Source organism: Robiginitalea rubriflava (assembly GCF_052540725.1).
Genome location: NZ_CP199309.1, coordinates 2,161,289 through 2,218,959, shown reverse-complemented (window position 1 = coordinate 2,218,959; position 57,671 = coordinate 2,161,289). Strand labels below are relative to the sequence as shown.

Below are 57,671 nucleotides of genomic sequence, written 5' to 3'. Positions count from 1 at the left end.
TGGCATTTATGGAAGGCAGGGGCAAAACGAGGTAGCGGTGCGGGACTATCGTTACGCTCAAAACGCGCCACGGCAGCAACAGCGGCAACCGCAGCAACAGCAGCAACCCAAAAATACCTATGAGGAATACTTCGGGCAGCGCGCTGAGGAGCTGGACCAAATCATGGAAAATGAAGTTTTCACAGATGTAGACGATTATTACAGCGGAGTTGAAAATGACAGCCTCATGGATTTGGAAGGCGATTACTTCAACGATTACAATAATAATTACACCGGAAACCCTGGCTGGGGAGACCGTGGAGATAATGTGACCATCAACCTCAACACCTGGGGAGGTGGCTGGAACAACTGGTACTGGAATGACCCCTGGTGGGGCGGCGGCTGGGGCTGGGGCTGGAACAACTGGGGCTGGAACCGCTGGGGCTGGAATCGCTGGGGCTGGAACAACTGGGCCTGGAATGGCTGGGGCTGGAATACCTGGTATGGCGGCTGGGGCTGGAATAACTGGTACGGCGGCTGGGGCTGGAACAATTGGTACGGCGGCTGGGGCTGGAATAACTGGGGCTGGAACAATTGGGGCTATGGCTATCCATACAGCAGGAACTATGCCTTTGCCCGTGGACGAAGGGGTTACTATAACCGAAGCAACTTCAACACCCGGGGAACGCGTTACAGCGCCCGGAGCAATAATAGCAGCAGATACCGCACCAATAGCGGGCGATCCAATCTCAACAGAGGTGCCAATCGCAGTTCCAATGTACGCAGTAACCGCTATGCGAGTGCACGGAATAATCGCTACGCCAGCGGACGTTACAATTCAGATGCAGCGGCCAGGAACAGGGCGTTCCGATCAAGCAGGAGTAGCAGGAGCTATTCAGGAAATAATCGTAGCTACAGTGGGTCTAACTCCAGAAGTTACGGCAACCGCGCCAATAATACATATCGTGGCAATTCGTCTGCAAGGCCCTCCAACCGAACTTACAGTAGTCCTAACCGATCCAGTGGTAACCGGTCTTACAGGAGTTCTGGCAGCAGGTCTTCAAGGAGCGGTGCCATCCGAAGCTCGGGCAACCGGTCTTCCCGCTCCGGATCTTTTAGAAGTTCCGGAAGCCGCAGCAGGAGCTCTGGAAGTATGCGAAGTTCTGGTGGTGGTGGCAGAAGCTCTGGAAGTATGAGGAGTTCCGGCGGAGGCAGCAGAAGCTCTGGAAGTATGAGGAGTTCCGGCGGAGGTGGCAGAAGCTCTGGTGGCCGGTCTGGCGGAAGGTCCGGAGGCAGAGGCGGACGCGGATAATTTTCAAATTCTTACTTAAAAAACTAGTCTAATGAAACGTTTAAGCACTTTCATCCTGCTCGGATTATGTACTATCGGTAGTGCACAGAGCATTAACGAGGTATTGCGGTACGGTCTGGAGGAAACCCAGGGAACAGCCCGATACCAGGCCATGGCCGGTGCCTTTGGGGCCCTGGGTGGAGATTTGTCTGCCCTGAATAGCAATGCAGCAGGATCTGCAGTTTTTAACAATAGTTTTTTCTCGGCCACTGCAAGCCATTATAATCGCAACAATGAAGCGTTCCTGGGAAATGGTTTCAGGAGTTCAGACAGGAATTATCTGGACTTAAACCAACTTGGAGGCGTATTTGTTTTCAAAAGCAACAACGGATCTCCCTGGAAAAAAATAGCCCTTGCGGTTAACTACGATATGGTACAGAATTTCGACAATGAAATTCGCATTGGCGGAACAACCTCAGTAGGAATCGATAATTATTTCCTGACCTTTGCCAATGGCGTCCCGCTTGGGCCGATCCGTGTACAACAGGGGGAATTAATAGAAGATGCCTATTTGGATATCGGGGCCAGTCTTGGCTTTGCTGACCAGCAGGCATTCCTTGGCTTCCAGTCCGGGTTTATAGACCCGGAAGACCCGGATGACGATAACAATACCCAGTATTTTTCAAACGCCACTTACAATACTGTAAATCAGGAATACTTACAGAGGACATCCGGCTACAACAGTAAATTTACGCTAAATTTTGCCGGGCAGTATCAGGAAAACCTGTACCTGGGTGCCACTATCAATATCCATTCCGTATTATTTGACAGGCTTACGACCCTGGACGAAGACGGATACGACCCTTCTTCAGCCATTCAAAGCAGCTATTTTGATAACAGGCTGCATACGGAAGGTGCCGGGTTCTCCTTCAGCCTGGGGGCTATCGCCAAGTTAAGCGACAATATTCGGGTAGGTGGTAATTACCAGTCCCCAACCTGGTACAACTTAACGGACGATTTTGCACAGCGTATCGATACGGATTTTGCCGATAAAAACCCGGACATAACTTTCATCGATTTTAACAGTGTAAACCTGTTCGAAGAATATACCATAAGGACCCCCTCAAAATTAACGGGGAGCCTGGCAATGATTTTTGGCAAGGAAGGTTTGATCAGTTTTGATTACAGCTACCAGGATATGTCCAAGGCAGAATTACGGCCCGCATCAGACCCAAGCTTTACTTCAGAAAATCAGTTTATATCTGAGCAATTGGGGGCTATCTCCACCTTCCGCCTGGGGGGGGAATACCGGATCGACAGAGTAAGCCTGAGAGCTGGCTATCGATTCGAATCCAGCCCTTATGCGGACAACCCGAGCTGGGGTGACCTGGAAGCTTATTCTGGTGGGTTTGGCTATAGCTGGGGACCCAATCGGATTGACCTGGCCTATACACGGTCCGAACGCGATTTGGGGGTTCCCATTTTGGACATCGGCCTGAGTACCGGGCAAGTAAACCAGGTTAACAGCTATGTCAGTCTGGGATACAGCGTGAATTTCTAAATGAAAGTCAAAAAGGAAATAAAAAATCGGCTCCAGGCCGATTTTTTTATTCAACGCTTTAATGAGAAGTGAGACCGCAATAGGTTTGCCACCAGCACCCCGTTTTCATCCCTGCTGTATTCCATGCGGAACCAATAGTCAGAAGAAGGCATCGGCCGGCCGTTATAGGTCCCGTCCCATCCTATGCTGGTTTCATCTATTTGCTTGAGTAATTTTCCGTAACGATCAAATATAAATATAACAGGGTCTGAAAGGGTTTCAATCCCTAATACATTCCAAGCATCGTGTATGCCGTCTCCATTAGGGGTAAAAAACTTGGGATAGCCCACCACCAGGAACGGAATGGGTTCAGTGGTCCCGCAACCGTTTTTGTCATTGATCACCAGGGTGTTTTCCCCCGGAGGTACGTCCCGGAAAACAGCATCGTCCTGGAATTCCCCTCCGTTGATGGCGTATTCGTAATCCCCGTCGCCCTGTACAAATATTTCTATGTTGTTGCTATCGGAAAGGTCTGAAAGAATATCCACCCGATCCAAAACCGGGATGCCGTAAAAAGTAATCAGGATGTCATCCGTGATGGTTGTTGCAAGGGTCGTCTCTATGCTTACGAAATACCGGCCGGAGTTAGGGCTGGCAACGGTAAGGGTGGTTTCTGCCGGGCCGCTGGCGAGTACCTGGTCTATTGTCCCGTCATCATCGAAATCCACGGACCAGGTCACATTGGCGATATTCGGTCCGGCCGGGGAATTCAGGGCCGACAAAACGATATCCGGATCTCCCTCACAGGCCACAATATCAAGGCCCAGGAATTCATCCCTCAGCGTACAGTCCAGGGCGGTATCCTGATTCTGATCTACCGAGAATCCGGTAAAAGTAAGTGAAAAGGGTTCCGGGTCCCCGTCAAAATTGGTGTTGTAATTATTGATTAGCAGGTAGTAAATTTCCCCCTGCTGAACGTTTAGCCATTCGTCATAAGTATTCTGGCTCCCCTTCAGAAATGGACGGCCTTCCTCTCCATTTTCGGGATTTACCCCCAAGCCCGTAAAACTGGTTTCATTTACTTCATAGTTACAGCGTATGGGCTGGGCGGATCCGCTGCTGATTTCGCCGCAATCCACATCAGGGCCATAAAGGGCAAAATCCCATTCGGCCGTGTCGGAGAGGGCTTCAATATCAAAGCCGATCTGTCCGTTGGTGCCTGCCCGAAACACATACCAGGAAGTGTTGTTTTCGATATTTGCCGAACTGATACTCCCTTTTTCAAGACAACCCGACTGACGAATAACATCCGGGTCAAAATCATCTATATCTCCGCTTCCATCAGCAAAGGAAAGGATGGGTGCATCTGCACAAACAGGGATGGCAGAGCGGCAGTCTGCGGAATTCTGAGCTTGCAGGCCTGAAAATGATAGAAGCAAACCAAATATTGCTAAAAGGTAAGTTCGCATAGGCTAAGGGGTACAATTTTCTGTATAGTATAACTTCAAGGAAGCTTTTTTAGTATGAATTTGGCGGGTTTTTTGACCCTTAATCGATCAAATACAGCTAACTCCCGGACTTTATCGCTTTAAGCTGAAGTGAGCGTTGAGGAATTTGGCTTCCACGCGTTCCCCCAGCTGGTTTGTATAGTTCAGGCGGAACCAGTAATCAGATGCGGGCAGGGGATTCCCCCTGAAAGTACCATCCCAGCCCGGATCGTCTGGGCTGAGTTGCTTCAGCAATTTTCCATAGCGGTCAAAAATATAGACCACCGGATTGGAAAGTTCTTCAAGTCCCTCTATTCGCCAGAAATCATTGCTACCATCAGCATTGGGAGTAAAGAAAGCATTGTAGCCAACTACAGTGATGGTTTCTGATACCGTTCCGCATCCCAGACTATCCCTCATATACAACTGATGGGATCCTGCGAAAACCTCGCTGAAAACAGGGCTGCTCTGAAAAGGACCATCGTCCAGGGCATATTCAAAATCACCAATGGCATAGGTAGTTATGGTGACCCGATTGGCCACCTGAAGATCTTCTATCAATACCTCATCTATGCTGGGAGGCGTGGAAGCGACAACCGCAACGGTCCGTTGCACAACACAGTTGGTTCCCGATTGCGTGCGACTGGCTGTTAAGGTATAGCTCCCCGGACTGCTGACATTTAAAGAGGACGTAGTCTCCCCGGTGTCCCAGGAGTACGAAACCCCTATTTCCGGATTGAGTTCCCCGATTTGGGCGACTCCGCCATTCTCGCAAATAAAGACTTCTTCGGCAAATAGCAATTGGGGCATTGCAAGCACCTCCAGGTTGAATTGCTGTGAGGTGTCAAAACAGTTTGGGTTGGTCTGCGAGCTAGTCCTCACATAAATGGTGTACAGCCCGGGGTTGAGCGGCCAGGATACAGGCAGTGCTCCTGTTCCGGAGTCTGCAGCTGCCTGACTGAGGTGGTAGCTGAGCCTGAAAGCATCCGGATCCTGCGAGCCCAGGGCCTCGGTATTTTTTAGGCTCAAATCGAAACTGCCCATATCTGCGCAAACCACTTCATCTGTGAGCGAATAGGTTGTGGGAGATGGACTGAAGGCTACCTGTACATCACTGATAATCTGGGATGGATCGGAGGTGTTGACCTGTACGCGATAGAGGGCTGAAGTAAGAGGCTGGTAGGTGGCGGCTGTTGCCCCGGCAATAGGCGTAAACCCGGATCCGGTATCCGAAAACCACTGGTAACTCACTGCATTGGCAGTAGTGGCATCTAGCTGCACCAGTTCGCCCTCACAAACCGCCAGCGGCGGGCCTAAAAGATTATCTATAATGGAACAATCAAGAGCGTCATTTGGGTTGGTCTCAAAAATGTTCCCGGAAAATTGTATGGAGAATCCCGAATTCGTATTGCTGAAATTATTGATCAGCAGGTAGTAGTCCTCCCCCGGGACCACATCGAGCCAGGGTTCGTATAAAAAGGTATCCGTAGCACCCCCGGGGTCTTCCCCCACACCCATATAGGTTCGGGATTCGGAATTATCGAAAAAATTACAGCGGACCGGATCTCCCAGGTTATTACAATCCGAGGCGCGGTAAAGCGCAAAATCCCAGTCTTCACTGGAGTCAAATCCGATATTAAACCCCAATTGCCCGCTGGCATTTGTACGAAAGCGGTACCAGGCAGAATTAGATTCTATAAACCCTGTAGTGGTCTCCAGCAGGCATCCGCTGCGGTCGGCTCCGGAAAAGTCATCCGTACCAAAGCCGTCTGTACCTCCATTGACGGGGGTATTACTGCATATGGGTATAGCAGTGCTGCAGTCCTGGGAAATCTGTCCGTTCAGGATATTCAGAATTCCCAGGAATAAGATCCCGATAAGCCATAATTTTGGCTGCATTTTTCTGGTCTATACGTATGACATCCACTAAAATACACGCCAGGTTGCCTTAATACGAATTTATGTTGTGTAGCCGGGAAAACGGGTCATAAAGTGCCATATTATGTATATCTTTGCCACTTGAAAAGTGATGAACGAATGAAAATAAATTCTGGCCTGGAGCCTTCAAAAGAATCCTTTGATAACGACCATTTTTCAACGGCTGAGCAGACGCCCATCCGGGAGGATGCTTTCCTGCTGAGTGATCAGGAGAAAATAGAGCGCATTTCCGAAAGTGTAAGGGATATCATGCTAACCCTGGGCCTTGACCTTAGCGATGACAGCCTGAACGGAACTCCGAACCGGGTTGCCAAAATGTACGTTAAGGAGGTATTCGGAGGGCTGCACCCGGAAAGGCGGCCAAAATCGTCCACCTTTAACAACAAGTACAAGTACGGGGAAATGCTGGTGGAAAAAAACATTACCGTTTACAGTACCTGCGAACACCATCTGCTCCCTATTGTGGGAAAAGCCCATATTGGATACATTTCCAATGGCTCCGTGGTGGGCCTCTCCAAAATGAACCGGATTGTAGACTATTTCGCCAAGCGCCCTCAGGTACAGGAACGGATGAACATACAAATTGTCAGGGAATTGCAGCGCGTACTGGGAACAGATGATGTGGCCTGTGTGATTGACGCCAAGCACCTCTGCGTGAATTCGCGTGGTATACGGGATGTAGACAGCAGCACGGTAACCGCGGAATACGGGGGGCGGTTCAAGGAAAAAGAAGTACGACAGGAATTTCTGGACTATATAAAACTGGAAACGGAATTTTAAGGCAACTACAAATGGCCCTTTACCAAGACCAACAAATACGCGTAACCAATTCCCTGAGCGGTAAAAAAGAAGTTTTTGAACCCATAAACGAGGGACATGTTGGTATGTATGTCTGTGGGCCCACAGTTTACAGCAACGTTCATTTGGGCAACTGCAGGACTTTTATGTCCTTTGATATGATCTTCCGCTACCTCAAGCACCTGGGCTACAAGGTTAGGTATGTACGAAATATAACAGATGCGGGGCATCTGGAAGACGATGCGGAACAGGGCGAGGATAAAATCGCCAAAAAAGCGCGCCTGGAAAAAATTGAGCCAATGGAAGTGGTTCAGCGATATACAGTTGATTTCCATAACATCCTGCAGAAGTTCAATTTTTTACCACCCAGTATAGAACCCACGGCAACCGGCCACATTGTGGAACAGATCGAAATAATCAAGGTCATCCTGGATAAAGGGTATGCCTATGAAAAAAACGGTTCCGTCTACTTTGATGTACAGAAATTCAACAAAGATTATCAATACGGGAAACTGAGCGGCCGAAAGCTGGAAGACATGATCGCCAATACCCGTGAATTAACGGCCCAGGAGGAAAAGAAAAACCCCCAGGATTTTGCTTTGTGGAAAAAGGCGGAACCCCAGCATATTATGCGATGGCCGTCTCCCTGGGGTGAAGGCTTTCCGGGCTGGCATCTGGAGTGCACCGTTATGAGCACCAAATATCTTGGGGAAACTTTTGACATCCACGGCGGGGGAATGGACCTGAAATTCCCGCATCACGAATGCGAAATTGCCCAGGCCGAGGCCAGTAACGACAAGTCTCCTGTAAAATACTGGCTGCATGCCAACATGCTGACCCTCAACGGGAAGAAAATGGCAAAATCCACCGGGAACAACCTCTTGCCCCTTGAAATTTTTTCAGGGGAAAACGATATCCTCAGCAAACCCTTCTCCCCTGCTGTGGTTCGCTTTTTTATGATGCAGGCCCATTACACCAGTATCCTGGACCTGAGCGACGACGCCCTGCTGGCTGCTGAAAAAGGATATATGCGCCTTATGGATGCCATGGATGTGCTCCGGGACCTTCCGGAAGGGGAACGGTCCAGTTTTGACATGAAAGCCTGGAAGCAGCGCTGCTATGACGCCATGAATGACGATTTCAACACCCCGGTGCTGATAGCGCAGCTCTTCGAAGCCGTAAAGGCAATCTACCTGGTACGGGATGGCAAACAAAGCCTGAGCCGCGCAGACCGTATTGCCCTGCAGAAAGCCATGGATTCATTTATCTATGAGGTCCTCGGGATTGAAAAGTCTGCCGTTGATGCCGATGGCAGCGAAAAACTGGAGGGAACGGTAAAATTGCTGATAGACCTCAGGAACAAGGCAAGGGCCAATAAGGATTACCAGACATCGGATGAGATCCGTGATGCCCTTGGAGCCCTTGGAATACAGCTTAAAGACAGTAAGGAAGGAACGACCTTCTCCCTATAAAATTTAAATACCTCCAGTAGTGGCAGGATCGGAAAATATTTGGGTAAAACCGTTTATATGGCTGGTCCGTATTTACCAGCGCTATATTTCTCCGCTTACTCCCCCGAGTTGCCGCTACTCCCCTACCTGTTCCCAGTATACCCTGGAAGCTTTAAAAAAACACGGCCTGTTTAAAGGGGGCTGGCTTTCACTAAAACGTATCCTGAGCTGCAATCCGTTTGGGGGTTCCGGATACGATCCGGTTCCCTGACAAACAGTAATCCGTCAATCCTGTTAAGTCCGAGATTAAATGTGCTGCCCCTCACCCTATTTTCTTAACTTAGCCACTCAAAAATTTGGACTATGTTTTTAGGTTTTACCTGGAATCCGGATGATACCCTTTTTAAGCTGGGTGTTCTGCAAATCAAATATTACAATCTGCTCTGGATTGCGGCTTTTGCAGTGGGGTGGTATCTTATGAAGCGTATTTTTGATCGGGAACAGCGTTCCCGTGAAGAACTGGATTCTCTCTTCATCTATACGGTCCTGGCGACCATGCTGGGCGCCCGCCTGGGCCATGTGTTTTTTTACGACTGGGCTTATTACAAAAATCACCTCCTTGAAATTTTACTTCCCATTCGCGAACGCGCCGGCAGCAGTCTTTTCGGTATTATCAATGGCTATGAATTTACAGGGTTTACCGGGCTGGCCAGCCACGGGGCCGCCATAGGAGTCATAATTGGGATGTACCTTTTTACACGCAAATACAAATCCTTCAAATTACTCGGAATATTGGATCGCGTAGTGATCCCCGTTGCCATAGGGGCCTTTTTCGTTCGACTGGGCAATTTCTTTAATTCTGAAATCAACGGTAAAATTACGGATGCATCCTTTTTCCTGGCCACACGCTTTGTAAGGGATTCTGATGATATGCCCGCCAGCCGGGCCATGGCCATAACCAATGAAAATAATCCAAATGCCGCTTACCACGCCCTTGAAGACAATCCGGCATTTGCCGAGGCGCTGCAAGCGATCCCATACCGGCATCCCGCACAGTTATATGAAGGGGTTTTGTACATAGCCGTATTTGTGGTGTTGTATTATTTGTACTGGAAAACAAACAAGAAAGACCAGCCCGGTTATCTCTTTGGATTGTTCCTGGTCTTGTTATGGACCATCCGCTTCTTTATAGAATTTGTAAAAAAGAGCCAGGGGGGCTTCGAGGAAAGCCTCGGCCTGCTCTCCACAGGGCAATGGCTGAGTCTGCCATTTATCCTGATAGGCTTTTATTTTATGTTCCGCAAAAGCGCTTCCCATGCAGGTTAAATCAATGAGGTATTTTAAACTGGCCTTCGTACTGCTGGGCTTGGCTCTGGTACAGTGCAGGGAAGAAGCTAAACAGGTTTTACCTACGGATGAAATCCACTTTAGCCGGGAAGGGAGTCTTTCCATCTTTGACGGCGAGACAGACAGCCTGCTGCAGGAAATCGATATAGAAATTGCCGAGACTCCCTATGAAAGGGAAACCGGCCTGATGTACCGAAAATCTATGCAGGAAGACCAGGGGATGCTCTTTATCTTTGAGAATGAGCAACCCCGCTCATTCTATATGAAAAACACCCTTATTTCTCTGGATATTCTCTTTATCAATCAGGACCTGGAAGTGATCAGTATCGCCCGTAATACGGAACCGCTCAATGACAATGGCATCCCTTCAGGCAACCCAGCCCGTTACGTTCTGGAAGTAAATGCAGGCCTGTCAGACCAATGGGGTATTCAGGAAGGAGACCTGATCAGCTTTGATAAAAGCAAATAGGCGCCTGAGGCAACAGCCATCAATACTGTTGCTTCCTCCCCATCACCCTTGTGGATAAAACGCATTCCCAATTGTACTCTAAAAAAGGGAATTAGTCTTTTTTTATGGAACAGGTAGAAATCCCAAATGGGGCATAAAGGGGGCAAAAACTAATAAAACTGGTTAATACAAAAATTCCGGCCAGCACCAGCAATACAATTGCCAGGGTTCCGGAAACAGCTCCGGTGTAATACAAAAATCCAATTATTACAGCAACTAACAGGCGGATCACCCGGTCCGCAGCACCCATATTTTTTTTCATTTTTTCTTTTTTAGATAAACCATTTTTCGACTGCAAAAACCACAAGGCTGATCAGGCCCAGACACAGCAGGCATACCCCGATCAGCTTTAGTGCTTTTTTATTCATCCTCATAAAAGTAGGGTGTTTCCCCGGCCCGTGCAGTGATATATATCATATTTTTAGCCCCGAAATGATTGCCTGTTACGGAATTCCCAAACGGATTTGTAAATTACAGCTGCTGAATCCGGCCAACATATGCAAAAGACGGTACATACGGCTATTTATACGGACAATCGCTCCAGGAAAAAGCAGTTTGCGAACCAATTGCTGAAAGGCAATCCGCCAGAGGAACTGCAATTTCTCAAAGGCCTGAAAGGCGTCCTTTTTTCTAATACCCGCATAGCCGAATTACTTGAGGAAGAAGCCCTTCACGAACGTTCCGGCCTGGAACTCCCCGGGCAGCGAAAACTGGCCAGCTTTTCCAGTGGAGAACGTAAAAAAGCATTGCTGAGGCATATTTTAGCCGCAGACCCGGACTACCTGCTGCTGGACAATCCCTTTGACAACCTGGACAAAGATTTCAGGGAAGTACTGAAAAAAGATTTGCTGGCGCTATCTGATAAAAAAATACTTATTCAATTTATTAGCCGGGCAGCTGATACACTCAGCTGCATGCAGCAATCCTGTTTTCTGGACAATGGCATGCTCGTTGGTTTTCCCGATTATCATCCGGTCAAAACAGCAGCTTCAGCACTTAGTGGCCCTATTCCACCTCCTTTGCAAGCTTTGGAGAAGCTCCCCGAAATACTCGTTTCCTTTAAAGACGTAAACCTTGCTTACCACGGGCAGCCCATTTTAAAGGAAATAAACTGGAAGATCAGGCAGGGCGACTTCTGGGAACTGCGGGGAGCCAATGGCAGTGGTAAAACCAGCCTGATTACTATGATTACGGGGGAAAACCCCAAGGCTTATGGTCAGCAAATAGCCTTATTCGGCCGTCCCAAGGGCAGCGGAGAAAGTATCTGGGAGATCAAAGAAAAGATAGGCTATTTTACCCCTGCTGTTACCGACCGTTTCAGGGGTAACCATAGCCTCGAAAATATGCTCATCTCCGGCTTTATGGACTCTATCGGGCTGTATGTAAAACCTTCAGACCTTCAGCTGCAGCTGGCCGCACAATGGTTAAAACTACTGGGTTGGTACCCCAGGAGGCATGAAAGCTTCCGCTCCCTCTCTGAGGGTGAAAAACGCCTTTTACTCTGTGCCAGGGCAATGGTAAAGCATCCCCCCTTACTTATTCTGGACGAGCCAACCGCCGGGCTGGACGATACAGCTGCCGCATGGGTAACTGAGTTGGTAAACAAAATGGCTGTGCAAAGCAAATCAGCCATTGTATTTGTTTCACATCGGATAGAACCGGGATTATCCGGCCAATATATATTTGAATTAACCCCCTCGGAAGAAGGGTCCCTGGGAAGACAAATGAGCTGAAACAAGCTGATCAGCAAGGGTCCTCATAAACATAAAAAAAAGCTGCAAGCGAGTGCCTGCAGCTTTTTTAATTCAATTACCAGACTATTATTTTTTTCCTCTGGACAACTTACGGCTCAGTGTGTCAAACATTACTGGAGTTGCTATAAAGAGGGAGGAATAGGTACCCACAATAACCCCTACAATCATTGCAAACATAAACCCGCGTAAGGTCTCCCCGCCAAATATAAAGATGGACAGGAGCACCACCAGAGTTGTGAGGGAGGTGTTCAAGGTCCTGCTCAGAGTACTGTTCAGGGCTTCGTTGGTGTTTGCTCCGCCTTTCCAGCCTTTCTCGTTAATGATCTCACGGATTCGGTCGAACACTACCACCGTATCGTTGAGGGAATAACCGATCACTGTCAGGATGGCCGCTATAAAGGCCTGGTCTATTTCCATACTGAAAGGCATCAGGGCTGAGGTAGCTGAGAAAACCCCAAGAACGATCAATACGTCATGGAATACAGCAACTACAGCACCCAGTGAAAACTGCCATTTCCGGAATCGCAGCAGGATGTAAAGGAACACGACCGCCAGGGAACCAATAACAGCCCAGACTGCATTCTTTTTAATATCATCAGCAATAGTGGGCCCTACCTTTCGGTATTTCATCACTCCGATGTCTTCATTGGTTCCGCCGGGAACAAAATCTTCATAAGAAGCCCCGTCCGGAAGGTATTTTTGCAGCGAATTGAAAAGGATCCCGAGTATCTCGTCATCAACCTCGGTCCCCTGAACGTCTACCTTGTATTTGGTAGTAACCATTATCTGGTTGGCATCCCCAAAGGTCTTTGCACTGGCACTTCCCAGTACTTCAGTAAGTTCACTGGTTATTTCCGTGGGACTTACAGGGTTCACAAAGCGGATCTGGTAATTACGCCCCCCAACAAAATCCACTCCCTGGTCAAGGCCTTTTGTAAACAGGGAGGCTGTACCTGCAATCAGCAATATCCCTGAAATTACATAAGCGATCTTACGCTTGGCCAGGAAATCTATATTGAGGTTCTGGAATAGGCCTTTGGTAATACTCGTGGAAAAGTCCAGTTTGCGTCCCCGCTTGGAAAGGTATTTTTCGATTAACAGTCGCGTTACGAATATAGCCGTAAACAGGGAGGTCAGAATACCGATGATCAGGGTTGTTGCAAAACCTTTGATCGGCCCGGATCCGAAGACCAGCAAGATCAGGGCAGTGAGCCCGGTGGTGATGTTGGCATCTAAAATGGAGGAAAGTGCATGGCCGAAACCATCATTTACTGCCTGGGACATCCCTTTGCCTTTCTGCAACTCTTCCCGAATCCGTTCGTAGATCAGTACGTTCGCATCCACAGACATCCCTATAGTCAGTACAATACCTGCAATCCCGGGTAGGGTCAGTACAGCACCCAGACTGGCCAGTACACCAAAAATCAGTACAATGTTAAAGATCAGCGCTATGTCTGAAAAGATACCCGCTTTCCCGTAATAGAAAACCATCCATATCAGGACGAAGATCATCGCAATAAGGAAGGACATAAAACCACTGTCTATCGCCTCTTGTCCGAGGGAAGGCCCTACCACGAATGAGTCTATGATTTCTGCCGAAGCCGGAAGTTTACCTGCCCTGAGTACGTTTGCAATATCCTTGGTTTCAGTTACCGTAAAGGCACCGGAAATTTCAGAACTACCCCCGGCAATCCCTCCCTTCTGGGAGACTCCGGGAGCGGTGTAAACTTTATTATCCAACACAATAGCGATACCCGTATTATTCAGGTTCGCCTCATTGGTAAGCTGCTGCCATTCACGGGCACCCCGAACGTTCATGTCCATTCCCACAGATGGGCGGTTGAACTGGTCAAACTGGTCGCGAGCATCACTAACAACGTCTCCGCTCATACGCGGTACCCCGTCACGGTTAGATTTAAGGGCGAAAAGTGCCGCCACCTCTGAATCCTGGGAAGGACGCTCCCATAAAAATTTTGTAAACTGGACATCGGTGGGCAACAAGCGGCGCATTTGCGGCATACGGAGCCATTCCCCAATCTGTGCAGTATCTTTTATTGCCGCAATCCCGATAGCATATCCAGGACCGGGAATCTGTAATTTCTCGAACAGCGGATTAACCTGATTGGCCAGGTCCAGAGAATCCTGGTTTACATCCGATAAGAGGGAGTCAATCTCCGAGCCTTCTTTCTCAGGGGCTTGTTCTACCTCCACTACAGACTTCAGCTCTTCGTTCACCTGAATAAAGAAGTTGTAGAGGCTCTGGTTCTGAGGTTCATAGGTCTCCCAGAATTCGAGCTGAGCAGTACTTGAAAGCAAGTCCTGAGCTCTGGCGATATCACGGGCACCCGGTAATTCAACCAGGATACGCCCGGAATTTCCTTCCCTTTGTATATTCGGCTGGGTAACCCCAAAGCCATCTATACGTTCCCTGAGGACCTCAAAGGCAGAAATAACCGACTCATCCACCTTTCTGCGGATGACAGGCTTTACCTGCTCATCGTTCATTTCAAAATTGATCTCGTCACTCAGCCCCTTGTTTGCAAAAATATCCGGGGAAGCCAGTTTGGTGTCCCCTTTTATGTTGTCAAAAGCATCAAAAAACAATTCCAGATAAGTCTCGTCACTATTCTTGGAGGCATTATCTGCATCGGCAAGGGCTTTATTAAAAACCGGGTTCTTGGTATTATTGGCAAGACCTTTCAGTATGTCCTTAACAGAAATTTGAAGGGTCACATTAATTCCGCCTTTCAGGTCGAGTCCCTTGTTCAGTTCCTTTTTCTTTGCTTCCTCGTATGAGGTAAATCCAAGGATAGGATTTTTGGCGATAGAGTCCAGGTACCGGGCTTCCGCCATTTCCCTTTTAGCTACATAATCTTCTTCTGAAGCTGGTACAGAAGCTGCCGCAAATGATTCAGCATCCGATTCAATTTTGGAAGTGATAAACGTATAGGATAACTGGTAAATACTGACGAGTCCGAACAGCAAGGCAAACAGCCTTATAAGTCCTTTATTCTGCATGAGTTATGGTATTATCTGAAATTTATGATGGTTTTTGCAAACAGCGTGCAAATATATCATTTCCACTAAGATTTGCCAATTAAATACAAGTATTTATAGCGCTGCCCGGCCAATTCATGCTTTCACTTATTGTCCGCCTTAGTTTGGCCTGTGTCCTTTCTGATTTCAAACAAAAAAGCATCCCGGATGCCTCCGGGATGCTTTGGTATTTAGTAATGCCTGAATTAAACCTCGAGAAGGCCGTTAGTTTTTGAAACCCCTGCGGCACTTTCTTTCATTTTCGACTTTTCGGCCTCTGATAATTCAATTTCCACAATCTGCTCGATCCCTTTTCGGCCAAGCAAGACCGGAACTCCTATACACAAGTCGTTGAGCCCGTATTCTCCTTCCAATAATGCAGAACAGGGGAACATTTTTTTCTGGTCGCAGGCAATTGCCTGAACCAGGGCAGAGACTGCAGCTCCCGGGGCATACCAGGCGCTGGTTCCGAGCAATTTAGTAAGGGTTGCCCCCCCTACTTTGGTGTCTTCAGCCACCTGCTGCAATCGCTCCTCCGAAAGGAACTCAGAAACCCTGATGCTGTTTCGTGTTGCATGGCTGGTGAGGGGTACCATCCCGGTGTCGCTATGCCCCCCGATTACCATTCCGTCAATATCTGAAATAGGGGCTTCCATGGCTTCTGCCAGCCGGTATTTAAAGCGGGCACTATCCAGGGCGCCTCCCATTCCAATAATGCGGTTTTTAGGGAGGCTGGTGGTTTTATGAACCAGATAGGTCATGGTATCCATTGGGTTGCTCACCACAATTACAATGGTATTCGGGGAGTGTTCCAGTAAATTGGAGGAAACCGTCTGGACGATTCCCGCATTGATCCCGATCAGTTCTTCACGGGTCATTCCTGGTTTTCTGGGGATACCGGAAGTAATTACCGCAATATCGCTCCCTGCAGTTTTGGAGTAATCGTTGGTAGTTCCAACGATACGTGTATCAAATCCGTTCAGAGAGGCGCATTGCATCAGGTCCATGGCTTTCCCTTCGGCAACGCCTTCCTTGATATCCAGCAAGACTACTTCCGAAGCAAAATTCTTAATGGCAATGTATTCCGCGCAGCTCGCACCTACTGCTCCCGCTCCAACTATTGTAACTTTCATATATATGGTTTTTATGGTATTTCGAAGACTGCAAAATTACGGAAAATTAAGCTAAAATCCGAGCGATACACTCCCTGAAAAAGCCTGAATCCAAGAGAGTTTTAACCCCCTCCTGGGATGGCCTAAGAGCTCCGTTCATCGAAAATACAGGCTGTCGGCCTGTCATAGGTCGAAAAAAAACAATATTGCCCGTGAGGACTCGTTGCCATTTTAACCCCAAATCTGAAATGATATGCGACGCATAACAGGCTTAGCCTTTCTTTTGGTACTCCTGATCACAGGAGGATGTAGTGAGATTCCTGAAAACAACGATCCGGTTATCGGTATCTGGGCCAAGACCCAAATTGAGCAAAGTGATGCCAGCAGCCAGCTGATGAGGGAAGAATGGATCTTTAACGATGCCTACCTGGGCCGGTACCATCGCTATAACGGCAACCAGATAATCGAACAAACCGATTTCAGATGGGAAGCACAGCAGGGCGTTTACACCATAGAATACCCGGGCCTGGACCGTGCCGCAGACCGGGCCACCATCAAAGAAAATGAAGAAATCATACTTCTGGAAGACCTTGAGGGGGGCATTCTGGCCCTGAGAGAATAGACCCAAATCTTATCACTCTATAAATAAAAAAGCCCGGTTTTGAACCGGGCTTTTTTTAGGTTGTAAATGTCTGTTTTATCTGAATCCGAAATGTGCGCCCACCGTAAAGGTATTGAAGGCGGCCAGGGTATAATCTGCATGCAGGCGGAAAAATCCGACTTTTAATTTGGTTCCTACCGTAGCAGAAGCACCGCTGGTTTTCTTTGTGATGGAAAAAGGATCCTCATAGGTGGTCTGAAATGGGCCTGAAGTAACCGTATACGTACCCAGCACATCCGTTTCGGACTTCCCGCTGATGTAGCCCAGGGCTCCGTAAAAATTGATTACCGGCAATTTAGTGGCCACAATAGCCTGAAAATTCCAGGCATTGAAGCGGTTTTCGATACGCTGGTTCTCACCGTCAATGAAATTGGTATCCGTAAAATTATAGTCTCCGTTCAGGCGGGTATAACCTATGAATCCTGAAATAGCAACCGGAAGGAGCTTGTCTGCCGGCAGATGGGAGGTAAAATCGTGCAGTACTCCAAATCCATAAAGGCTCACTGCCACATCATCTGTTTTGATTTTTGGCAGAAAACGGACTTTTACTTCTGTTCCCTTAATGAGTCCTACAGATCCCTGAATGAAACCAGCCGGAATAAAATTGATATCCTCTGAGGCCAGTCCGCTGGGTAATTCAAAACTTTCTGAAAACAGACCGTTTTCATCTTCGATAACCACGTTGATCCCCTGAATATCCCCAAGGGCGGAGGCAACGGTTTTGGAAGGACTCCCATCTTCAAATCGAAGGCTCTCATAATCGGCAATATCCATTACAAAGGATTTCTTATCGTCCTTATTTTTAAAGCCAGACATGGATCCTACAATAGAAATCTCGAAGCCTCCAAGAGGTTTGGCTTCACCTGTATTGATCCAGGATCCCGCAAGGCTGTAAAGTACGCCTTCTGATATGGGTGAGAGGTAATCCGTGGTGAAGCGTTCAGCATCTTCCACCCCGGCTGCAAGGAGGTCATTGATGTTGGATTGAGACCAGGCCGATGATACCGTGCAAAGCAATCCCAATGCTACAAATAGTTTCTTCATGATTGTGTTATTTTTTATAAAACTAAAAAACCCCGGTGGTATACCGGGGTTTTTGTTGTGAATTTCCGAATATTATACGTCAATATTGGCATAAACGGCATTTCGCTCAATAAATTCCCTTCGGGGAGGTACCTCATCTCCCATAAGCATGCTGAAGATCCGGTCGGATTCCGTTGCATTGTCTATGGTAACCTGCCTGAGGGTTCGGTTCTCCGGATTCATGGTGGTTTCCCAGAGTTGTTCCGCATTCATCTCCCCAAGACCTTTGTAACGTTGTATACTCACACCGCCGCTGTAGCTTTCCGCAATTTCATCCCGTTCTTTATCGTTCCAGGCATAGCGTTTTTTGTTCCCTTTCTTAACTAGGTAAAGCGGTGGCGTGGCAATATAGACGTGCCCGTTTTCCACTAATTCCCGCATGTAGCGGAAGAAGAAGGTCAGAATGAGCGTCTCAATATGGCTTCCATCCACATCCGCATCACACATTATAACCACTTTGTGGTAACGGAGTTTTTCAAGGTTAAGGGCTTTGCTGTCTTCTTCTGTTCCGATGGTGACTCCCAGGGCGGTATAGATATTTTTGATCTCCTCATTTTCAAAAACCTTGTGCTGCATGGCCTTTTCCACATTGAGGATTTTCCCCCTGAGTGGCAGGATCGCCTGGAAATTCCGGTCTCGGCCCATCTTGGCCGTTCCTCCCGCAGAATCTCCCTCTACCAGGAAGATCTCACATCGCTCGGGGTCCTGATCGGAGCAATCCGCCAGTTTCCCGGGCAGGCCGCCTCCGCCCATAGGGTTTTTCCTTTGAACCATTTCGCGGGCCTTGGCTGCCGCATGCCTGGCTTGTGCAGCCAGGATTACCTTCTGAACGATTAGTTTTGCGTCGTCCGGGTTCTCTTCCAGGTAATTGGTAAGCATCTCGGAAACCGCCTGGCTAACAGCTGCAGATACTTCCCGGTTTCCCAGTTTCGTTTTGGTCTGCCCTTCAAACTGGGGTTCTGCAACTTTTACCGAGACAATGGCAGTAAGCCCTTCCCGGAAATCATCCCCGGCAACCTCAAACTTCACCTTATCCAGCATGCCTGAATTATCCGCATACTTTTTTAAGGTGGTTGTGAGCCCCCTTCTGAAACCGGACAAATGCGTCCCCCCTTCATGGGTGTTTATATTGTTTACATACGAATGCAGGTTCTCAGTATAAGAATTATTGTATACCATGGCAACCTCCACCGGAATGTCATTCTTCTCCCCCTCCATGGCGATCACCTCCTTGATCAGAGGCTCCCGGTTCCCGTCCAGGAATCGGATAAATTCCTTAAGCCCCTCTTCAGAACTAAACTCTTCGGAGACAAATTCCCCATCCTTTTCTTTGTGCCGCCGGTCCGTAATACTGATTTTAACCCCCTTGTTCAGGTAGGCCAGTTCCCGCATCCGGTTGGCAAGGGTATCATAACTGAATTCTATGGTCTGGGTAAAGATCAATTCATCCGGATGGAAGGTAACGACAGTCCCGTTCTTATCGGATGTCCCCACGCTTTTTACAGGATACATGCTTTTTCCCCTTTCGTACTCCTGCTCCCAAATTTTCCCGTCGCGGTGTACAGTGGCCTTCAGATGGTTTGAAAGAGCATTTACAACAGATACCCCTACCCCGTGCAATCCACCGGATACCTTGTAGGAATCTTTGTCAAATTTCCCTCCGGCACCGATTTTAGTCATTACTACTTCCAGGGCTGAAACACCTTCTTTCTTATGTAAATCCACGGGGATTCCCCTCCCGTTGTCCTCAACGGTTATGGAGTTGTCTTCGTTTATGGTTACGGATATAGTGTCGCAATGCCCGCCCATGGCTTCGTCAATGGAGTTATCCACCACCTCGTAGACCAGATGGTGCAGCCCCCTGACACCCACGTCTCCAATGTACATGGAGGGACGCATTCGCACGTGTTCAATACCTTCCAGCGCCTGAATACTATCGGCCGAATATTTTTTGCTTTTTAGTTCTTCGCTCATCGTTCGTTTTGAGTTGTGTTTGCCTGTAATTCTGCAATCCTACAAATATAGCAAATACCCCCGCATTTACTGGGTTTTAGCTCAATTTAGACCAGGGAAGTTATCAACAAAATTTGTGGAAAAACAAGGGGGAATGTTCAGTATGGGAGCCATAAAAAAAGTGCCGGTTTTAACAGCACTTTTTTACGACTCATTCTACTGCATTTCAAGCTGGCCCTAACCGGTAACTGCCCGTTTATCCTTTATTTGACATAAGCATCGCTGTGGACCCTGGAAACTGCCCTTCCCGAGGGGTCGTTCATATTGCGAAAGGCTTCATCCCATTCCAGTGCAATCTTGGTACTACAGGCAACAGAGGGCTCCTGCGGCACGCTCAGGGCCGCTGCATCACTTGGGAAATGACCCTCAAAAATGCTGCGGTAATAGTATTCCTCTTTGGTGGTGGGGGTTTGGATGGGAAAGCGGAAACGGGCATTTGCCAGTTGCTCATCGCTTACCTCTGCAGCCACTAATTCCTTTAAGGTATCAATCCAGCTATACCCCACCCCGTCTGAAAACTGTTCTTTTTGCCTCCAGGCAACACTCTCCGGCAGATAATCTTCAAAAGCCTTGCGCAGAACCCATTTCTCCATCCGCTCCCCGTTGATCATCTTGTCTTTGGGGTTGATGCGCATGGCCACATCCATAAATTCCTTATCCAGAAAGGGCACCCTTCCTTCTATTCCCCAGGCTGCAAGGGATTTATTGGCACGCAGGCAATCGTACATATGCAGCTTATCCAGTTTGCGTACCGTTTCTTCATGGAAATCACGGGGTCCGGGCGCTTTGTGAAAGTAAAGGTAGCCCCCGAAGAGTTCATCGGCCCCTTCTCCGGACAGTACCATTTTGATCCCCATGGATTTGATTACCCGGGCCATCAGATACATAGGAGTGGATGCGCGTATAGTGGTTATATCGTAGGTTTCCAATTGGTAAATAACATCCCGCAAGGCGTCCAGGCCCTCCTGTATGGTAAATTTGATTTCGTGATGTACCGTCCCGATATGGTCTGCAACCTTGCGGGCAGCTGCCAGGTCCGGGGACCCCTCCAGGCCAACGGAAAAGGAATGCAATTGTGGCCACCAGGCATCCGTGGTATCATCAGACTCAATGCGCATCTTGGCATATTTTTTGGCAATGGCCGAGGTTATGGAAGAATCCAGGCCCCCAGACAACAAAACCCCATAGGGAACATCAGACATAAGCTGGCGATGTACCGCCGCCTCCAGTGCTTCTCGCAGGGCACTTATATCCGTTTTGTTTTCCGCAACCGCCTCATATTCCCGCCAGTCCCTTTTATACCAGCGAATAAACCCTTCATCTGCCCGGCGCATGTAATGCCCCGGCGGAAAGAGTTCTATACGGGTGCAATGCCCTTCCAGAGCCTTTAATTCAGAGGCGACATAAAAGGTTCCGTTTTTATCCCAGCCGATATATAATGGAATGATGCCCATGTGGTCCCTGGCGATAAAATATTCATCCCTGGCGCTATCGTATATGGCAAAACCAAAAATCCCGTTGAGCTCGTCCAGGAAATCAGCCCCTTTCTCCTGATACAGGGCCAGGATCACTTCACAATCCGATTCGGTTTTAAAACTATATTTACCCTCAAACTGCTTTCGCAATTGGCGGTGGTTATAGATCTCGCCGTTGGCAGCCAGAATGAGTTGTCCGTCAGGGCTAACAAGTGGCTGCTTGCCCGAAGCCGGGTCTACAATAGCCAGTCGTTCATGGGTCAGGATTGCCTTACCCGAGTCGTAAATTCCACTCCAGTCCGGACCACGATGCCTTATTTTACGAGACATCTCCAGCATTTGCGGCCTGAGTCCCTCAGCCGGTTCCTTAAGTTCAAAAGCACAAACAATTCCGCACATAACATCTAATTATATCATTATGAAGGTAAATATGCGTATAATATTGTTATATATAAATATAAAATGAATATATGATTATTATTTATAACTTAATAACAGTATATTATGCTATTATGTAATATATAAAACCTGATTAATGTGTATTCGGGTCAAACTGTAAGTTGTCCAAATTTTAACGACTTTTTAGAAAAAGGCCTCACAAAAAGACCGTAGTTTTAACAAATCAAAAATTTTATCATGAAAAACATCTTAACACTATCCTTCATTGCCCTTGCAATGATTTTCACCACCAATACCCAGGCACAGGAATTCAGCGGCATGGATAAAAGCCCACTTGATATTGCTTCTTTCCCCAGCAGCTACAGGGTATCAGACAAAGCGGTCCGCATTACTTACAGCCGCCCTCAGTTAAAAGGAAGGGCAATGGCTGACCTGGCACCTGAGGGACAGGTATGGCGAACCGGAGCCAATGAGGCACCGGAGATCGTATTCTACAAAGACGTCAATTTTGGAGGGAAAAACATTCCGGCAGGAACTTATTCCCTGTTTACTATCCCAGGACGTTCCGAATGGACTGTAATCCTCAATAAAAATTTAAACCAGTGGGGCGCCTATTCCTATGATGAAGGAGCCGATGTAGCCCGGGTAAGTGTACCTGTGAACGACGACGCCGAGTCCCTTGAGGCATTTTCCATCGCCTTTAAAGAAGTAGCCGATGGCGTACACATGATAATGGGATGGGACAAAACACGTGTGGCAGTACCCATTACCATGTAAGCATTCGTTTTATCCAACTTATTCAAAAGCAGCCTGCAGGCTGCTTTTTTATTTACGGCTAAGGGGTTAAGGGACTTATCACTCCTCTTCTGTGAAGTGATTTCGCCCAATCAGGAACTCCACCCTCCTGTTGCGCCTGCGCAATTCGGCCGTGGTATTCGGGAACAATGGCTGCCCGGCCCCGTATCCCTTCCATTGGATGCGCTGGGGCTCCAGCCCTATTTTTTGCAGAAACCCGGCCACCTCCAGACAACGCAGCTCAGATAAGCGTTGATTGTAATCCGCATTGCCCCAGTTGTCCGTATGACCGCTTAAGGAAAGGGTAAGGCTGGAATCCTGACTCAGAAATTCATAGAGGTTACGGAGTTCCCTTTCCCCGGACTGGCTCAGGCGATGTGTATCAAACTCAAACAGCAGCGAATTGAAAACCTGGGTGCTGTCCAGGGAATAGGTTTTAATTTCCCGGGCTAAGGGGTCCGAATCGGCAACCGCCCTGCCGCCTCCCGTTGGCTGCAGGCTGAAATGGTCAATATAGTAATAGGCCCCCCGGCTTGCATTTTTCTTTCGTTTTGTTGTACGCGTTTTTTTATTGGTCTTAAAGTTTCCGATGGACAGGTGTCGCTCAAAACCTTTGGCAACAAAAGTCGTTTTGACCTGCAACCATTCTTCTGTGTCATTTACGTAAGTGGGATAGCCCACTTCCTGATAGTGGTATTGATTTTCCGAAATACTGTACCAATGTTTTTTGGAAAGGGTCTTACGGGTCAGAAAATCCAGAGGTTCCTGCGAAAAGAGCAGCCCGAATTCGCGCAGAGCATAATCCGATCGCTCCGCAAGGCTAACCCAGAATGAAAGTTCGTATTCCACCCCTTCTGTCAGGGTAGACAACAAACGGGTCTGCAGGTACTCCCGATAGTCTTCCGGGGCATAGCCATAAAACCCTGCATATCCGGCACCTTCTATTGCCGGTTGTTCTCCGTTGAAATTTTCGGGCGTCCCCATGGGCCCGCTGCAATTGTGAAAATAATCGGTGGTACCCAGGGTTGGGGTATTCCATTCGGGTACATCCCTTTCAAAATTTCCAAGCTGGGAAGGACACTCTATAAGGGTCTCAAAACCCGGATTGGGAATCAGGTTCTGTGCGTTTAAAGAAAAAATCGAACACATAAAACCCAGCGTCCACAGAAAACAATATCTGGAATTAGCTGTTTGCATATCTCTATTGCCTGATCGCAAGCCATACAAACTTAAGAAAAACAGCCTCCGGACCCCTTAGCTGGCGATAAAACGTCAAAAAAAGCTACAGAAGGACCTAAATCATAGGTCAAACTTATAACTGATCCCGGCCAGGGCCTGGAAACCCTGCACCCTGAAATTTGCCCAGCGCTGATAGGAATTATTAGCGATGTTGCTAAAACGGGCAAAGATTGAAAGCTGTTCATTTAAATGGTAGCCTACATGGGCATTGGCATCAAAAAAGGCATCCAGGTTGCGAATCACAAAGGAAAACTCCTCCGGGCTGAGCCCTGCCTGGGCAACCGCCTGGTAATCTTCCCGCTGCCCGATATAAAACAGGTTCGCCCCCATATACCACTGCTCTCCTATCTGGTAATCCAGAAAGAGGGAGCCTTCAATATCCGGCAGGTTCCAGGCCGGGTTGTCCGTTTCGGTATCGTAATCGTAAATGGCCGCATTGAGCCCAAGGCTGAAATTCCGGTTAAATGAAAACTCCAATTCCCCAAAAACCCCCAGGGTTTTCAGATCGTCATAAAAAAGCCTGAATGAATTCCCGTAATTGTATCCCTTCTCGTCTGTCCTGGACTCATTGATGGGATTCAGATAGAACAGGGGGCGGAAATTTTCGGCTGTATAAGATCCTTTCAGGTCATAACTCAGGTTGGGGCTCAGCTGGCCCCGCAGGCCTGCATAGGCCTCATACTGCCGGTCTGTGGGCATTACCATGAGCGTAGGGGAAACATATGGGTTCTCCTGGCTGAAATCGTAATAACTGTTTTGCCGGAGTTCCCCTTCTACCCCCCCGTAAACAATGGCCATTTCGTCTAGCAGGGCATAAGAAGCCCGGACCACCGGATAGATATAAAAGTTATTTTCGTCGTTCTCCGCGTCAAGGCCATAAACCAGGCGGGCCCCCAGGTGAATCTTCAAATCATCCCGCAATAACAAGAGGCTGGGGTGCACCCCTGCCTGAAAATACCTGTAAGCAATTGGCGCATTATTCTGCAGGTTATTGAGGTCGGCGTTTTCAAAGCTGCCGTCCACATAGTCCAGTTTAAGCCCCAGGGAAAAAGTCTCTTCCGTTATGGGAAACTCCAGTTTGGGATTTACTATTAAACGGTTTTCTGCAGATTGCACCCCATCCCAAAAGTGCCTTGCCAGCAGCGTGGCCTCTTTGAGGTATGCATCCTCAAAGCCCAGTTGTCCCTCCAGCTGTGCATTGAAATAATCCTGAGATTCATCAATGGCGGAAATGGTTGCCTCATCGAAGCCGGCTTCAGGAAGACCGTACCAGTTGTATCGCCTGTGTTCCAAGCCACCTCCTATGCTCCACTGCATATCCCGGTCCCTTTTAGAATAGGTCAGGTCCAGGCCCGTATTGTAAAAATCCGTATCCAGCACCGTATTGTCTATCTCCCCTCTGGAGGAATGGTGGTTCAGGCCTACGTCGAGGCGCTGTGCCCCGCGATCAAAGCCTTTACTGCTGTAAAAATCCAGCAGGGCATTGTTGTAATTACCCAGGCCAACGGCCGCATAACTATTGAAGATTTTTTCCGGAGCTACCTTTTTAACACTGGCCGCACTCCCCTTTGCAGGGGTAAAGGTGGAAGCCACAGGCACTGAGAAAATGCTGTAGCGAATGGGCTTTTTCTGAAGGATAATTGAATCATTCAGGCTGGGTAGTGTTTTTATTTTGAAGGCATCCGAGACTGAAGGGGTGTATGGGCGCACCACAGTTACCGTTTCGGTACCCAGTTCATCCTCCTGCGCAGTTGCCCCAAAGACCATGAGCAGTGCCGTGCAGAGGAGTCCTTTTTTTAATGCAGATATCTTTCTAATTCTCATCTTAATTCTCGTTTGGGTTAACCGACGAATTGCGCTCTGCCTCTTTTGCCTTGATCCGATTCAGGACCTCTTTGGCCTCGTCTGTAATTTCCGGGTAGGCGGTGAAATTCGAAATCACGTTTTCCAGGATGTAGGTTGCCTGAAAAGCATCTTCCAGGTCAGCAAAATTCCGGGCCATCAGGATCAGGCCCTTGCCCCCCCACCTTTTGTAGGCCGAAAAATCTTTGGCCAGGCGCTGAACTGCGGTATTAGACCCTTCGAAATCCCCATCCTGTCGCTTGAAATACGCACTGTAATAAAGGGCCTCGGCTGCAACTTCTCCTGTCCCGGTTTCGAGCACTTCATTATAAGCCCCCCGCGCGCGTTCAAAATCTTTCAATTCCATGGCCGACCGGGCAATCATAATGCGGGCGTCGCTTCTGATCCGGTTATCGAGGGCCGGACTGCCGAGAACCTTCTCGGCATAGGCCAGCGTTTTCTGATATTCCTTCCTTCCAAAGTAAGCTTTCATCAGGTTGGATTGAGCAAAAGTTCGGTTCTGCGGGATGTCAGCTGTATTTTCGAGCCGCTCCAGGTAGGGCATTGCCTGGCGATAATCATCCCGGGATACCAGGATTTCGCACACTCTGGTAAGGGCCTGTTCTGCCGTTTCCCCCTGCCCCGTATCGGCGGCGTATTTAAAATGGGGCAATGCCTTTTCGGCTTCACCTTCTGCAAACTGTATTTGAGCCAGTTTAAAATGTACTTCTGTACTGTGGATGCCTCCCGGGAATTGCTGCAGATATTTTTCAAAACCGCGGGCTGCAGCATCTTTGTTTCCTTCAATCCATTGTTTTTCCGCGGCCTCATAACTGGCAAGCTCCAGTTCCTGATCGCTCACCTCCACAAAATCGAGACTGCGAACCCAGCTGGCGTACTGATCTACCTGCCCTAAATCCATATAGATGAGCTTGGCAGTGGCCACGGCCTGAACCGCATCCGCCGTATTGGGATATTTGGCTGCCACCTCTTTAAAAACCTTCAGGGCTTCCTGGTTGCGATTGCTATTGTAATAAATGAGACCTTTGCGCATCAATGCAGAAGGCAGCAGCGAACTCATGCGGTATTCCCGCTGCAATTGATCGTATGCGGCAATGGCCTGCTGTTCCTGCCCTGACTGTACATAAGCATTGCCCAATTCGAAAAGGGCATCATCCTTAAGGGTAGACCTGGAATAGCTGTTTATAAAATCCTTTAGCGCCTGTATTTTTTCATTGCCCCTGGACAAAAACCCCAAAGACATGGCCTTCTGGTAGGCAGCGTAGTCCTGCTCCGGACTATTGGCCCGCAAGGCTTTATCATAGGCAGCTATTGCCTGTTGATAGGAACTACTTACAAAATAACTGTCGCCAAGGCGCATCCAGCTATCCGTTTTGGACTCTCCGGAAGGGCCGGATTCCGTGAATTTTTTGAAATAGGCTATGGCATTGGAATAATCCTTCAGTTTGAAATACGTATAAGCCAGCTGGTAATCCAGACTTTCGAAAACCCCCAGATTGCGGGCTCCGGGAAACTGTTGCACCTGTACATATTCGGTAAGTGCCAATTCAAAGTCATTAAGGGCATAAGCGGTTTCGGCCTTCCAGTAATGGGCCCTGGCTTTAAACAACTGATCGTCTCCCCTGCTCAGGGATTTGCTGAAAGCCTCCTGAGCGGCAGGGTAATCTTCTTCCAGAAAGAGCTCCAGGCCCCTGTAAAAAGCTACTTTCTGATAAGTTGTATTACTGGCAAACCCCTTGTTGGCTTCCAGTAATTCCATAGCGCCTTCAAAGTTTCGGGAGGTAATATAGGAATCCACCAGCAGCTCCTGTATTTCCTGTTGGTATTCATCTTTGGGATAGCGTTCCAGATAGCTGCTCAGTACCTGGGGTACCGGCTCATAGGCATTGCCAATCTCATAGCTGAGACGGGCGTAGTTCAGCAAGGCATCTTTGCTGATTTCGGCATTGAATTCCATCTGGGAAGCATTGCGAAACGCATTGAGGGCTTCCTGTTTCTTCTCCAGCTTCAGGTAACATTCCGCCAGATGGTAATAGGCATTCTGAGCCACGTCATTCTGCCCGTTTATAATCTTATTGAATTGCTGTATGGCATTGGCAAAGTCTTCTTGCTTGTAATAGGCATAGCCCAACTGATAATAGTCCGTATTGCTCCATTTGCCCCTCTTGCCTTTGTAGTCTTCCAGGTAAGGAATGGCATTGCTGTACTGGCCCAGGTTAAAATAGCTTTCCCCGATAATCTTGTTTAATTCAGATACCTCCCGCCGGTCCGATTTGGGCAACTGGTTTTTGGCCTGTGCAATGGCCTCCTCAAAATTTCCCAGTTTGAAATTCATATCTGCCTGGTAGTAAGAGAGTTTCTCTTCCAGCACCTCCTGGTCGGTTATCTGATCAAAACGCTCATTGGCCTGCTCGTAATCATCCTGTTGGTAGGCGATGTAACCCAGGTAGTATTTGGCCTGAGAGCCATAGAGTGGTGAGTTGCTTACCCGGTTCAGGTAACGCTTGGCCTCCTCGGGTTTACGGGAGGAAAACAGGGCATACCCCATATTAAAATCGAATCGGGTCCGGTCTTTTCTGGAAAGAGAGCTTTGGTCTACCTTCCCGTACCACTTCATGGCGTAGGGGTAACGACCATTTTCAAAATAATAATCGGCAACATCCATAAAGGCGGAATTCCGCTTTACAGATGTAGGGTAGCGTTCCACAAAATCTTCCATCAGCCGGTCTGCCCCCAGTTGGTTCAGCCTTACCGCGGCATTTGCAACATAGTAGGCGCTATTTGCTTTGGTTTCCGGGTCCGAACTTTGCTGCAAGACCTTCTCAAAAAGGGTCTGGGCTGCCTGATACTGTTTATTATTGTAAAGGATAAGGGCGTCCTGATAGGTTTTCTGCTCGTGGGTGTACACAATGGATTCCTGTGCGAATCCCATACACAAGGAGCCGGCAATAGCCAGCAGGACGGTGAATTTCTTTCGCATAATGTTCTCTTGGCGTTGAAGAATAACCGAATTTCACTTAATAACGTCAAATGTGGCTGACAAGTATGCAGCTGGTTGCGAATTAAGGGAAATTTATGACCTTATGCATTTCATTCCGTTGGAACTTATTACTTTTATATCAACAAAAAATGCTATGCCCGAACCCGTTCTGTCCCTGAAGGAAGTCGCAGTTTACCACCAGGAAAATATGGTGCTCAATGATATCAGCCTCGAAATTCAACCCGGGGAATTTGTCTATCTGATCGGGAAAACCGGCAGCGGGAAAAGCAGTTTTATGAAGACCCTCTACGCCGATCTCCCACTTAAGGAGGGTAACGGGAGGATCGTAGGGTTCAGCCTCCGAACTCTTCAGGAGAAGGATATCCCCTTTCTGAGAAGGAAGCTTGGGATCGTCTTCCAGGATTTTAAACTGCTGCCTGACCGGAATGTCCATAAAAACCTGGATTTTGTTCTTAAAGCGACCGGATGGAAAGACCCGGAAAAAATCGGAAAAAGAATTGATGAAGTCCTGGACAAAGTTGGGATGAAAACGAAAGGATTTAAATTCCCGCATGAATTATCCGGAGGCGAACAGCAGCGTATTGCCATCGCCAGGGCATTGCTCAATGACCCTGAGCTGATACTGGCAGATGAACCTACCGGGAACCTGGATCCACAGACCAGTGTTGAAGTCATGAAGGTGTTACAGGAAATCAACAAGGCTGGCAGAAGCATCCTGATGGCCACCCACGATTATGCACTGATCCTGAAATACCCTTCAAAAACACTGAAATGTGATGGAAACAAGGTATTTGAAGTGATTCAGAAGGCCGGTTAATCATTTTAAGCACCCTTGCGGCCTGGTGTAAACTCACAAACTCCCTGTACTACAAGGCTCAAATACCCATTAACCATGAGAGATAAAAGGGTCTAGACAGAATCTGCTGAGGCATTGAAATCAGTCCCGAACTTTTTCACTAATTTGCGGGGCAAAATGAAATATAAACCATGGAAGTACTTGGAATTGATGTAGGCGGATCGGGCATTAAAGGTGCCCTCGTACATATGGAAACCGGTGAAATGCTTACGGAGCGTTTCAGGATCCCGACGCCCAAATCCAGGAAACCGGAAGAAATGGCCGATGTGGTTGCCCAGATCGTAAAGCATTTCGATTATAAAGGCCCGGTGGGCTGCGGTTTCCCCTCTGTTATCAAAAAAGGGGTTTGCAAATCCAAGGGCAACCTCCACAAATCCTGGGTTGGCAAAGATGTTGCCAAGCTTTTCGGAGAAGCCTCAGGAAATGATTTTACAGTGATTAACGATGCCGACGCAGCCGGGTATGCCGCCATGAACTACGGAATCGGAAAGGACATGGAAGGCTTTGTGGTGATGATCACCATCGGGACCGGACTGGGAAGTGGTGCTTTTTTGGACGGTCGGTTAATTCCAAACTTTGAACTCGGGCAAATCCCCTATAAAAAGTATTCTAAAATCGAAAGCTGGGCTGCGGCATCGGCCAAGGAGAAAGAAGAACTGTCCTTTAAAAAATGGGGGAAGCGCTTCAACAAATTTCTGGAACTGGTTGAACTTTTAGTGGCTCCGGACACCATTATTCTCGGGGGAGGGACCTCCAAGGATTTTGAAGAGTACAAGGAGTACATTACCATCGAAACCCCGGTAATTCCTGCCGGACTGCAAAACCATGCCGGAATTATAGGGGCGGCAACCGCCTGTCTGGTGGACCACCCCGAGCTTAACGAGGCCTGATCAATCAGCCTTATTGCGTTTGCGATCAGTCTCCTTGAGGAAAATTTTACGCAGCCGGAGGTGTTTGGGAGTTACCTCCACATATTCATCCTTTTGTATATATTCCAGAGCCTCTTCGAGCGAAAATTTAACGGCAGGGACAATTTTGGACTTATCGTCAGACCCGGCGGCCCGTACATTGGTCAGCTTTTTGGTTTTGGTTACATTGACCACCATATCGTCTCCACGGGAATTCTCCCCGATAATCTGCCCTTCGTAGATATCTTCTCCCGGATCGATAAAGAAACGACCCCTTTCCTGTAGTTTGTCTATAGAATAAGGGATGGCTTTTCCATTCTCCATGGATACCAGTGATCCGTTCTGCCGTTGCGGGATATCCCCCTTCATCGGCTGGTATTCTAAAAAACGGTGGGCCATAATCGCCTCCCCGGCAGTAGCGGTAAGCAGTTGGTTCCTCAGGCCGATGATCCCACGGGAGGGGATCACAAATTCACAAACCATGCGGTCTCCGCGGGCTTCCATTTTCGTCATTTCCCCTTTGCGCAGGGCAACCATTTCAACAGCCCTGCCGGATACTTCCTCGGGCAGGTCTATGGTCAGTTCCTCCACCGGTTCGCATTTTTGTCCGTCAATGGTCTTGATAATAACCTGTGGCTGCCCGATCTGCAATTCGTAGCCTTCCCTTCTCATCGTTTCAATGAGCACGGAGAGGTGAAGCACCCCGCGACCGAATACCATAAACTTGTCTGCACTGTCTGTGGGTTCTACCCGCAGTGCCAGGTTTTTTTCCAATTCCCGTTCCAGCCTTTCTTTCAGGTGCCTGGAAGTAACAAACTTTCCATCCTTCCCAAAGAAAGGACTGTCGTTAATCGTAAACAACATACTCATGGTGGGCTCGTCTATTGCAATTGAACCCAGGGCTTCCGGAGCCTCGGCATCTGCAATAGTATCCCCGATATCAAAACCTTCCAGGCCAATAAGGGCCCCGATATCTCCCGTTTTAAGGGTTTTTACCCGGGTCCGTCCCAAACCTTCGAAGGTATACAACTCCTTGATCCTGGACTTAATCATTTTTCCATCCCTCTTGACCAGCGTGATCTGTTGCCCTTCGGACAACGGGCCCCTTTGCAGGCGGCCAATGGCAATTCTCCCGGTAAAGGAAGAATAGTCCAGGGAAGTAATCAGCATCTGGGTGGTACCTGCCTCCGGGTTAAAGGTGGGAATGTGATCCAGCACCATTTCCAGCAGCGGAGCGATATTGTCGGATGGAGTTTTCCAGTCTTCAGACATCCAGTTTTCCTTGGCAGATCCGTACACAACCGGAAAATCCAATTGCCATTCCTCAGCCCCCAGTTCAAACATCAGGTCGAAAACCTTCTCATGCACCTCTTCAGGAGTACAGTTGGGCTTGTCCACTTTGTTGATCACAACACAGGGTTTGAGGCCCATACTCAGGGCTTTCTGCAAAACGAAACGCGTTTGCGGCATAGGGCCTTCAAAGGCATCCACCAGTAAAAGCACCCCATCAGCCATATTGAGCACCCGCTCCACTTCCCCGCCGAAATCGGCGTGGCCGGGAGTATCAATGATGTTGATTTTGGTATCCTTATAGGATACTGAGACGTTTTTGGAAACGATGGTAATCCCGCGTTCGCGTTCCAGGTCATTGTTATCCAGGATAAGTTCTCCAGTCTGTTCGTTCTCCCTGAAGAGCTGACAGTAATGCAGAATCTTATCCACCAGGGTGGTTTTCCCGTGGTCTACGTGGGCAATGATTGCAATGTTTTTGATATCGGCCATAGTGCTGATTTTGAGCGCGCAAAGATAGGTTAAAATACCTCAGCTTGTTCTGCCCGCACCAAAATAAAAACTGGCTGAAGACCCTGAAATGGAAATACAGGCTATTTTATTGTTTATCAGATAGGTAAGACTAATTCTCTATACGGCTCTTTTCGTCTTCCAGACCCGTTTGCCGTTTCCGGGCTCTTTTGATTTCGCTGCGGCCAAAATCATAGGTGAGAGCAAAAGCGATCTGCCTGCTGTCACTTCCCCCGCTCCCGTCAATAAACAGGTCTCCGAATTGGGTGGTCCCCTTCCAGGGGACGGTGTAGAGCAAATCGTTCAGGGCCAGGCGGGCTGTGAGCTTGTCCTTGAAAAACTTTTTCTGGAAAGCCAGGTTTAAAGACCCCAGGGCTGCAGTCTGATAGGTCCCACCCCAGACAGAAGGGGAACTGTACCACCCGGAGAGTTCCACCCGCAAGTCTCCCGGCAATGTAAATGTGTTCTGTACATAGGCGCTCAGGGTTTCCTGGGTTACCGGTAAAAATTCCGGGCTTGTAGCCTGATAATCGTTGATAAAAGCATTCAGGCTCAGATAGAGGTTCCACCAGGGCTTTAATTGCTTGGGGTATGAGATGCCCAGGTTAATTGTTTCCAGTTCCGCCACATTCAGGGTTGTCAGGGAATTCTGGGTATCCCCTTCTGCTACCGTAACCTGGGCGAAGAAATCGGTTACCTTACTGTAGCTTAATGAGGTGGTCAGACGGTAGTTGTAGGTATGCGACAATTTCAGGTTGTCGGTATATTGGGGTTGCAGAAAGGGGTTGCCCTGGCGGGAAGACAATTCGTCTATCCTGTACTCAAAAGGGTTCAGGCTTACATAACTCGGACGTTGTATCCTTTTGCTGTATGTGAGGGCGAACTGATTCTTTCGGTTGAGCTGGTAGGTAAGCCCCCCGGAAGGAAAGAAATTGGTATAATTTCGTTGTACCCTATTATTAGCATTGGCCTGTTCGCTTAGCAGGTTTCCGTCTGAAACGGTGTTTTCCATCCGAATCCCTGCCTGCAGGTTGAATTTTTCCCATTTGTAATTATAATTGATGTAAGCGGCGTAAATATTTTCATTGTACAGGAAGCGGTTACTCTGATCGGTATCCAGTATTTCGTTCCCGCCCTCGATGCGATAAAAGTCAAAGGTATTATCGGTTTGTACCCAAGACAGTTTGAAGCCAAGGGCGAGTTTCCCTTCAAAGAGATTTTGTTCGTAATCCGCTTTGACCGTCACAATGTCTATATCTATTGGGGTTTCTTGGCGGGTATTGCGCTGAGAAATAATCTGGGTCTCCTGCCCGTTGAAATACACATTGGGTTGAAAGGCGTTACGGTCGCTGTTGTATTTTCCGTAATCCAGGTCAATATTCAGGGAGTACCCCAGGGTATCTGCATATCGGTAATTAAGGTTTCCATTTACATTGTAAGACAGGTTGGAGGTGCGGTTATTGGCAACCAGAACACTGTCAAATTCTGCGCTTCCCACAGGATAGATTGGGGTTCGGGAATTACTGATGCCATAACCGTTATTGAAATTCCCGTTGAATATGGCACCAACGGTATGTTTTGAGTTCACGTAATAATCGTATCCCAGTTTGACGTTATTTGAATTCTGATCAAAAGTACTGCGGGTTCGGGCATCAAACTGAGTGCCGGCCTGGGTGCGCAACAGGTTCAGAAAGTTAGCACTCTTGCCAAATCGGTTGCTGTAAGTCCCGTACAGATTGCCTTTCTTTCCGCGGCTGTTAAAATTGACACTATTGTTATAGCGCTTGAAATTACCGATGGTCAGCCCGGAGGTAATGGTGCCATTGGTCCCCAGGCTTTTGTCCTTTTTTAGTTTGATGTTGATGATTCCGGCATTGCCCGCAGCGTCGTATTTGGAAGAAGGCTGGGTAATGATTTCCACAGATTCGATATCAGTGGCCTGCAGGCTCTGCAGGTAATTGATAAGGTCTTCTCCCTGCAGGATAGACAATTTCCCGTCTATAAAGAACTGCACCCCCGTTTTTCCTTCCAGGATCACGCCCCCATTGTTGTCAACAATCACCCCTGGAGCCTTACGCAGTAATTCAAAGGCACTGGAACCGGTGGCATTGATAGTATTTTCAACATTAAACACGGTCTTGTCTGCAAGTACCTGAATCATTGGTTTCTCAGCCACCACGGTAACCTCTTCCAGGTTTTCTGCTGCAGCCTGCATCTCCAAAATGCCGAGATCTGTAGTTTGTCCTTTCCATTCCAGGTCCTTTCGCGAGGTTGCGAAGCCCAACAAACGGATTTCAAGGAAGTATTCCCCGGGTGGGATTCCCTTAAATGTAAAGCGGCCCGATTCCTCAGAGATTGTAGCTTTTACCAGGCTGCTGTCCTGCACTTTATTAATACTGAGGGTGGCAAAAGCCAGCGGCTCCCCAGTGTCTGATATCAGTTTCCCGCTGAGTTGCTGTGCAGTTGCTACAGTAAGACTCAAAAAGCAGGTCAGAAAGATTACAATGCGTTTCATGAGCATAATTATTTCTCCAAATATCTTAAGGGTATCTCATTGTATTAAATGGATTTCGCCCAGTGGTCCTATAGACTGATGAATGGATCCCTGCCCATTCAACCCCTCATAGGGCGATTCGTCGATTTCGTATTGCCGAGGTCAGTTAGGCCTTCTAATTTTGATAAATATCAAATTGGGAGGAGCTTTCTGTAATCGGGCGGCAGCTGATCCGAAGCCCTTCAGATCTTGCTAAAATCAGTTATAAATACAAAAGCGCACGGTTGTGGTGGGTATTTGAACAAAGCAAATAATTGACTAATTTGGAAATCATGTCTGCGAAAAAAGAAAAACATATCCCACTGTCCCGGAATGAAATACTCTGGATTGCACTATTCTACTTTGTTTTTGCCTTCCTCTACCACATTACGATTAAGTTCAACGGGTATGGACGGGATGTAAGTCTGTTTGACCATCTGCTGAACCCGGTAAATTTTGTACGCACCTCGGGGCTTCATTACTTCTTATTTTTTCTGGCCTCCATCCCTATCTGGTATTTGGTTTTTGTAAAGCTGCGAACATGGTCAATGCGAAACCGCATTTTAATGACCCTGGGCTGCCTTCCTGTATTTGTTCTGAGCACCCAGCAGGTATATTATGTGATTACCGAATACCTTGAATGGGGACACCTGGGGGGAACCGGACAAGTTTGGGATATTTACATTCCGGCTTTATTCTACCTGATCCAATTTGGAATCCTTTATGCCTATGAACATTACAAAGAAAACCAACGCAAACTAATCATAGAAGGGGAACTGAGGCAGGCTGCTCTCCAAAGTGAATTAGCAGCCATTAAAGCGCAGCTGAATCCGCACTTCCTCTATAACGTATTCAATACCATTAATGCCTCGGTACCGGCTGAAAATGAGCAGACAAGGGCTATGATAGCACAATTATCAGACTTGTTCCGATACCAGTTACAAGCCTCCCAGACAGACCTGGTACCGCTCAGGGATGAGCTGGAATTTGTCCGGAAATACCTTGATTTGGAAAAGGCCCGTTTTGAGGATCGCCTGAAGATAAATATAGAGGTTGCTGAATCCCTGATGGATGAACAGGTGCCCCCCATGTTGTTGCAACCCCTTGTAGAAAACTCAGTAAAACACGGGCTATCCAGCCTCATTGAAGGCGGATCAATCCACATATACATCTTTAAAGAAGAAGGTAAGCTTCGATTTGAAATTTCAGACACGGGTATCGGTATATCGGACAAGGCAGCCGCTTTTGATAAAGGGATAGGGTTAAAAAACACCCGTATCCGCCTCGCGAAGCGTTACCAGAGTACTCTGGAACTTCTCGATAACAGCCCACGGGGGCTAACAATCCGCTTTGCCTTATGAAAAAGGTAATCCTGGTAGACGATGAAAAGGCAGGCAGACAACTGATTAAGGAATACCTGCAAGGATTCCCCGAATTTATTTTGCTGGCCGAGGCCAATAACGGGGTTGATGCGGTCCGGGAAATCAATCGTTTTAAACCGGATTTAGTATTCCTTGATGTACAGATGCCGGGGATGACGGGTTTTGAAGTGCTTACCCACCTCGAAGAAATTCCAAAAATCATTTTTTCCACAGCCTATGACAAATACGCCCTCTCCGCCTTTGAAGTGCACGCAGTGGATTACCTGTTAAAACCCTATACACAGGAGCGCTTTGCTACTGCCATTGCCAAGCTGGAAAAAGGGAATGAACCAATGGCCTCCCTTACGGATAAACTGCTTATGGACCAGCCCAGTTACCCGGAACGCGTTCTGGTTCAGAAACAAAATAAATTGGTGACAGTCGCCGTCAGCGAAATTGACTGGATTGAAGCTTATGGGGACTATTCAAAATTGCATTCGGGCGATGAAACCTTCCTGAGCAACTATGGGATATCCGCTTTGGAAGAGAAAATGAATCCTAAACAATTTGTACGGGTCCACCGTTCTTCCATTATTAATTTAAGTTCCGTTCAGGAGCTCAAAAAGTACGGGAAGAGTTACGATATCCGTATGCGAAACGGAGAACGCGTACGGGTAAGCCGTGGTTATCTGGACCGCATCAGGGAGTTAATTTTGTAGCGGGGAAGCTCAAGGCGTTTTCTTGCAAATCCATACCTTTGATAAAACACAATTTACCATGGATCTCAATAAAATCCCGCAACTGAAATACGCTAATTCTGGAAACTTTTTTCTTTTGGCAGGACCCTGCGCCATAGAAGGAGAGGATATGGCCCTGCGCATAGCAGACGAGGTAGTGGGCATTACAGACCGCCTGCAGATCCCCTATATTTTTAAAGGCAGTTTTAAAAAGGCAAACCGAAGCCGGGTAGATTCCTTTACCGGGATAGGGGATGAAAAAGCCCTGAAGATTCTGCGGAAAGTATCTGAAACCTTCCAAATCCCAACAGTAACTGATATTCACAAAGAATCCGATGCCGCCATGGCTGCAGAATACGTGGATGTGCTGCAGATCCCGGCTTTTCTGGTGCGGCAGACAGACCTGATTGTGGCCGCGGCTGAAACCGGAAAGGTGGTTAATCTGAAAAAGGGGCAGTTTATGAGCCCCGAAAGCATGAAACACGCCGTAACCAAGGTTACGGAAAGCGGAAACGAGCAGGCTATTATAACGGACCGGGGAACCATGTTCGGGTATCAGGACCTGATCGTGGATTTCAGAGGGGTGCCGGTTATGAAGCAATATGCACCCCTGGTACTGGATGTAACCCATTCGCTCCAGCAACCCAACCAGGCCTCCGGGGTCACCGGCGGAAGGCCGGAACTTATCGGGACCATGGCCCGGGCCGGGATAGCAGCCGGGGTAGACGGGCTCTTTATTGAAACCCATTTCGATCCTGCCAATGCCAAAAGCGACGGGGCCAATATGTTACCCCTGGACCAGATGGAAGGGCTGATGCAGCGCCTATCAGCAATTAGGAAAACGCTTAGTGAATTCTAAATGTTTTTCGGGGGTTTCGGTTTTGAATCAGTAGTTCGGCTTCTTTGAGCACGTCCAGAAGAACATCGGCATCAATATCTTCAATTGATCTGAACCTTAAGGACCGGACGTTTTTACGCCCCTCGGACTGCATTTTTTTCGCAACTGCGCATTCCTGAAATACCTATTTATTAAGATCTATTCCTTATTTTACTGTACTAATACATCTACAAATGAAACACCTCCGTTTGATTTTTGGCCTCGCACTTCTGACATCACTGCCTGCCTTCGGCCAGGGCCATACACATCTTCAAAGTGAACCCTTTAATTACCCTGATATCCCCGGGTATCTCACCCTCACAACCGACCTGCATCAGCATACCGTTTTTTCAGACGGCAGTGTCTGGCCGGATATCCGTGTGATGGAGGCCCTGCGCGAAGGGCTCGATGCCATTTCCCTTACAGAACATCTGGAATACCAGCCGCATAATGCTGATATTCCACATCCCGACCGGAACCGATCCTATGAGATTGCCCGGAATGAAGCCAGAGACCACGATTTGCTTATCATTCACGGCTCTGAGATTACCCGTGAGGCCCCCATGGGCCATAGCAATGCCGTTTTTATAAAAGACGCCAACCCGCTTCTGGCCGGATCCGCAGAGGTTCCTTTCAGTGAAGCCAAAAAACAAGGTGCTTTTGTATTCTGGAACCATCCCGCCTGGTATAGCCAGCAACCTCAGGGAAACCCCGTCTTAAGTGAATTCCAGAAAGAACGCATCCGCAAAGGGGAATTACACGGCATCGAGGTGATCAATACCACAGACTATTCGGAGGAAGCCCTGGGTATTGCCCTTGAACAAAACCTGACCATTATCGGTACCAGCGATATTCACGGCCTGATTAGCTGGGACTATCTGGAAAATAATCGACACCGTCCTGTAACGCTGGTTTTTGCGAAGGAACGATCGGTGGAAAGCCTGAAAGAAGCCCTTTTCGAAAGGAGGACGGTTGCCGTTTATAACAGTCTGCTGGTAGGCAGGGAGGCAATTCTCAAACCCTTGCTGAAGGCCTCTGTGGAAATCCTGCAGAAAGAATATATTCCGGGGACCACTATTCTTAAGCTGGTGCTTAAAAACAATAGCAGCAGTGACCTGTTGTTCGAAAATGCAATGGATTTTACCTTTTACAGCAGCTCCCCTGTTTTTACGATTCCGGCAGGCGGGCAGTATACCCTGAATGTCAAGACCCTTGAAAAAATTGAAACTCTTCAATTAAGGCTTAAAGCCCTGGGCGCTTATAGCGCTCCCAAAGAACATCCGGTGGTTGAATGGTCTTTGAAGCTCTAAGGGACCTAATTATTCCTTTCCGTCCACGTAATCCTGCAGATAGCTGTAGTCCGGGCATAGCTCGCCTTTTGAAGTCATCCGAGCTCTTTGGAGAATCCCATCCGCATCCCCGTTGTAGAATGCAGGGATCACATGCTTTACAAAGGCTGCACCAAAACCCTCGCTGGCGTCCCTTGGGAGTTCAGCGGGCAGGTTGTCCACCGCCATTACGGCGATCACCCCGGGTTTTTTATAATCGGATTCCGATTCGGTTAAAGGGTCGTATCCATAAACAGGATCTTCAATGGTAGAAGGCCGGATAGTAGAAGCCACAGGGCCATCTATATCACAACTGATATCAGCTACAACCCGAATCCTGAACTCCGGGTGTTTGGCGTCTTCCCGGGTAAACAGATAGGGGGCCCCATCTGCATGAAAATGCCCGGCAATGTACAGGTCTGTGACCCTGGCGAACCTGAAAAAGTTTGACTTATAGGCTTCCGGGTTTGCAATAAAGTCTGCCTTATTACCGCGTACGCCATCCTTCCGCTTATTGTAATAAGAAGCATCGATCTGACAATAGACAGGGACGGTAAATTTCTTTCCAAGATAGTCCTGTACCTTAACCTGTTTTAAACCCATCCCGTCCAGCATCTCTTTGGCTCCGCTGCCTACCCGACCCCTTCCGGTAAGTAATATTTTTAAAGGCGGGAGTTTCAGGCCTTTGAGGTGGGAAATCAGATCCTGTTGATCTTTAAGGGCTTCCGCCTTGGGCAGGGTAAAAGTGCCATATTTCAGGCCATAGGCCCTGAACCCGTTATACGCGCCTACAATCCCGGCATACCTGCCAAAGGCAACCAGGCGAATGCCTGATTTATTGGTGAGCACCTCGTGATCGTAAAGTTCAATATTTTTTTGCAGTATGGCCTGGAGGAGGTCTCGGTTGTAGGGTTGCTTTTTGATGGTATGGGAGAAAAAGAAATATTTCTTCCCGGGAATCAAGGCATCCACAGGCACTTCCTTTACACCTAAAAGCACATCACATTGCTGCATATCAGGAGTCACCGAAATACCCAGTGACTCGTATTCCTCATCTTTAAATACCCGTATAGTGGAAGGTTCTACCAAAATTTCTAATTCAGGAAATTGTTTCAGGACTTTTTGACAGGCTGCCGGAGAGAGTACCGTACGGTGGTCCGGGGGAGTTTTACGTTCCTGGATGAGGCCAATTTTCATAAAGTTTATTTGGTATGAATTTTGCTCAAAATTAAGGGGAATTGTAAGGGTACGCAAACATTAGACAAAGGGATTTAAAGCCCGTCGCAAACCAGGATAAATGTGTAACTTTGCTCTTCTTCAAACGTTCTTTAACATATGGGGCCGACTGGTTTTGACAGCGAGACCAATGGCTATGTAAGCATGCCGAGCGCTGGGATACAGCTCGTAAATCTCATATTTCACCATTTTTAAATGGCGAGTCTAACTACGCTTTAGCTGCCTAAAAGACTGAATTACAGTAAGTCTTGGCCTAGTCCCGCAAGGCGGGAATGCTAAATGTCCCCGGGTAGCCCTTGTTGACGGCGACCCTTCCGGGGGCACCATAAAAGTCAACATAGTGTCTCTGTAGCTTCGGCGGGGACATAAAACCAAAGAAGCTAAGTGTGTAATAGGCGGTTTCTGGTCAGTTACACACCGACAACCAATCAGAAACTAAGCATGTAGAAGGCATCGTTATTGCTTGTTTGGACGGGAGTTCGAATCTCCCCGGCTCCACGATCGAATACAAACCCCGCCGGGAATCCGGCGGGGTTTTGTGTTTCCATAAGCGAGTCTGTGCTTGCACAAGCGAGCGAATGGGAAACGCAAAACCGCCCTGGCAATGCCAGGGCTTGGTTTGAATTCGCAGGACTGGAACTCAGGAGATCACGGAGCGAAGCGGGGTAATCTCCTTTTCAAAAAATTCAATAGTAGAGAATCGCGCCAAGCTTGCTTGAGCGCGGGGACAGGGAGCACAAAACCGCCCTGGCAATGCCAGGGCATGGTTTGAATTCGCAGGACTGGAACTCAGGAGATCACGGAGCGAAGCGGGGTAATCTCCTTTTCAAAAAATTCAATAGTAGAGAATCGCGCCAAGCTTGCTTGAGCGCGGGGACAAGGAGCACAAAACCGCCCTGGCAATGCCAGGGCATGGTTTGAATTCGCAGGACTGGAACTCAGGAGATCACGGAGCGAAGCGGAGTAATCTCCTTTTCAAAAAATTCAATAGTAGAGAATCGCGCCAAGCTTGCTTGAGCGCGGGGACAGGGAGCACAAAATCGCCATGCTGAAGCCAGGGCTTGGTTTGAATTCGCAGGACTGGAACTCAGGAGATCACGGAGCGAAGCGGGGTAATCTCCTTTTCAAAAAATTCAATAGTAGAGAATCGCGCCAAGCTTGATTGAGCGCGGGGACAGGGAGCACAAAACCGCCCTGGCATTGCCAGGGCTGGGTTTGTATTCGCAGGACTGGAACTCAGGAGATCACCGATCCCGATAGCTATCGGGAGAGGTAATCACCATAAAAGATTTAACAAAGCCAGCGCACCAGCTCGCTCCTCACTGCCAAAGGTCCACCGGACCTTTGCCGGGCGTTCGGCCGTTTTCGCGGGACTGGCGCTCAGGAGATCACGGACCCCCAAAGCTATCGGGGGAGGTAACCTCCAACTTCAAAAGGTATGGCGCTTCTGATTTTCATTTTAATTCAAAGAAAGGAAGCCAAAAAAAATTTACCGAATTTAGTGATGTCCCAAAGCAGACAAAGCACCCCTGCCCAAAATGCTGCCAAACCCCGCCATTACAAAAGAGAGCAGGACGGATGCCTGCTGGTTCTCACGACAATAGATAACACATTTATCATTTTTTAAATCCCGTCAGATGAAAAAAGAAAACGATCACTCAGATTCCAAAACAAAAGCCACTAGCAAGCTGAGATACCACTACCGCCAATGGATTCTGAAAGCCACTGCAGGCGTGTCGCTAATCGGGTTTGGCGCCTGCCTTGTGGCAGAAGCAGCCATGCTAAAATTTCAACAGGAACCAACCTTAAACTGGACCGGGTATGGCTTGGTAGCCCTGGTTGTGCTGAATACGGGGGTATGCTTATTTGGGGATGCCGTGAAACACCGCACCCATTTCGAGCGATTGAACCAAAGAAAATCTGAGGGCTGACCAAACCTTTTAAAAAAAACCTCGTAGATATGCTTGAAAACCCATTCGGTCTTTCCACATTCCGAATACTAAATAATCATTAGAGATGAAAAGAAAAATATTTGCGGTCCTGGCTTTTTTATTACTCTGCAGCCATGATATGTTCCTGAAACCATCTTCTTATTTCCTCAAGCCCCATAGTGAGTCCCGGATCGAACTCTTTAATGGCTCCTTCGAAAAAAGTGAGAATATCATTGACCGAAACAGGATGCAGGATGTCAGCCTCCTGGGAAATGGCAAACGGATGGCATTGGATTCGACCCAATGGAGCGAGAAGGACAGTGTTACCATCCTGAATTTTAAAACCGGAGCGGAAGGGACCTGGGTGGCAGGGGTTTCTACACGACCCAGGAATATCGAGATGAAGGCTGCAGACTTCAACAGCTACCTGGAGCACGATGGAATAATTGACCTGCTGGCATACCGGAAAGACAATGATTTACTGGATCAGGACGCTATTGAAAAGTACTCCAAACACGTAAAAACGATCTTCCAGGTTGGTAATGCCAAATCGGAGGATTGGAAAAGCCCATTGGGCTATCCGCTGGAATTCATACCATTGGAAAACCCCTATCAGATACATGCAGGGCATCAACTTCCGTTAAAACTCCTATGGAAGGGATCGCCTTTGGCAAATCAGCTGGTCTATGTCGGAAACAATAGCGAGCCTGAAAAGGGCCATTCTCATGATGGGGTCACCAAACATACACACAATGCACCCTCAGGAAACCATAGGCATTCCGGGGTTCATTCTTACCGGACGGACGCTGATGGGATATTCCGTATAGACCTTACTGAAAAAGGAACCTGGCACATGCGAACCATCTACCTGGTCGAATCACAGGAGGCAGGACTGACGCATGAATCCAATTGGGCAACCCTCTCTTTTGGTGTTGGTGAAGGCCATAGCCACAGCAATAATGCCAACCACGCCCATGAGGAGCATGCAGAATCTTCGGGGATACCGACCAATTTGCTCGGGATCGGCAGCATTCTGGTTCTGGGATTACTTTTTCTTGCTTTCAACAGGCAAAAGAAATGAACAAAACCGTGTTTCAAAGGGCACTGACCTTACTGTTATGCCTTTGCTTTCCGGTTCTGCTCAGTGCACACGGAATTGAATCTGAAGATCAGGCTTTATTGGATAAAGGGGGGTTACCTGCCTTTATTTGGGTGGGTGCCAAACATATGCTGACAGGTTTTGACCACCTGCTGTTTTTGGCAGGGGTTATTTTCTATTTGGCTGGTTTCAGGGACATTATCAAGTTTATTACGATTTTTACCCTTGGGCACTGCGTTACTTTGATTGGGGCCACTTATCTGCAGGTAAAAGCAGACGAGCATCTGGTAGATGCCTTTATCGCTCTAAGCGTGGTTTATAAGGGTTTTGAAAACCTGGGCGGGTTCGAAAAGTTATTAAATCGAAAAGGGCCTAACCTGCTGGGAATGGTTTTTCTTTTCGGGCTACTGCATGGGCTGGGCCTTTCCACCAGACTGCAGTCCTTTGATATTGGCTCCGAACTGTTTTTTCAAAAAATCATCAGTTTCAATCTGGGAATCGAACTGGGCCAGGTGGCGGCCCTGATCCCTATTGTTTTCATCATCTCACACTGGCGGAAGCAACCGAGTTACACGGCATTTTACAAAGCTTCCAACTCCTATTTATTGGTCGCCGGCATCTTTTTATTCGGTTACCAACTCTATGCTTTTTTTGGATGATGAAATTCAAGAATCCATTTCAGACTTAATGTAAGTAAATCATCATTGACTCCTTCGCAATAAATACCATCATGAATAATCCGGCTTAACGCCGACAAGAGAACAATAGCAAAATTCCAAGGTCTTTATCTCCACAAAAACCCCGGCAAATCCTCCACCTTCTCGCATCCAATCTGCTCCATAATTTGCCGCAATTGGGTTTTTAGCAGGCTTATGGTATGCTCCCCTCCCCTGTTTCCAAGGGCCCCTACCCCATACATAAAACTTCGGCCCAGGAAGGTGAAAGCTGCACCTTTTGCCAGGCATCGGGCAACGTCCGGGCCCGTGCGGACTCCGCTATCCATCATCAGGCTTATTTTACCCTCGTATTCACTGGCAATACGTTCAAAGGCTTCTATACTGGAAGGCCCAGCGTCCAGCTGCCTGCCACCGTGATTGGATACAATTATCCCGTCCAGACCCAATTCTACTGCCACTGCGGCATCTTCAACCGTACTCACGCCTTTGATCAGGAGTTTCCCTTTCCAGCGATCCCTGATATAGGCTATTTTTTCCGGATTCATCCGCTTTTCGAAAAAGCTGTCCATGAAATTTCCAAGCTGGTGCAGATTCAGGCCAGCTGGCATATAGGCCTTCAGGTTTGCAAACTGGGGCAATCCGGTTCGGAGCGTCCCGAAGAGCCAGGGTGGTTTGGATACCATCTGTAAAATATTGTTGAGTGTCATCCGGGGAGGCATGGAAAGGCCATTGCGGATTTCTTTGGGCCGGTAGCCAAAGGTTGGTGTATCGCAAAGTAAGACCAGCACTTTACAACCCGCTGCTTCCACCCGGTCCAGCATATTGTCCCGGATTAGCGGGTCCGCCGGATGATAAAACTGAAACCAGGCAGAGCCTTCGGTGAGTTCAGAGATCCGCTCAATACTGGAGGTGCTTACCGTACTGAGAATGTAGGGGAGGTTATGCTGAAAACAGGCCCTGGCCAGTATTTCGGGAGCATTGGGCCAGATCATCCCCTGCAGGCCAATGGGAGCCACCCCAAAAGGGGCACTGTACTGCTGCCCGAAAAGCTTTGTTTGTAGTTGGGCACCTTTAAAAACTGCGAGGTAATTGGGGGTCAGTTTTACATCCTGAAGATCTTCCCGGTTTCGCCTGAGGTTGACTTCCCGGTTACACCCACCCTCGAGGTAGTCAAACACGAAGGGTGGAATACGTCGCCTGGCAGCCTCTTGCAGTGAATCAATACTGGGATAGGCCGGATCGAATAAAATTTTCTGGGTATTCCGCATCGCAAGGTTAAGGTATTAAAATTAGCTGAAATTTACGGGCGCGAAAGCAGCCCCAATAATTGTTGCAGCTCGTTATTGTTTGTAACTTAGTACTCCTTTCAGAGCAAAATTCAGGAGTGTACACAGTAGTAGACATAGAAACCACGGGCAATGGCATACATGGAAACCGGATTACCGAGATTGCCATGTTCAATATTGACCAAGGGAAAATCACAGATTCATTCAGCAGTCTGGTGAATCCGGGTTGTGAAATCCCCCCATTTATAACCGGGCTAACGGGGATAACCACAGCGATGGTCCGGAATGCCCCTGATTTTAAAAGTTTGGCCCCTACTATTATGGAGTTCACCCAGGACCGGGTTTTTATTGCCCACTCGGTGAATTTCGATTATCCCATCGTTAAAAAAGAATTTGAAAGGTGCGGAGAGGTATTTATCCGTAAAAAACTATGTACCGTAAGGCTCTCAAGACGGATCTTTCCGGGATATAAATCCTACAGCCTTGGGAAACTCTGTTCCAGCCTTAACATTCCGCTAACCGACCGGCACCGGGCTGCCGGCGATGCCAGAGCTACTGCCCTGCTCTTTCAGAAAATGCTGTTGCAAGCAGAAGGCCCTGCCCTGGTGCAACACTTCTTAAATGCCCGATCACAGGAAACTACCCTGCCGCCCAACCTGCCAAAGGAATCCTATCTGAAAATTCCGGCTACAGCTGGTATTTACTATTTCAGGGATAAGAATGGTGAAATTATATATGTGGGTAAGGCTGTCAATCTTAAAAAAAGGGTGCTGGGTCACTTTTACGATCGTACAGAAAGGGAACAGCTCATGTGCCGGGAAACCCATAGCGTAGATTTTGAACAATCCGGTTCCGAACTTATGGCACTGCTTATGGAGTCCATCGCCATAAAAACATATTTCCCCAAATACAACCGGGCACAGAAAAAAAACAGGCCCCTTTATGGAATTTTCACTTATACAGACCGGGACGGGGTGCGTCATCTGGCCATAAACCGCCTTCAAAAAGGACAGCAAAGCCCCAAAGTGTTTTACAACCAAACCGAGGCCCGTTTATTTTTGGAAGCCCTTAGTATTCGTTTCGGGCTTTGTGCCAAATACTGCCATCTGCAGGAAGGGGCACGGGTCTGTAATCATTTCAGGGTTCCGCAATGCAATGGGGTTTGCAGGGGAACAGAGTCACCGGCAGATTACAACCAAAAGGTGGAAGCGGCCCTGGAGGACCTCAGAGAGGAAAACAAAGAATTCCTGATCCGGGAAAAAGGGCGGAACAGAGAGGAAGATGCAATAATCTGGGTGCGAAACAACAGGTACAGGGGGCACGCCTTTATTCCCAAAAGCGAGACACTGGCCAGTCTTGAAGATCTGGAAGCCCGGATCCAATGGCAAACCCATTCCTCTGAAACGGATCGGATATTACAATCCTACCTTTTAAGGAATGCGCTTGAAATTATAGAACTGGGAACGTTGGACAGTAAAGTGTCAAACCTAAACTGATTTGCTTATTTGCCCTTTAATTTATAATACATACGAATTACAAAAAGCAGCCAGAGCACAAAAATGACCCCGACAAATATGGAATAGGTAAGCACAAAATCCATAATTACTCCTTGTATTTTAAATAGTTCATAAAGCCCAGAATAGTGGGCGCCCAGAGACCAATAAATATGGCCTCAAGCTGATCCCCTTTCAAAAAGCGGAATTCAGCGACAACAATAATGGAAAGGACTACCAGAAGCATTAGGATATTGGCCCATCCAAGACGTTCCAAAAAATGTTTGAACATGTTTTGTATGCTATTTCTTGTTAAATATAAAAATTATGCAGTGTATTTCTGAAAAAGGATTTTAGATTTTCTTAACAATTTCCAATTTACTAAAATATATGACCACAGCTGCAATATTGAATTTATTTCTCCACAGCTGAAAACTACCGCAATGCCTAACCCCCGGACTTGGAAGGACAAACAAAATCCGTAACCGGAATCCCGGATTCCTTCAGCGCTTTATACCCTCCGGCTATGTCCACCAGGTTATGGTATCCCCGGCTTTTTAAGATGGAGGCTGCAATTACGGAGCGATAACCGCCCGCACAGTGTACATAAAATGGCTCCGACTTCGGAAAACTCTGCAGGTGATCATTAATCTCAGAAAGGGGCGTATTATGCGCATTCTCTATATGTTCCCCCTGGTATTCACTTTCTTTACGCACATCAAAAACCCGCTCCGGATGGGCCATCAGTCTTTCTTTGAGTATCTCAGGGCTTTCAGATTCAATACGGTCTGTATCCTTCCCGGCTGCTGCCCAGGCCTGGTAACCTCCCTTGAGATATCCCAGGGTGTTGTCAAAGCCTACCCTTGATAAACGGGTAATGGTTTCTTTTTCTTTGCCTTCGGGAGTTATTAACAGTATGGGCTGGCTAACATCTGCTATCATGGCCCCTACCCAGGGTGCAAAATCCCCGTTGAGCCCTATAAATACCGAACGCGGTATATGACCCTTTACAAATTCTTCCTGATGCCGTACATCCAAAACAACCGCTCCCGTTTTATTGGCCGCTGTCTCAAAAGCGTCGGGGTCCAGGGCCTGGCTGCCTCTTTTGAGCACCTCATCTATATCTTCGTACCCTTCCCGGTTCATTTGAACATTTAAGGGGAAATATTTTGGCGGGGCCTGAAGGCCTTCGGTGACCTCAGCGATAAACTCTTCACGGGTCATATCTGCCCGCAGGGCATAATTCACCTTCTTTTGATTTCCCAGGGTATCCACAGTTTCTTTCATCATATTCTTGCCGCAGGCCGAACCGGCGCCATGTGCAGGATAAACTATTACTTCATCCGGCAGGGGCATGATCTTCTCCCTCAGGCTGTCAAACAAAATACCGGCCAGTTCCTCCTGAGTCATATCAGCCGCCTTCTGGGCCAGGTCGGGGCGTCCGACATCCCCCAAAAATAAAGTATCTCCTGAGAAAATAGCATGTGGTTTTCCGGAAGCATCCCGTAGCAGATAGGTGGTGCTTTCCATGGTATGCCCCGGGGTATGCAACACCTCAAAACTAATATCCCCCAGTGGAAAACGCTGCCCGTCTTTTGCAATAGTAGCTTCAAAACTAGGGTTGGCCATGGGTCCAAAAACTATGGGAGCTCCCGTTTCTTTTCCAAGTGTCAGGTGGCCGCTAACAAAGTCTGCATGAAAATGTGTTTCGAATATATAACGGATCTCGGCTTTGTCTTCCCCGGCTCTTTTCAGATAAGGACCAACTTCCCGCAATGGGTCTATGATGGCTGCTTCTCCTTTGCTTTCAATATAGTAAGCTCCCTGAGCAAGGCAACCTGTATAGATTTGTTCAATTTTCATAAACGGTTCTTATTAGTTCAAAAATAAGGCTTTCCTCTTTAAGGGCTTATCCGGCGAGGCCCAGCCTTAATTTATAAGTCATTTTTTTCCTGCCCAGATGGTGAAAACCTTCATGCAAAAGCGCCTGGCCCGCAGAATAAGGGTAATAGGTAATGGGTTCAATACAGAGCATGCCTGCATCCGGGCTCCATAGCATAAATTGTGAAAACCCTTCAGTTTCAAGCTTCAAGGGGTATTTTCCAGTCAATATCAATTCCTTGCAGTCTGCCACCTGCAGGGCCCGGTCTCCCGCTGCCATGATCTCCGTTAACCCGAGATTGAGGTCCTTGCCCTTTACCCGGTTTTCTCCCCCGTAAATTTTAAAGGCCGGATGATACCCCAGCATATAGGGCATATCCTGATCTCCATCAATGGTAAAGCTGATAGCCAGGCCGTTGGCTTCCAGCTCCACGGTTTTCGTAAATCGAAAAGAAAAGGGCCATATCAATTGAGGAATCCGGGAACGCTCCGGATATTTTGAATTTTTTACCAGGGTTCCGGCCGTGTATTCCTTGCAATAAACTCCTTTCTGGGCCGAAAGACTGACAGCCTCGTAATGCAACTCCCGCAGCAGCCCGTGCTGATCCTGAACTGCATTTCCTTTTGGTACCTGTACGCGGTAATTTGTCTCTGCGGTAGGGCCAATGATGGGAAACATTTCCGTGTCTGAGTGATTCCAGCCTGGCTCCTCCGCAGGGTGCATGAACTGGTGTCCCTGGTATTCCAGGCTGATCAATTCTCCCCGGCGGACTGCTGCTTTCCATTGGCCCGCAAGGAGCTCCTGTATTTCTTCGGGCTTTACATCCATCAGCACTATTTTGTTGGCTGGTTAATAAGTCGGTAAATCATCAGCGCTGTGCGCTGGGTTAAGGCTTCAATGGTGTTCAGGTTTACCGTTTCTTCAGGGGTATGCGCTCCTGAACCCATGGTCCCAAGACCGTCCAGGCAGGCTACGTATTCAGCCACAAAAGACACGTCTGCAGCTCCTCTGCGCCCGGGATCATATGCCTCTACAGGGCCCTGTCCCAGATCCTGACTAACCTTGCTGAGCAGCTCCAGCAACTCAAGGTTAGATTCTTTCGGGCCCATGGCCGGGTAGGCATCCGTAAAGGAAATACTGGCGGAGGTTTGCGGCAGGTTGCGGGAAACGATCTCCCGCATTTTTTCCCTTGCGTTTTCTTTTTGCTCTTCCGAAATGAACCTCAGGCCGCCCCTGACACTGGCCGTTTGTGCCACCACATTGCTTTTGCCAAAAACCGAGGCCTTCCCGCTTTTGGGATCGTAATCCGTAAATGTCCCGCCCATCAGGATTCCGGGGTTGAATGTCAGGAATTCCTCCCCCCGTACTTCTTCGTAGAAAGCATTGAGGATGCGGGAAATTTCAAATATAGCCCCGGCGCCTGTGCGCTCACTGAAAACTCCTGAAGAATGCGCTCGCCTGCCTTCGGCCTCTACTACCCATCCGGAAGCCCCGCGACGGGCAACTGTGGCCATGTCAAAGCCGGTGGATGTTTCAAAACCCAAAGCAATATCACTGCGCCGGGCAGCCTTAATGAGCTCCTCCCGGCTTACCGATAGCGGTTTTCCGGTACTTTCTTCATCCCCGGTAAAGGCGACAATTATTTGCGCGTCATCCAGCAGGCCATTCTGCTGAAGCGCTTTCAGGGCGTATAATACAATTACGTCTCCACCCTTCATATCATTTCCCCCGGGGGCATGTGCAGTGCTGTCGTTAATCTTTTCAAATTTCTGGAAAGGGCTATCCTCCTCGAAAACCGTATCGAGGTGCCCGATAAGCAATAATTTTTTTCCTTTACTCCCGTTGATTTCAGCAAAGAGATGTCCGGCCCGGTTCATTTCCTCCGGCATTTCAATCCACCGGCTTTCAAAACCTATAGCTTCAAAGGCATCCCCGAAAACACTACCAACCTCACGCACCCCTTCCAGGTTGAGGGTTCCACTGTTGATATTTACCACCTTCTCTAAAAAGCGGATGGCTTCGGGCGCATTTTCGCTTACCGAGGCGACGATCTTTTTTTCGGTACGGCTTAATTTTTGTCCCTGCAAAGTAATGGTGAGGAGCAGGCAAAAAAGTCCTGTTATCAATCTCATTTGTTTGTTGTTTTTATTTTTTCCGCTTGCTGATCAGCCTCCAAAAAGCCCTGTTGTTCCATCCAGCGGTCGTTGTAGATTTTACCCACATAGCGGCTTCCGTGATCGTGGAAAAGCACTACCACCACATCATCCGGTTTAAATTTATCTTGTAGCTGCAGCACCCCTTTGATGGCTGCGCCGGCGGAATTCCCCAGGAACATGCCTTCTTCCCTTGCCAGGCGGCGGGTATAAACGGCTGCGTCCTTATCTGTGACCTTGGTAAAACCATCAATAATGTCAAAATCCACATTTTCGGGCAGGATGTCTTCCCCTATGCCTTCCGTAATGTATGGATAGATCTCCTGCTTGTCAAAAATCCCGGTTTCGTGGTACTTTTTGAAAACGGAGCCGTAGGTATCTACCCCCCAGACCTTCACATTTGGGTTTTGAGACTTCAGGTACCTGCCCACCCCTGAGATAGTCCCCCCTGTGCCTACCCCGACTACGAAATGGGTTACTTTGCCATCGGTTTGTTTCCAGATCTCCGGACCAGTGCTCTCAAAATGTGCCTGTGCGTTTGAAGGATTATCGTATTGGTTTACATACCAGGCATTGGGGAGCTCCTCTGCCAGCCTCCTGGCAGTGGAATAATAGGAACGCGGATCCTCAGGGGCCACGTCCGTTGGGCAAACATGTACTTCACTGCCAACCGCTTTCAGGATATCGATCTTCTCCCTCGATTGTTTGTCATTGATGACACAAATCATCCTATATCCTTTTACAATCGCGGCAAGGGCCAGCCCCATTCCTGTATTGCCGGAGGTTCCTTCAATAATGGTACCCCCCGGTTTTAAAAGTCCGGAGGCTTCGGCATCCTCTATCATCTTCAGGGCCATGCGGTCTTTTGTGGAGTTCCCCGGGTTAAAGGTCTCGTATTTGGCAAGCACCAGGCAGGGTAAGCCGGCTGTTAATCGGTTTATTTTTACCAGCGGAGTATTCCCGATGGTCTCCAATATATTATTTGCGTATTCCATGTGCCGCAAAGATAACAAGCTCTATCGAAATGTAAAGGAGAAGTCTTGGCCGGAATCCAGGTATTTTCAATCGAATTTGATAGCCTTAACCGGGGAAATCCGGGTAATGATATGGGAGGGGATCAGCAGCATTAACAGGCAAAGGATAAGTACGCCGGTGTTCAGCAGTAAAACCGTCTGCAAGTTGAGGTAAACCGGGATATAATCTATGTAATATTCCTCCGGATTCGGGAATTTAAAAATTCGATACCTGTCCTGTATCCAGACCAGGGTTAAGCCGATAGCGTTTCCCCAGAACAGGCCAATCCCGATCAGGTAGGCGGCGTTGTACAGGAAGATTTTGCGAATGCTCCAGTTGTTGGCCCCGAGCGCCTTGAGAATTCCTATCATAGGCGTTCGTTCCAGGATTAGGACCAGTAAGGCGGTAATCATATTTATCCCACCCACCAGTATCATGATTCCGATAATCAGGGCAATATTAAAATCGAAAAGGCCGATCCATTCAAAAATCTGGTAATATTTATTGTTGATGGTCTGGGTATCCAGATCTGAAAGGGTTTTACCATAAATATCAGCACTCTTCTCGGTTATCTGGTCGAAATCGTCCAGAAACAACTCAAAATTCCCGACCTCATCGGCCTGCCAGTTATTCATTCGCTGTATATGGCGAATATCAGTGAAAATATAGGTGCCGTCAAATTCCTCAAAACCGCTGTCGTAAATACCAAGCACTTCAAAACGGCGCTGATTGGGTACCCGGGACGGGTCTTCCTCCTTTAGGAAGAAGGCGTTAAAGTTACTGCCCACTTCCAGGCCCAGCCGGGCAGCAAGCATTTTTGAAACCAGGACCTGAGTTCCCAATTCGCCTGAATAATCTGGAATGGACCCGCCTACGAGGAAATCCTTAAAAAGGGACCAGTTGTAATCCGGCCCCACCCCTTTGGCGATAATACCTTCAAAAGTATCTGCTGTACGGATGATTCCCGCCTTTGTGGCAACTGCCTGTATATGATTTACGCCATCTGTAAGATTGAAATCCGGATAAAATTCCTGCTGTGTTGAAACAGGCAGTACGGAAACTTCTGAAACATTGTTGTCGTAATTGTAGATCTGAATGTGGCCATTGAAGGCTGCTACCTTTTCCCGAATTTTATATTTGAGGCCTACCCCTGTGGCCAGGGCTATCAGCATCATCAGTAAACCCAGGGCAATCGCGGCAATCGCGATTTTAATGATAGGCGCCGAAATACTAATTTTATGCTCCTTACCTTTGATAAGGCGCTTTGCGATGTATAATTCTAAATTCAAGCCATGCCGCATTTAACCGTATTCAAAAGTACGCTATTCCTCGCTTTTTTAGGCTTGCTGGCCTGCCGAAATTCTGCCGGCGACCCGAGCGGGTCCCGGGCTGAAACCGAATCTCAGATGGTTTCTGAACAAAACGCCCGACCGATCGTGGGGGCTAATCGTACCCGGGAATACTTTCCCCTGTTGAAGAATAAACGCATTGGACTGGTTGCCAATCAGACCTCTGTAATCTTTAAGGAGGAAAGTATGGCTGACGCTGGCTTGGGTTGGGTGCACCTGGCAGACAGCCTGTTGAATGCAGGAATGGACCTGAAAAAGGTTTTTGCGCCGGAACACGGCTTTCGCGGAGCGGCAGATGCCGGGGAGACCTTCGAGGACGGAAAGGATGCCCAAACAGGGCTTCCAATTATTTCCCTTTATGGGAAAAACCGGAAACCCGCTCCGGAGAACTTAAAAGACCTGGATATTGTGCTTTTTGACATTCAGGACGTAGGGGTGCGTTTTTATACCTATATAGCTACCCTGCAGCTGGTCATGGAGGCTTGTGCAGCAGCAGAAATTCCGCTTGTTGTCCTGGACCGGCCCAACCCCAACGCTCATTTTGTGGATGGCCCCCTGATGGAAGCAGAGCACAGGTCCTTTCTGGGCATGACACAAATTCCGCTGGTATATGGAATGACTATAGGTGAGTACGCTCAGATGATTAATGATGAAGGCTGGCTGGAAGGCGGTTTGAAAGCAGATTTACTGGTGATCCCGATAGAAAACTACAACCGCAATATTCGCTATTCCCTGCCCATTGCCCCGTCTCCAAACCTTCCTAATGACCAGGCCATAAGGCTTTATCCCAGTTTGGGATTATTTGAAGGCACTACTGTGAATGCAGGAAGGGGAACAGCATATCAATTCCAGTGTTTCGGGGCCCCTTACCTGAATCCGGATAAGTTCGGCTTCACCTATACCCCACAACCGAATGCCGGGGCCAAATATCCAAAGCAGCAGGGAAAGTTGTGCTACGGCATGGACCTGAGGGATGTTGACCCGCCAAAAGCGGTAGACCTGAGCTGGTTGGTGAGCGCCTATCAAAACCGGGGGGATTCCGAAGATTTTTTTATCACTTCCGGTTTTACCCGGCATGCAGGGACAGCAGTACTCCAGCAGCAGATTGAGGCAGGGGAATCTATAGAGGAAATCCGCAGCAGCTGGGAACCCGGCATCAGGGCTTTTAAACAAATCCGCAGTAAATATCTGATTTACCCGGGAGGTTTGTAAGCCTTACTGCTTGCCAGTGGTGGGCTTGCGGTATTTATGGAAAGGCTGTTTCAGGAGGCCACCTATACTGCCGTTTTCCTTGCGATCCGGAAAGGTATCTACCCCGTAAATGATAGCGTCCCTGTCCATTTCCATATAGGTGCCCAGCAGCCGGTCCCAGATGGAAAAAATATTCCCGTAGTTGGAATCGGTATAGGGCAGCACATAATGATGGTGCACCTTATGCATGTCCGGGGAAACCAATACCCAGCTGATAGCCTTGTCCAGCCTGCGGGGCAGGCGGATGTTGGCATGGGAAAACTGGGAAAAAACAATAGAGAGGGATTGATAAAGCATCACTATCCCTATTGGGGTTCCGACAATAAAAACGCCCATCAGCGTAAAGGAAAAACGCACCAGGCTCTCCATGGGATGGTGACGGTTGGCCGTGGTGGTATCTACTTCGTGGTCCGTGTGGTGGACCAGGTGAATCATCCATAACGGTTTAACCTTGTGTTCCACCCAATGGGCCAGGTAGGCTCCGAAAAAGTCCAGTAGCAGTAGCCCCAGCAGTATATAGGCCCATAGTGGCAGGCCCGGAATCCAGTTGATAATCCCGAATCCATTATCCCGTACCCAGTCACTGGTATTCAGCAGTAGAAAGGCCAGTGTAAAATTGATTACAATTGTGGTGAGGGTAAAGAAAAAATTAGGCAGGGCGTGCCGCCACTTTCGGTATGAAAAGCGAAATAAGGGAACCGCCCCTTCCAATAACCAGAAAAGTGTTATCCCCGAAACCAGAATAATGCTGCGGTGCAAGGAGGGAATGGATTCAAAGTAATTCAATACGGCTTCCATATATCCAAAATAACAAATTTAAAATATATCCTATACTATTGTTTAACAAGTCATTACAGATAAGCTGGCAGTCGTTTTTTCATTTCTTCAACGATCCTGAAAGCTGCGGGACAAATAGAGGTGTTTTTAACGGTCAGTGCCCCAATTTGATAGATCCGCCTGCGATCCGTATGCGGGTACTCCCGGCAGGCCTTTGGGCGGACTTCATAAATATGACAAAAATTATCGACTCCCAGAAACGGACAGGGAAGGCTTTGAAGCACATGGTCCCCTTCTTCATCTACCCGCAGGTAATCTGAAATGAATTGGCTGGGTTTTAACTTCAAATGAGAAGCTATTCGCCCGATATCGTTTTGTGTAAACAACGGTCCGGTAGTCTTGCAGCAGTTGGCACAGTCCAGGCAATCGGTTCGCTGGAATTCAGCCTGGTGTAATTCCTGCATCAGCGAATCGAGTTTCCTGGGGGGCTTCCTTCGCAATTTTTTGAAGAAGGCCTTGTTCTGTTGCTGTTTCTCTGCCGCCTGCTGCGGCAGCTTATCCAAATTTTCTTTCATTTCATTTAGGATCAAAAACCCCATTCACTACTTCCCGAGCTGAAGTTTTGATATACCTTTGCCCAAAAATACGTTCTGTGGAGGTATTTGGAAAGGCGATTGAAGATTATTACAGGGGCGTCGGGAAAAAGCAACTGATCAGTCACTCTTCCCTGGGGAGCAGGGAAGTCGTTCCCGTTTCGCACTTCTTCAGAACATTTGAACAGATGCCTCTACTGGAACAGCAGGCGCTGCAACTATGCCGGGGCCGTATCCTGGACATTGGCTGCGGGGCCGGAAGCCATTGCCTGGAACTACAGTCTCGCGGTCTGGAGTGTACCGGCCTGGATAGCTCTGAACAAGCTTTACAGGTAGCTGCAAATCGCGGATTGCGTAAAACAATTCATTCGAAAATCCTCGATCTGAAGGTAGGGGAATTCGATACTTTGTTGTTATTAATGAACGGGATTGGCCTTGCAGGAAACCTCTCGGAGCTTTCAGGCTTTTTGAGGCACCTAGGCTCGTTAATTCCGGATCAGGGTCAGATCCTGCTCGATTCCAGCGACGTCATTTACCTCTTTGAGGAAGATTCAGATGGCGGTTTCTGGGTTCCGGGAGATGTTTCTTATTACGGAGAAATACAATACTACTGGGAGTATGAGGGCGTCAGAGGAAATTCGTTTCCCTGGCTTTTTGTGGACTTCCAGACGCTGGCTGCAGAAGCGGAAAAGGCCGGCCTCAGTGCAGAATTAATAACAGAGGGCGAACATTTTGACTATTTGGCCCGATTGCAAAAATTAAAATAACAAAAACCTTATCTTAAACGTTGTTTATAAAAAATTCAGGATGAAAGGGAAGCTATCTATTGCAGCATTGTTCTTTGCAACGCTATTTTTATTTAATTGCTCTAGTGACGGGGATATTCCACAGGAAGAACCCATAGATCGCTCGGCAAACCTCTTAAGTACGGGAGACAGTGCAGCAGACATCCTTACCAATGAGAATTTTGACCGGCTGCTTATAGAAATTGCCCATGTAGACGGATTTCGTCCGACTGCTGAAGCCATAGACCTCTTAACCTCTTTTTTTGCGGACCGTACCTTTAAGCTGGAAGTGGAATACCAGTATCGGGTATTGGAATCTCCGGGAGAGGAAACCCTTACCCTGCAGGAGGTTGCCAGCCTCGAAAACGATAACAGAACACAATATAATGACGGACGAACCCTGGCCATCTATATTTACTTTGCAGATGCCCCATCTGACGCTGACGATGAAGATGCCGGCCTGGTAACCCTCGGGGCCGTTTACCGCAACACCTCCATGATTGTATACGAACGCACCATCCGCAGATTGGCCGGCCGCTCAGCCCTAATCACGAATGCTGATGTGGAAGCAGCTACCCTGACCCATGAATTTGGCCATTTGCTGGGTCTGGTAGACCTGGGCACACCTGAGGTAAATCCGCACGAAGACCCGGAAGCTGAAAATCATTGTTTGACAGACGGATGCCTGATGCGGGCCGAACTGGAGTTCGGAGGCGGGCTGATGGGTTTAATGGAAAAGCGTGCGGCCAAAGGTATGGCCCAGATTCCGGTATTGGATGCTGAATGCATCAACGACCTTCAGGCTATCGGTGGGAGGTAATTCTTTTAGAAATGCTACCCCAAACAGATGTTAACCCTTTAAATTCAGGGGATGTTCAGGTATTTATGCGTTTGGAGGGAAACCCGCCACTGAGGGTTTTTCATAACGAAGTCTACAATCATAGGAGTAACTTTATCCCGAACACTCCACTCGGG

47 protein-coding genes and 1 other RNA gene (2 of these 48 running past the window's edge) are annotated in these 57,671 nt (G+C 48.1%); 24 read left to right on the top strand and 24 right to left on the bottom strand.

Annotated features, from left to right (window positions below):
• Together ACT6NU_RS10065 and ACT6NU_RS10060 are read left to right on the top strand one after the other, a co-directional pair.
• Window positions 1-1,291, top strand: the 3' portion of a protein-coding gene (locus tag ACT6NU_RS10065; RefSeq protein WP_445381543.1) for a hypothetical protein. It extends 113 nt beyond the left edge of the window; the window shows 1,291 of its 1,404 coding nt (coding positions 114-1,404); the start codon falls outside the window, past its left edge; its stop codon occupies window positions 1,289-1,291.
• 31 nt (window positions 1,292-1,322) lie between these two features.
• A complete protein-coding gene (locus tag ACT6NU_RS10060; protein ID WP_445381542.1) occupies window positions 1,323-2,831 on the top strand; it encodes an OmpP1/FadL family transporter in 1,509 nt (502 codons plus the stop codon).
• A gap of 50 nt (window positions 2,832-2,881) precedes the next feature.
• Here ACT6NU_RS10060 and ACT6NU_RS10055 read toward each other — a convergent pair whose 3' ends face one another.
• Together ACT6NU_RS10055 and ACT6NU_RS10050 are read right to left on the bottom strand one after the other, a co-directional pair.
• Window positions 2,882-4,279 carry a T9SS type B sorting domain-containing protein gene (locus tag ACT6NU_RS10055; protein ID WP_445381541.1) on the bottom strand — a complete coding sequence of 466 codons (1,398 nt, stop codon included), beginning with the start codon at window positions 4,277-4,279 and terminating at the stop codon, window positions 2,882-2,884.
• Window positions 4,280-4,390: 111 nt separating this feature from the next.
• The gene (locus ACT6NU_RS10050; protein WP_445381540.1) at window positions 4,391-6,196 is read right to left on the bottom strand and encodes a T9SS type B sorting domain-containing protein; all 1,806 of its coding nucleotides are present in this window, start codon (window positions 6,194-6,196) and stop codon (window positions 4,391-4,393) included.
• Window positions 6,197-6,334: 138 nt separating this feature from the next.
• On the opposite strand from ACT6NU_RS10050, the gene folE reads away from it, so the two are divergent.
• The 5 genes from folE to ACT6NU_RS10025 all read left to right on the top strand — a co-directional run bounded on the left by folE (window position 6,335) and on the right by ACT6NU_RS10025 (window position 10,300).
• Window positions 6,335-7,015 carry a GTP cyclohydrolase I FolE gene (gene folE / locus ACT6NU_RS10045; RefSeq protein ID WP_445381539.1) on the top strand — a complete coding sequence of 227 codons (681 nt, stop codon included), beginning with the start codon at window positions 6,335-6,337 and terminating at the stop codon, window positions 7,013-7,015.
• An 11-nt stretch (window positions 7,016-7,026) separates the two neighbouring features.
• A complete protein-coding gene (gene cysS / locus ACT6NU_RS10040) occupies window positions 7,027-8,505 on the top strand; it encodes a cysteine--tRNA ligase (protein WP_445381538.1) in 1,479 nt (492 codons plus the stop codon).
• A gap of 19 nt (window positions 8,506-8,524) precedes the next feature.
• Window positions 8,525-8,755 (top strand): membrane protein insertion efficiency factor YidD, encoded by a 231-nt coding sequence (yidD, locus tag ACT6NU_RS10035; RefSeq protein WP_445381537.1) that lies wholly within the window; start codon window positions 8,525-8,527, stop codon window positions 8,753-8,755.
• A gap of 92 nt (window positions 8,756-8,847) precedes the next feature.
• The gene (gene lgt, locus ACT6NU_RS10030) at window positions 8,848-9,810 is read left to right on the top strand and encodes a prolipoprotein diacylglyceryl transferase (RefSeq protein ID WP_445381536.1); all 963 of its coding nucleotides are present in this window, start codon (window positions 8,848-8,850) and stop codon (window positions 9,808-9,810) included.
• A 4-nt stretch (window positions 9,811-9,814) separates the two neighbouring features.
• On the top strand, window positions 9,815-10,300 hold the full coding sequence (locus tag ACT6NU_RS10025; RefSeq protein ID WP_445381535.1) for a DUF192 domain-containing protein: 486 nt from the start codon (window positions 9,815-9,817) through the stop codon (window positions 10,298-10,300).
• 91 nt (window positions 10,301-10,391) lie between these two features.
• Here the strand turns inward: ACT6NU_RS10025 and ACT6NU_RS10020 are convergent, their stop codons facing one another.
• Complete coding sequence (locus ACT6NU_RS10020) at window positions 10,392-10,601, bottom strand: YgaP family membrane protein (protein ID WP_445381534.1); 210 nt, start codon at window positions 10,599-10,601, stop codon at window positions 10,392-10,394.
• Window positions 10,602-10,836: 235 nt separating this feature from the next.
• Between ACT6NU_RS10020 and ACT6NU_RS10015 the strand changes: the two genes are divergently transcribed.
• Complete coding sequence (locus tag ACT6NU_RS10015; RefSeq protein WP_445381533.1) at window positions 10,837-12,072, top strand: ATP-binding cassette domain-containing protein; 1,236 nt, start codon at window positions 10,837-10,839, stop codon at window positions 12,070-12,072.
• Window positions 12,073-12,159: 87 nt separating this feature from the next.
• On the opposite strand, the gene secDF is transcribed toward ACT6NU_RS10015, so the two are convergent.
• A complete protein-coding gene (secDF, locus tag ACT6NU_RS10010) occupies window positions 12,160-15,111 on the bottom strand; it encodes a protein translocase subunit SecDF (RefSeq protein ID WP_445381532.1) in 2,952 nt (983 codons plus the stop codon).
• A gap of 224 nt (window positions 15,112-15,335) precedes the next feature.
• Window positions 15,336-16,262, bottom strand: coding sequence for a malate dehydrogenase (locus tag ACT6NU_RS10005; RefSeq protein WP_445381531.1), 927 nt, complete (start codon window positions 16,260-16,262; stop codon window positions 15,336-15,338).
• Window positions 16,263-16,494: 232 nt separating this feature from the next.
• Here ACT6NU_RS10005 and ACT6NU_RS10000 point away from each other — a divergent pair, with 232 nt between their 5' ends.
• Window positions 16,495-16,863: a hypothetical protein gene (locus ACT6NU_RS10000; RefSeq protein ID WP_445381530.1), complete on the top strand. Its 369-nt coding sequence runs from the start codon at window positions 16,495-16,497 to the stop codon at window positions 16,861-16,863.
• Window positions 16,864-16,938: 75 nt separating this feature from the next.
• Here ACT6NU_RS10000 and ACT6NU_RS09995 read toward each other — a convergent pair whose 3' ends face one another.
• The 3 genes from ACT6NU_RS09995 to asnB all read right to left on the bottom strand — a co-directional run bounded on the left by ACT6NU_RS09995 (window position 16,939) and on the right by asnB (window position 21,872).
• Entirely contained in the window at window positions 16,939-17,946 is a 1,008-nt protein-coding gene (locus tag ACT6NU_RS09995; RefSeq protein ID WP_445381529.1) for a DUF6588 family protein, read from the bottom strand.
• A gap of 72 nt (window positions 17,947-18,018) precedes the next feature.
• Complete coding sequence (gyrB, locus tag ACT6NU_RS09990; RefSeq protein ID WP_445381528.1) at window positions 18,019-19,959, bottom strand: DNA topoisomerase (ATP-hydrolyzing) subunit B; 1,941 nt, start codon at window positions 19,957-19,959, stop codon at window positions 18,019-18,021.
• Window positions 19,960-20,201: 242 nt separating this feature from the next.
• The gene (gene asnB, locus ACT6NU_RS09985) at window positions 20,202-21,872 is read right to left on the bottom strand and encodes an asparagine synthase B (protein ID WP_445381527.1); all 1,671 of its coding nucleotides are present in this window, start codon (window positions 21,870-21,872) and stop codon (window positions 20,202-20,204) included.
• A 237-nt stretch (window positions 21,873-22,109) separates the two neighbouring features.
• On the opposite strand from asnB, the gene ACT6NU_RS09980 reads away from it, so the two are divergent.
• Entirely contained in the window at window positions 22,110-22,649 is a 540-nt protein-coding gene (locus ACT6NU_RS09980; RefSeq protein WP_445381526.1) for a DUF2911 domain-containing protein, read from the top strand.
• A gap of 78 nt (window positions 22,650-22,727) precedes the next feature.
• On the opposite strand, the gene ACT6NU_RS09975 is transcribed toward ACT6NU_RS09980, so the two are convergent.
• The 3 genes from ACT6NU_RS09975 to ACT6NU_RS09965 form a co-directional block, all read right to left on the bottom strand.
• Window positions 22,728-23,816, bottom strand: coding sequence for an OmpA family protein (locus ACT6NU_RS09975; RefSeq protein WP_445381525.1), 1,089 nt, complete (start codon window positions 23,814-23,816; stop codon window positions 22,728-22,730).
• Window positions 23,817-23,966: 150 nt separating this feature from the next.
• Window positions 23,967-25,730, bottom strand: coding sequence for a TonB-dependent receptor (locus ACT6NU_RS09970; RefSeq protein ID WP_445381524.1), 1,764 nt, complete (start codon window positions 25,728-25,730; stop codon window positions 23,967-23,969).
• A gap of 1 nt (window position 25,731) precedes the next feature.
• Window positions 25,732-28,749 carry a tetratricopeptide repeat protein gene (locus ACT6NU_RS09965; protein WP_445381523.1) on the bottom strand — a complete coding sequence of 1,006 codons (3,018 nt, stop codon included), beginning with the start codon at window positions 28,747-28,749 and terminating at the stop codon, window positions 25,732-25,734.
• A 154-nt stretch (window positions 28,750-28,903) separates the two neighbouring features.
• Between ACT6NU_RS09965 and ACT6NU_RS09960 the strand changes: the two genes are divergently transcribed.
• Window positions 28,904-29,587: a cell division ATP-binding protein FtsE gene (locus ACT6NU_RS09960; RefSeq protein ID WP_445381522.1), complete on the top strand. Its 684-nt coding sequence runs from the start codon at window positions 28,904-28,906 to the stop codon at window positions 29,585-29,587.
• Window positions 29,588-29,757: 170 nt separating this feature from the next.
• The gene (ppgK, locus tag ACT6NU_RS09955; protein WP_445381521.1) at window positions 29,758-30,516 is read left to right on the top strand and encodes a polyphosphate--glucose phosphotransferase; all 759 of its coding nucleotides are present in this window, start codon (window positions 29,758-29,760) and stop codon (window positions 30,514-30,516) included.
• Here the strand turns inward: ppgK and typA are convergent, their stop codons facing one another.
• Window positions 30,517-32,316 carry a translational GTPase TypA gene (typA, locus tag ACT6NU_RS09950; RefSeq protein ID WP_445381520.1) on the bottom strand — a complete coding sequence of 600 codons (1,800 nt, stop codon included), beginning with the start codon at window positions 32,314-32,316 and terminating at the stop codon, window positions 30,517-30,519. It lies immediately after the preceding gene.
• A gap of 130 nt (window positions 32,317-32,446) precedes the next feature.
• On the bottom strand, window positions 32,447-34,849 hold the full coding sequence (locus ACT6NU_RS09945) for a TonB-dependent receptor domain-containing protein (RefSeq protein ID WP_445381519.1): 2,403 nt from the start codon (window positions 34,847-34,849) through the stop codon (window positions 32,447-32,449).
• Between the two features lie 311 nt (window positions 34,850-35,160).
• Between ACT6NU_RS09945 and ACT6NU_RS09940 the strand changes: the two genes are divergently transcribed.
• From ACT6NU_RS09940 to ACT6NU_RS09925, 4 genes are all read left to right on the top strand, one after another.
• Window positions 35,161-36,228: a sensor histidine kinase gene (locus tag ACT6NU_RS09940; RefSeq protein ID WP_445381518.1), complete on the top strand. Its 1,068-nt coding sequence runs from the start codon at window positions 35,161-35,163 to the stop codon at window positions 36,226-36,228.
• Entirely contained in the window at window positions 36,225-36,947 is a 723-nt protein-coding gene (locus tag ACT6NU_RS09935; protein ID WP_445381517.1) for a LytR/AlgR family response regulator transcription factor, read from the top strand. Before ACT6NU_RS09940 ends, ACT6NU_RS09935 begins: the two co-directional genes overlap by 4 nt.
• A 58-nt stretch (window positions 36,948-37,005) precedes the next feature.
• Window positions 37,006-37,824: a 3-deoxy-8-phosphooctulonate synthase gene (kdsA, locus tag ACT6NU_RS09930; RefSeq protein WP_445381516.1), complete on the top strand. Its 819-nt coding sequence runs from the start codon at window positions 37,006-37,008 to the stop codon at window positions 37,822-37,824.
• A gap of 212 nt (window positions 37,825-38,036) precedes the next feature.
• A complete protein-coding gene (locus ACT6NU_RS09925; RefSeq protein ID WP_445381515.1) occupies window positions 38,037-39,152 on the top strand; it encodes an Sb-PDE family phosphodiesterase in 1,116 nt (371 codons plus the stop codon).
• Window positions 39,153-39,161: 9 nt separating this feature from the next.
• Here ACT6NU_RS09925 and ACT6NU_RS09920 read toward each other — a convergent pair whose 3' ends face one another.
• Window positions 39,162-40,367 carry an NAD(P)-dependent oxidoreductase gene (locus ACT6NU_RS09920; RefSeq protein WP_445381514.1) on the bottom strand — a complete coding sequence of 402 codons (1,206 nt, stop codon included), beginning with the start codon at window positions 40,365-40,367 and terminating at the stop codon, window positions 39,162-39,164.
• 140 nt (window positions 40,368-40,507) lie between these two features.
• Between ACT6NU_RS09920 and ssrA the strand changes: the two genes are divergently transcribed.
• The 4 genes from ssrA to ACT6NU_RS09900 all read left to right on the top strand — a co-directional run bounded on the left by ssrA (window position 40,508) and on the right by ACT6NU_RS09900 (window position 44,095).
• Window positions 40,508-40,907, top strand: a transfer-messenger RNA (tmRNA) gene (gene ssrA / locus ACT6NU_RS09915).
• Window positions 40,908-42,043: 1,136 nt separating this feature from the next.
• A complete protein-coding gene (locus tag ACT6NU_RS09910; RefSeq protein ID WP_445381513.1) occupies window positions 42,044-42,337 on the top strand; it encodes a hypothetical protein in 294 nt (97 codons plus the stop codon).
• 85 nt (window positions 42,338-42,422) lie between these two features.
• The gene (locus ACT6NU_RS09905; protein ID WP_445381512.1) at window positions 42,423-43,418 is read left to right on the top strand and encodes a DUF4198 domain-containing protein; all 996 of its coding nucleotides are present in this window, start codon (window positions 42,423-42,425) and stop codon (window positions 43,416-43,418) included.
• Window positions 43,415-44,095, top strand: a complete 681-nt coding sequence (locus tag ACT6NU_RS09900; protein WP_445381511.1) for a HupE/UreJ family protein — start codon at window positions 43,415-43,417, stop codon at window positions 44,093-44,095. The genes ACT6NU_RS09905 and ACT6NU_RS09900 overlap by 4 nt, the downstream gene beginning before the upstream one ends.
• 125 nt (window positions 44,096-44,220) lie before the next feature.
• On the opposite strand, the gene ACT6NU_RS09895 is transcribed toward ACT6NU_RS09900, so the two are convergent.
• A complete protein-coding gene (locus ACT6NU_RS09895; protein WP_445381510.1) occupies window positions 44,221-45,381 on the bottom strand; it encodes an alpha-hydroxy acid oxidase in 1,161 nt (386 codons plus the stop codon).
• A gap of 116 nt (window positions 45,382-45,497) precedes the next feature.
• Between ACT6NU_RS09895 and ACT6NU_RS09890 the strand changes: the two genes are divergently transcribed.
• Window positions 45,498-46,895: an exonuclease domain-containing protein gene (locus ACT6NU_RS09890; RefSeq protein ID WP_445381509.1), complete on the top strand. Its 1,398-nt coding sequence runs from the start codon at window positions 45,498-45,500 to the stop codon at window positions 46,893-46,895.
• A 106-nt stretch (window positions 46,896-47,001) separates the two neighbouring features.
• Here the strand turns inward: ACT6NU_RS09890 and ACT6NU_RS09885 are convergent, their stop codons facing one another.
• The 6 genes from ACT6NU_RS09885 to ACT6NU_RS09860 form a co-directional block, all read right to left on the bottom strand.
• Window positions 47,002-47,184 (bottom strand): hypothetical protein, encoded by a 183-nt coding sequence (locus tag ACT6NU_RS09885; protein WP_445381508.1) that lies wholly within the window; start codon window positions 47,182-47,184, stop codon window positions 47,002-47,004.
• A gap of 155 nt (window positions 47,185-47,339) precedes the next feature.
• Complete coding sequence (locus ACT6NU_RS09880; RefSeq protein WP_445381507.1) at window positions 47,340-48,755, bottom strand: MBL fold metallo-hydrolase; 1,416 nt, start codon at window positions 48,753-48,755, stop codon at window positions 47,340-47,342.
• 46 nt (window positions 48,756-48,801) lie between these two features.
• On the bottom strand, window positions 48,802-49,602 hold the full coding sequence (locus tag ACT6NU_RS09875; protein WP_445381506.1) for an aldose epimerase family protein: 801 nt from the start codon (window positions 49,600-49,602) through the stop codon (window positions 48,802-48,804).
• Between the two features lie 5 nt (window positions 49,603-49,607).
• Window positions 49,608-50,906, bottom strand: coding sequence for a M20/M25/M40 family metallo-hydrolase (locus tag ACT6NU_RS09870; RefSeq protein ID WP_445381505.1), 1,299 nt, complete (start codon window positions 50,904-50,906; stop codon window positions 49,608-49,610).
• Window positions 50,903-51,922, bottom strand: coding sequence for a PLP-dependent cysteine synthase family protein (locus tag ACT6NU_RS09865; RefSeq protein ID WP_445381504.1), 1,020 nt, complete (start codon window positions 51,920-51,922; stop codon window positions 50,903-50,905). Before ACT6NU_RS09865 ends, ACT6NU_RS09870 begins: the two co-directional genes overlap by 4 nt.
• A gap of 66 nt (window positions 51,923-51,988) precedes the next feature.
• Window positions 51,989-53,230, bottom strand: a complete 1,242-nt coding sequence (locus tag ACT6NU_RS09860; RefSeq protein ID WP_445381503.1) for an ABC transporter permease — start codon at window positions 53,228-53,230, stop codon at window positions 51,989-51,991.
• Between the two features lie 3 nt (window positions 53,231-53,233).
• Between ACT6NU_RS09860 and ACT6NU_RS09855 the strand changes: the two genes are divergently transcribed.
• A complete protein-coding gene (locus tag ACT6NU_RS09855; RefSeq protein WP_445381502.1) occupies window positions 53,234-54,502 on the top strand; it encodes an exo-beta-N-acetylmuramidase NamZ family protein in 1,269 nt (422 codons plus the stop codon).
• A gap of 3 nt (window positions 54,503-54,505) precedes the next feature.
• Here the strand turns inward: ACT6NU_RS09855 and ACT6NU_RS09850 are convergent, their stop codons facing one another.
• Both ACT6NU_RS09850 and ACT6NU_RS09845 read right to left on the bottom strand, forming a co-directional pair.
• Window positions 54,506-55,339: a sterol desaturase family protein gene (locus tag ACT6NU_RS09850; RefSeq protein WP_445381501.1), complete on the bottom strand. Its 834-nt coding sequence runs from the start codon at window positions 55,337-55,339 to the stop codon at window positions 54,506-54,508.
• 53 nt (window positions 55,340-55,392) lie between these two features.
• The gene (locus ACT6NU_RS09845) at window positions 55,393-55,893 is read right to left on the bottom strand and encodes a YkgJ family cysteine cluster protein (RefSeq protein ID WP_445381500.1); all 501 of its coding nucleotides are present in this window, start codon (window positions 55,891-55,893) and stop codon (window positions 55,393-55,395) included.
• Window positions 55,894-55,970: 77 nt separating this feature from the next.
• On the opposite strand from ACT6NU_RS09845, the gene ACT6NU_RS09840 reads away from it, so the two are divergent.
• Together ACT6NU_RS09840 and ACT6NU_RS09835 are read left to right on the top strand one after the other, a co-directional pair.
• Entirely contained in the window at window positions 55,971-56,678 is a 708-nt protein-coding gene (locus ACT6NU_RS09840) for a class I SAM-dependent methyltransferase (RefSeq protein ID WP_445381499.1), read from the top strand.
• A gap of 40 nt (window positions 56,679-56,718) precedes the next feature.
• A complete protein-coding gene (locus tag ACT6NU_RS09835; RefSeq protein ID WP_445381498.1) occupies window positions 56,719-57,516 on the top strand; it encodes a hypothetical protein in 798 nt (265 codons plus the stop codon).
• Window positions 57,517-57,560: 44 nt separating this feature from the next.
• On the opposite strand, the gene ACT6NU_RS09830 is transcribed toward ACT6NU_RS09835, so the two are convergent.
• Window positions 57,561-57,671, bottom strand: the end of a protein-coding gene (locus ACT6NU_RS09830; protein ID WP_445381497.1) for a 7-carboxy-7-deazaguanine synthase QueE. Its footprint extends 522 nt past the window's final position; 111 of the gene's 633 nt are visible here — the last part of the coding sequence; the start codon falls outside the window, past its right edge; its stop codon occupies window positions 57,561-57,563.

What these genes read in the sequence shown, in the direction of transcription:
- ACT6NU_RS10060 (WP_445381542.1), top strand. Translation starts at nt 1,323, where the DNA reads ATGAAACGTTTAAGCACTTTCATCCTGCTCGGATTATGTACTATCGGT.
- ACT6NU_RS10055 (WP_445381541.1), bottom strand. Translation starts at nt 4,279, where the DNA reads ATGCGAACTTACCTTTTAGCAATATTTGGTTTGCTTCTATCATTTTCA.
- ACT6NU_RS10050 (WP_445381540.1), bottom strand. Translation starts at nt 6,196, where the DNA reads ATGCAGCCAAAATTATGGCTTATCGGGATCTTATTCCTGGGAATTCTG.
- folE (WP_445381539.1), top strand. Translation starts at nt 6,335, where the DNA reads ATGAAAATAAATTCTGGCCTGGAGCCTTCAAAAGAATCCTTTGATAAC.
- cysS (WP_445381538.1), top strand. Translation starts at nt 7,027, where the DNA reads ATGGCCCTTTACCAAGACCAACAAATACGCGTAACCAATTCCCTGAGC.
- lgt (WP_445381536.1), top strand. Translation starts at nt 8,848, where the DNA reads ATGTTTTTAGGTTTTACCTGGAATCCGGATGATACCCTTTTTAAGCTG.
- ACT6NU_RS10025 (WP_445381535.1), top strand. Translation starts at nt 9,815, where the DNA reads ATGAGGTATTTTAAACTGGCCTTCGTACTGCTGGGCTTGGCTCTGGTA.
- ACT6NU_RS10020 (WP_445381534.1), bottom strand. Translation starts at nt 10,601, where the DNA reads ATGAAAAAAAATATGGGTGCTGCGGACCGGGTGATCCGCCTGTTAGTT.
- ACT6NU_RS10015 (WP_445381533.1), top strand. Translation starts at nt 10,837, where the DNA reads ATGCAAAAGACGGTACATACGGCTATTTATACGGACAATCGCTCCAGG.
- secDF (WP_445381532.1), bottom strand. Translation starts at nt 15,111, where the DNA reads ATGCAGAATAAAGGACTTATAAGGCTGTTTGCCTTGCTGTTCGGACTC.
- ACT6NU_RS10005 (WP_445381531.1), bottom strand. Translation starts at nt 16,262, where the DNA reads ATGAAAGTTACAATAGTTGGAGCGGGAGCAGTAGGTGCGAGCTGCGCG.
- ACT6NU_RS10000 (WP_445381530.1), top strand. Translation starts at nt 16,495, where the DNA reads ATGCGACGCATAACAGGCTTAGCCTTTCTTTTGGTACTCCTGATCACA.
- ACT6NU_RS09995 (WP_445381529.1), bottom strand. Translation starts at nt 17,946, where the DNA reads ATGAAGAAACTATTTGTAGCATTGGGATTGCTTTGCACGGTATCATCG.
- gyrB (WP_445381528.1), bottom strand. Translation starts at nt 19,959, where the DNA reads ATGAGCGAAGAACTAAAAAGCAAAAAATATTCGGCCGATAGTATTCAG.
- asnB (WP_445381527.1), bottom strand. Translation starts at nt 21,872, where the DNA reads ATGTGCGGAATTGTTTGTGCTTTTGAACTTAAGGAACCGGCTGAGGGA.
- ACT6NU_RS09980 (WP_445381526.1), top strand. Translation starts at nt 22,110, where the DNA reads ATGAAAAACATCTTAACACTATCCTTCATTGCCCTTGCAATGATTTTC.
- ACT6NU_RS09975 (WP_445381525.1), bottom strand. Translation starts at nt 23,816, where the DNA reads ATGTGTTCGATTTTTTCTTTAAACGCACAGAACCTGATTCCCAATCCG.
- ACT6NU_RS09970 (WP_445381524.1), bottom strand. Translation starts at nt 25,730, where the DNA reads ATGAGAATTAGAAAGATATCTGCATTAAAAAAAGGACTCCTCTGCACG.
- ACT6NU_RS09965 (WP_445381523.1), bottom strand. Translation starts at nt 28,749, where the DNA reads ATGCGAAAGAAATTCACCGTCCTGCTGGCTATTGCCGGCTCCTTGTGT.
- ACT6NU_RS09960 (WP_445381522.1), top strand. Translation starts at nt 28,904, where the DNA reads ATGCCCGAACCCGTTCTGTCCCTGAAGGAAGTCGCAGTTTACCACCAG.
- ppgK (WP_445381521.1), top strand. Translation starts at nt 29,758, where the DNA reads ATGGAAGTACTTGGAATTGATGTAGGCGGATCGGGCATTAAAGGTGCC.
- typA (WP_445381520.1), bottom strand. Translation starts at nt 32,316, where the DNA reads ATGGCCGATATCAAAAACATTGCAATCATTGCCCACGTAGACCACGGG.
- ACT6NU_RS09945 (WP_445381519.1), bottom strand. Translation starts at nt 34,849, where the DNA reads ATGAAACGCATTGTAATCTTTCTGACCTGCTTTTTGAGTCTTACTGTA.
- ACT6NU_RS09940 (WP_445381518.1), top strand. Translation starts at nt 35,161, where the DNA reads ATGTCTGCGAAAAAAGAAAAACATATCCCACTGTCCCGGAATGAAATA.
- ACT6NU_RS09935 (WP_445381517.1), top strand. Translation starts at nt 36,225, where the DNA reads ATGAAAAAGGTAATCCTGGTAGACGATGAAAAGGCAGGCAGACAACTG.
- kdsA (WP_445381516.1), top strand. Translation starts at nt 37,006, where the DNA reads ATGGATCTCAATAAAATCCCGCAACTGAAATACGCTAATTCTGGAAAC.
- ACT6NU_RS09925 (WP_445381515.1), top strand. Translation starts at nt 38,037, where the DNA reads ATGAAACACCTCCGTTTGATTTTTGGCCTCGCACTTCTGACATCACTG.
- ACT6NU_RS09920 (WP_445381514.1), bottom strand. Translation starts at nt 40,367, where the DNA reads ATGAAAATTGGCCTCATCCAGGAACGTAAAACTCCCCCGGACCACCGT.
- ACT6NU_RS09910 (WP_445381513.1), top strand. Translation starts at nt 42,044, where the DNA reads ATGAAAAAAGAAAACGATCACTCAGATTCCAAAACAAAAGCCACTAGC.
- ACT6NU_RS09905 (WP_445381512.1), top strand. Translation starts at nt 42,423, where the DNA reads ATGAAAAGAAAAATATTTGCGGTCCTGGCTTTTTTATTACTCTGCAGC.
- ACT6NU_RS09900 (WP_445381511.1), top strand. Translation starts at nt 43,415, where the DNA reads ATGAACAAAACCGTGTTTCAAAGGGCACTGACCTTACTGTTATGCCTT.
- ACT6NU_RS09895 (WP_445381510.1), bottom strand. Translation starts at nt 45,381, where the DNA reads ATGCGGAATACCCAGAAAATTTTATTCGATCCGGCCTATCCCAGTATT.
- ACT6NU_RS09885 (WP_445381508.1), bottom strand. Translation starts at nt 47,184, where the DNA reads ATGTTCAAACATTTTTTGGAACGTCTTGGATGGGCCAATATCCTAATG.
- ACT6NU_RS09880 (WP_445381507.1), bottom strand. Translation starts at nt 48,755, where the DNA reads ATGAAAATTGAACAAATCTATACAGGTTGCCTTGCTCAGGGAGCTTAC.
- ACT6NU_RS09875 (WP_445381506.1), bottom strand. Translation starts at nt 49,602, where the DNA reads ATGGATGTAAAGCCCGAAGAAATACAGGAGCTCCTTGCGGGCCAATGG.
- ACT6NU_RS09870 (WP_445381505.1), bottom strand. Translation starts at nt 50,906, where the DNA reads ATGAGATTGATAACAGGACTTTTTTGCCTGCTCCTCACCATTACTTTG.
- ACT6NU_RS09865 (WP_445381504.1), bottom strand. Translation starts at nt 51,922, where the DNA reads ATGGAATACGCAAATAATATATTGGAGACCATCGGGAATACTCCGCTG.
- ACT6NU_RS09855 (WP_445381502.1), top strand. Translation starts at nt 53,234, where the DNA reads ATGCCGCATTTAACCGTATTCAAAAGTACGCTATTCCTCGCTTTTTTA.
- ACT6NU_RS09850 (WP_445381501.1), bottom strand. Translation starts at nt 55,339, where the DNA reads ATGGAAGCCGTATTGAATTACTTTGAATCCATTCCCTCCTTGCACCGC.
- ACT6NU_RS09845 (WP_445381500.1), bottom strand. Translation starts at nt 55,893, where the DNA reads ATGAAAGAAAATTTGGATAAGCTGCCGCAGCAGGCGGCAGAGAAACAG.
- ACT6NU_RS09835 (WP_445381498.1), top strand. Translation starts at nt 56,719, where the DNA reads ATGAAAGGGAAGCTATCTATTGCAGCATTGTTCTTTGCAACGCTATTT.